Raw genomic sequence first — 57,671 nt, forward strand, 5'->3', positions numbered from 1 at the left:
TAGCTCAGTTGGTTCAGAGCATCTGCCTTACAAGCAGAGGGTCGGGGGTTCGAATCCCTCAGCTCCCACATCAGCCTCAGTGCAAACTGGGGCTTTATTGTTTTATGCCATGCTACTTTTACATATTATATTCTACTAAGCTCGATAAGTTTTATGTGGGCCATACTTGCGAGGATTTAGGTGAAAGGGTCCGAAAACACCTCACCAATCATCAGGGATTTACCTCAAAAGCTAAGGATTGGGAATTGGTATACTTTGAGGAATACAATGATAAAAAAGAGGCATTTTCAAGAGAAAGACAGGTGAAAAGCTGGAAAAGTAAAAAAAGAATCAAAGAATTAATAGAATCTAAATCATAGCTCAGTTGGTTCAGCGCATCCCGATACAATCGGGAGGGTCAGGGGTTCTCCCGAAAGCTTTCGGGACTCAGCTCCCACATCAGCCTCAGTGCAAACTGGGGCTTTATTGTTTTATGTCTTGCTACTTTTACATATTATATTCTACTAAGCTCGATAAGTTTTATGTGGGCCATACTTGCGAGGATTTAGTTGAAAGAATCTGAAAACACCTCAACAATCATCAGTGATTTACTTCAAAAGTTAAGGATTGGGAATTGGTATACTTTGAGGAATACAATGATAAAAAAGAGGCATTTTCAAGAGAAAGACAGGTAAAAAGCTGGAAAAGTAAAAAAAGAATCAAAGAATTAATAGAATGCTAAATCATAGCTCAGTTGGTTCAGCGCATCCCGATACAATCGGGAGGGTCGGGGTTCTCCCGAAAACTTTCGGGACTCAGCTCCCACATTAGCCTCAGTGCAAACTGGAGCTTTACTGTTTTATGCCTTGCTGCTTTTACATATTATATTCTACTCAGCTCGATAAGTTTTATGTGGGCCATACTTGCGAGGATTTAGGTGAAATGGTCCAAAAACACCTCACCAATCATCAGGGCGTTGTGTATTAAAGTAGATTAGCACTTCAACCCTAATTATTTAATTTTTTCAAAAATATTGACGATTAAGCTCAATGATCACAAAATAAAAATTTGGGATTTCAAATCTCGATAAGCGAAGTTTTGAAATCCCAAATGCAGAATACTCTAAATTTTTTAATCAAGGTTTATCATAAACCCAGCTCTCAACCAGCGTCCAGGCATCTGAACAGTTCCTGCTTCAATATAGTCAGTATTAGTCATATTGGAGACTTCCGCAAAAAAGCCCAATTTCCCTATTCTGTTGTAATCCAATCTCATGTCTAACAAGAAATAAGGGTCTTGACTGATTCTTTCTACATATCTCATCTTAGTATTCAGTTCAATCTTAGAGCCTAGTCCCACCAAAAAGCCCCCAATCATCTGATTTCTCAAGGCAGTAAATGCATATCTGGTTTCCACTCCCGGCTGATTTACTAAACTAGCATCTATATAATTATAGGATAGCATCAATTCTTTTATTTGTAGCATAGAACTTCTTCTTTGCCATCTGTAAGTAAAAGCTGCTTCAATCCCATTAAAACTGACCTCGTTGAAGTTTTGTGGCTGCCAAGGAGTGTTTGCATCAGGGCGTACCCATTCAATCAAGTTGTCTGTGTTTCTATTGAAATAGACCAACTCGGCAAATAATCCAGCCTTTGTCCACTTTGCACCAACTTCAAAGTTTTGAGCTTGCTCAGGTTGTAAGTCTGGATTTCCAATATTAGTTGGCCCTACATAATACAAATCTGTATAGGTGGGGATTCTAAAGCTTTTTCCATATCCGGAATACAATCGAATTTCCTCGGTTGCTTGGAAGCCTAACTCTAAGCCGGGAAAATGCTTCCAACCATAATCATTATAGTAGTTGCTATACACGCCGGCTCTTAGATCCGTTTTTGAACCCAATTGGATCAAATGTTCCAAAAATAAACCAGCCAAAACCCGTTCATGGTTTCCAAGATTATTACTTTCAATTTTTTCCTGCCTAACCTCAGCGCCAAATCCTGTTGTTCCTATTTTGCTTTCATAGCTACCATTCAATTCAAGAGCATAGATGTCTGAAGTATGAAAGTTTTGATAGAAAGAAGGTTCATTTCTTCTCAATCGGTATTCATCTTTGTTTCTCCTCCAATAGGCACGACTATTTAACTTAAATCTGTTTTGGGTATAAGTGTGGCTCAGTGCCCCTAAAGTAGTTTGCAGACTTTCCCACTGATCTGGGAATGCACTTGTATAAAAGCCGTTCGCTCCAAAACTTCTGTCAGTATAAGCAATCATGCCTCGGAGAGAATGATGGTCATTTAAATCCAAACCTCCTTCGTAGAAAATATTGCTAACCTGATAGTCTGAATTGTACCAGTGACCATTGGAGTCATCGTAGGAAATTGAAAGGTTTTGTTTGTACTTTCCACTTGGCAAAGAACCAGCAAAATTCAGCCCTTTCATTCCAAAATCACCGGCATATCCTTGAACCCTTAGGTTTTTTTGATCTGAAAGCTCTGTGATAATATTGATCGCACCTGCATAGGCGTTTTGCCCAAAAATCCTTGAAGCAGGACCTTTTAATACTTCTACTCTGTCAATATTGATTAAAGGTACAGGAATGTTCATCATATGATGACCTGTTTGTGGGTCGGTGAGTTTAATTCCATTCAATAGCATCAAAGTCTGGTTGAATGAACCACCTCTAATGCCAATGTCTGCCTGTACGCCTGTGACTCCTCTCTGTCTCACATCCACTCCAGGAACAAATGCTAAGACTTCTTGTAAGCTTCTAGCAGGAGTTGTCTCTATCTGGGGTTTGGTAATTACAGATATATTTCTGCTTTGTTTAGAGAAAGGAATTTGAATCCTGTTCTCTTGAATGATAACTTCATTTAAGTTTTGGGTAGTACTGTCTGTTTGAGCATTTGCATGATTCAGGTTGAAACTGATCAAGGTTGCCAAAATCAAAATTCTCATTGGTGATTATTTTAGGATGCGTAAAATTGACTTCAAAAAATCCTAATTCCAATTTTTAGGCATTTGTAAAAATTCGTTAATCCCTCACCCGCTTGAAAGAATTCCGCTTGAGGAATTGCTGATAGTGCTTATTTTTAAGTCCAACAAAAAATCGAATATGATCAGAAAATTATTTTCAGGTCTGTTATTATCAGGCTTGTTGCTTGGAAATTTTACCTATGCGCAGCAAGGTTTGGATAATAATCAGGCGGATTTTGGAGAATTTATGGACCGGAAAGGTACTTATACCAGAACGGCTTCCGGTAAACCCAGTGAAAACTATTGGCAGAATAAGGCCGACTATCAAATCGAGGCAACTCTCGATGAGAACGCTCATGTATTAACTGGGAAAATTACCATTAATTACACCAACAATAGCCCGGAAAACTTGGACTTTGTTTGGTTGCAATTGGAGCAAAATCGCTTTACACCAGATTCCAGAGGGACATTGACTACTCCTGTTCAGGGAAACCGCTACAACGGAGATACCGATGGAGGCTTTGATATTTCTGCTGTACAGGCAAAAGTAGGATCAAAAGGATCTATCTCCTCAAAGCATATCATTACCGATACCAGAATGCAGGTTTGGTTCAATGAACCGATTCCTGCAAAAGGAGGGAAAGCGAGTATTTCTATGAATTTTTCTTTCAAGGTTCCACAGAAAGGAATGGATAGAATGGGAAGATTGAAAGTTAATGATGGTTGGATTTATGCTTTTGCGCAATGGTATCCCAAAATGGCTGTCTTTGATGATGTAGAAGGATGGAATGTGGAGCCTTATCTAGGTGCAGGAGAGTTTTATCTAGAATATGGAGATTTTGATTATAAAATTACTGTACCATATGATCATGTAGTAGTGGGGTCGGGTAAATTGATGAATCCTAAGGAGGTTTTGTCCAAAGAGCTTCAAAACCGCTATGCTAAAGCTATGCAAAGTGATACTACGGTTTACCTGATTGCTCCTGATGAAATTAAAAATACCACCTTGACCAGGCCTAAGCAGGATGGAATGATCACTTGGCATTTCCAGATTAAAAATTCCAGAGATGTGGCCTTTGCTACCTCTAAAACATTTATCTGGGATGCGGCTAAAATTAATTTGCCTAGCGGCAAAACGATTCTAGCACAATCAGTTTATCCTAAAGAATCAGACGGGCAAGAGGCGTGGTCGAGATCTACTGAATATTCCAAAGCGTCTATTGAGCACTATTCTGAGATGTGGTTCGAATTTCCTTATGAGACAGCAACTAATGTGGCGGCTGACATTGGAGGTATGGAGTACCCTGGGTTGAACTTCTGTAGATATACATCTAAAGGTGAAGGTTTATGGGGCGTGACTGATCATGAATTTGGACATAATTGGTTCCCGATGATTGTAGGGAATAATGAGCGTAGATACGCTTGGATGGATGAAGGCTTCAATACCTTTATCAACCATTATAGCACTTTAGCCTTCAACGAAGGAGAGTACTCTTCAAACTTGAATCAAACTAGGAGATACAATAATTATTTTCAAAATGAGAACAGAGAAGGGATAGATACTTACCCAGACGTGGCAAATACAGGGAACTTGGGAATGGTTGCCTACATGAAGCCAGGAATTGGTTTGATTGTGCTGAGAGAATATATCTTGGGGCCTGAGCGATTTGATAATGCATTCCGCTCCTACATTAACACTTGGGCTTATAAGCATCCATTGCCTTCAGACTTTTTTAACCATATGGAAAATGTAGCGGGTGAAAATTTATCCTGGTATTGGAAGGGATGGTTCTATGGAAATGGAAATATTGATTTAGGGATCAATGCAGTCATTCCATATGGTGGTAATTATCTAGCTATCCTAAGTAATAAAGGAGAAATTCCAATGCCTGTACTATTAGAAATTGAGTTTGAAGATGGAAGCAAGGAAAGACAAATGCTTCCAGTAGAAATTTGGCAAAGAGGTGATTCTTGGAATCATTTGATTCGAACAGATAAAAAAGTAACCAAAGTGACAATTGATCCAGACAAGATTCTCCCTGATATCAATTTGGGAAATGATAGTTGGCCTCAATTGATTTACGAGGATTAAATAAAAAAGCCCCGAGTGATCGGGGCTCTCTTTTTAATAATCATCATTAATTTCCAACCAATATCCATCAGGATCTTGGATGTAAATTTGTCTGACTCCATCAGGACGAGTTGTGATTTTTCCTTTCTCTCCCGGCCAATCTTCAAATGGATAATTTTTACTTTTCAATCGAATGATGAAAGCATCCATATCATCCATGCTAAAGCAGAGATGATTTGTTTTAGAAATTTCTGTGGGTGTATTGGCAACTTCAATTAAGTGTAAAGCGGCGCCACCTCCTATATCATACCATGCATGCAGCCCATCTTTGAAGGGTTCTTCAATTTCCTCCAAGTTCAAGATTGTTTCGTAAAAACTCATGCTTTTTTCAAGATTGGAAACATGAACAGCTATATGATTAACTTTTATTTGAGCGAATGCGGAACTGGCCATAGTTAGTAATAGAACTGAAAGTAAGGTTTTCATAGGTGGGTAAATTAGGTTTATTATTAGGAAGGTAAGTTTTTCTTGCCTAATGAAAAAAAAGAGCAGCTCTGCAGCTGCCCTTTTGATTGATTAGGAAAGGATTGGGTTTATTCTTCATTGACTGATCTTAGATTGCTAGCCAAAGCAATTCGCTCGGCTTCATCAAAGAGTTTGATTGCTTGGAGGTATACTTCATTGATATCATTTACGACCATGTAGAAAGCATCATCATCATAAATTTGTCTTCCCAAATGAGCTTTAACCAAGGTTTTTAAATAGCTTTTTGACTTCGAGAAATCTGCGGCATCATACTTTACCTTGTTTTTCTCTCCAACTTTAATCAATTCCTGAAGCATAGCATCTGAAACTTCAAAGCTTTTGTAATATTCCTCCAAACTCATTCCTGTAAACTTGTCCTTGTTTTTGTTGGAGTAGTCTAGGATAAATTCTCTGGAAGAGTCTGAATTAAATAAGCGACTCACGTAAGCCGAACTGTAGGTGGTATCCAATGGCACGAAGTAATCAGGCATGATTCCTCCGCCTCCATACACTATTCTGCCTTTTTTGGTTTCGTATTTAAGACTGTCATTGAATTTGATACTATCAGCTGAAAAGAATTCTCCATGCTCATATCTCTCCATCCAGTCTCTTTCGTAGGCTTGATAATCCGGGCCATATGGCTTTTGAATTGATCTTCCTGAAGGCGTGAAGTATCTAGCAATAGTTAATCGGAGTTCTGCTCCGTCAGAAAGGTCAATTGGCATTTGAACCAAGCCTTTACCAAAAGATCTTCTGCCCACTATTAGTCCTCTGTCATTATCCTGAATCGCACCAGCAAGAATTTCAGAAGCAGATGCTGAGCCCTCATTGACCAAAACAATGACAGAACCTTGTTCGAAGATCCCCGGTCTGAAGGCGTAGGCCTTTTGACTGTATTGCTCAACTTTGCCTTCCTGAGAAACTATCAGAGCACGATCTCCCAAAATTTCATCTGCGATATTGATGGCTGCTCCCATATAGCCTCCCGGATTTCCCTGAAGGTCTATGATCAATTTTTTCATTCCCTGACCTTTCAAATCAGCTACTGCCTCTTTGAACTCATCATAGGTGGTTGCCGCAAATCGGGTAATTTTCACATATCCGATTTCCTTATTGACCATGTAAGAAGCATTGATGCTGTATTGAGGGATTTTATCTCTGGTAATTTCATAGGAAATCAGCTCGGGTTGATTTTTTCTTTTTATATCAACCATCACTTTCGAGCCTTTTGGACCTCTCAATAAATCAAATACATCCCGATTGGTCACTCCAGTGCCTGCAACCGTTTTACCGTCTACTTTAATGATTTGATCACCAGATTGAATTCCAAGAGCTTCTGAAGGGCCACCAGTCAATGGGGCAACCACGTAAATAGTGTCCCTGATGATCCCAAATTCCACTCCAATCCCATCAAATTCTCCATCTAATTGGGACTGCGCCAAGGTGGCGTCCCTGGCAGGAATATAGCTGGAGTGGGGGTCTAGCTGTTCCAGCATTTTATTGATGCCATACTCTACGAGCTCGTTGGTATTGACGCTATCCACATAATCTCTGTTGATATAGGTCATGATTTCCTGAAGCTTGTAAAGAGCGGCTCTTAAGTCATTTTGATTGCTTTTGGGTTCAGCAAAAGTAGCTCCGATCCAAATTCCCGCAGATATAGCCAAAGCTAGAATAATTGGAAGTCGGATCTGTGCTTTTGAATTCTTTGTCTCGCTCACGATATTACTTTTTCAGTTGGTTATTTTCTCCCTATAAACTACCGGATTCAACCAGTGTTTAAAAGTTGTTTTGGATAAACATAGTAAATGTTTATACGAGGGGAACAGATAAAGGTCGGATTAAATCCCCATTTTTCTGTTAAAATAATTTATTTTTGTCAAATGCAGGCGAGGCAAGATTTCAATAAAATCTTAGTAGGTGATTTAGTATCGGAAAACTATGTGTTTGCTTCCGTGCTGCATTATTTTGGAATCAGTTTTTACCAATACGAGACACATTCCCTGGAGCAGGTTTGCAAAAAGCATAAAGTTAAACCAGGTCAGCTGATCACTGAATTGGAGGCCTGGGCTGCTAAAAAGGAACCTACAAATGAGGAGCTTTATCTCAATCCCATCGAAGTACTGGTAGCCTATCTGAAGAATAAGCACTATTATTTTGTTAGACAGGAACTCCCTTTTCTTTCCAATTTGATTTCAGGAATACAGGTTGATAAAACCTATCAAGCTTTGCTGAATGATTTGAGGATTATGTTCCCGCTGTTTGTGGAGGACTTTATCCACCATATTCATGAGGAAGAAAGTAGACTCTTCAAACGTATAGAGTTATTGCAGGATGTAGAAGAGGGAAATTTTGCCCTGCATGATGCACTGAAAATATTGAAAAAGGACCCTATTCATCTTTTGGCAGACGCTCATGAAATTCATGATGATGAAATGGAAGGAATTAGAAAATTAACTTCTGACTATACACTGGAAGAAAATGCGCCTTTGACCATGAAGGTTCTTTATCATGAATTACAGAATTTTGAAAAAGAACTAGTCATTCATGCACAGATTGAAGACGAACTTTTATTTCCAAAAGCAATTGAACTGGAGAAGGAAGCTGTCAGAAAAATCACCAATAAAATTCGAATCAACTAATGCCCAGAATTATCGCCATTGATCTGGGAACTAAGCGCACTGGCTTAGCGGTCACAGATCCCATGCAGATGCTGGCCAATCCTCTTGAGACGATTGAGACCTATCGACTCATGGATTTTCTCAAGAATTATTTTCAAAAAGAAGAAGTAAGCACAATAGTATTGGGCTATCCCACCAAATTGAACGGTATGGAAACGGAAATGACTCCAAAAGTGTTGGCTTTGAAGGAAAAGCTAGAAAAGGCATTTCCCAATTTGAAAACTGAATTGGTGGATGAGAGATTCACTTCTAAAATGGCTATGCAATCCATGATCACAATGGGGAGCAAAAAAAAGGACAGAAGAGAAAAAGCAGGTAATCTGGACAAAGTCAGTGCAGCAATAATTTTACAATCGTATTTAGAAAGAAAATGATATATCCTATCGTCGCATATGGAAACCCTATCCTGAAAAAGGAAGCTGAAGAAATCGAAGAAGGAAAAGATATCCAGAAATTAATTGAGGATATGTATGCCACTATGGATCATGCTAATGGTGTAGGTTTGGCAGCTCCCCAAGTAAATCAAGGGGTTCGACTTTTTGTAATTGACAGTTCCTTGATGCTGGATGAAAATGATGAGGAAAAGGGGATTCGCAGAGCATTTATTAATCCAATCATTCTTGACGAGTATGGAGATGATTATGGCTTTGAAGAAGGTTGCTTGAGTATACCTGATGTCAGAGCTGAAATCATCAGGCCTGAAAAATTAACCATTGAGTACTTTGATGAAAACTGGAACCTGAAAGAGGAAGAGTTTTCGGGAATGACAGCAAGAGTGATTCAGCATGAATACGATCATTTAGAAGGCATCTTATTTGTGGATTATTTAAAAGGCCTGAAAAAGAGGTTGGTGCAATCCAAATTGATTGAAGTAAGTAAAGGGAAAGTATCTACAGATTATAGAATGATTTACCCGCTTAAATGAGTCATTCCAGCTCTTTGAAAATAGCGCTTATCCAAACGGATCTTTACTGGAAAGATAAAACTGCAAATCTTTCCATGTTGGAGGAGAAAATATGGGGTATCAAGGAAAAAGTAGATCTCATTATCCTTCCGGAAATGTTTCCTACTGGTTTCAGTATGGATGCTCCTGAGCTGGCAGAGCCTATGAATTTGATTATCTGCAAATGGATGAAGCAAATTTCAGCTCAGACCAAAGCAGTAGTAACGGGTAGTGCGATTATTCAGGAAAATGGAAATTACTATAACCGTTTGCTTTGGGTTACCCCGGATGGATCAGTGAAGCATTACGACAAAAGACACCTTTTTCGAATGGCTGATGAGCATGATCATTATGCAGCAGGGAAAAGCCAACCTATATTTGAGTTGAAGGGTTGGAAAATTTGCCCGCAAGTCTGTTATGATTTGAGGTTTCCAGTTTGGTCAAGAAATTACCGTCTGAATGATCAAATGGCTTATGACCTGATTTTTTACGTAGCCTCCTGGCCTGCGCCGCGAGCTTCAGCCTGGGATCAGCTCTTGCCTGCCAGAGCAATTGAAAACCTGGCCTATTCAGTTGGAGTAAACCGGGTAGGGACCGACGGAAATGAGGTTCCTTATGTAGGTCATTCCGCAGTTTTTGATTTCAAAGGAAAGGAACTGATTCATTTAGGAGAAAAAGAGGGGGTGGAGGTAATTGAATTAGAAAAAACCGAATTGGAAAATTACCGTTCTAAATTTCCGGCTTGGATGGACGCAGACGATTTCACCATTGACAGAAGAGTACAGGAATAAGGCCTTCTATTCCACTGACGGGATTTGATGCAAGGATATTTTCCGTATTTTAGCCCCATAATTTTCAGGTCTTTTTTCTCTTTTTTCAAAATTCACCTGTTGGAATTAGAAACTTCAAAGGTTCAGGGAAAAATGACTTTTACACCTATTTCGTATAGTTCTTATCATGAGCAATCAAACCCCAAAAATTCTTTACACATTAACTGACGAGGCACCTGCCTTGGCCACTTATTCTTTATTACCCATAGTGCAGGCATTTACGAAATCTGCTGGAGTGACTGTAGAGACTCGGGATATTTCCCTTTCAGGAAGAATCATCGCAAATTTCCCTGAATATCTTAAGCCTGAGCAGCAAATCAATGACGCATTGACTGAACTGGGTGAAATAGCCAAGACACCTGAGGCTAACATTATAAAACTTCCGAATATTTCTGCATCAGTTCCACAATTGAAAGCGGCAATTAAAGAATTGCAGGCAAAAGGATATGCGCTTCCGGATTATCCTGAGGAACCTAAAACTGAGGAAGAAAAAACGGTTAAACTTAAATACGACAAAATCAAAGGTTCTGCAGTAAACCCGGTATTAAGAGAGGGTAATTCTGACAGGAGAGCCCCTCAAGCTGTAAAAGCATACGCAAAAAAGCATCCTCATAGCATGGGAAAATGGTCTGCAGAGTCCAAATCCCACGTAGACAGTATGACTGAGGGGGATTTTTACGGAAGTGAAAAGTCGGTCACTTTACCCGAAGCAACTGTAGTTACAATTGAGCTTCATGGAGCAGAGGGGCAAAAAGAAATTTTAAAAACAGGCTTAAAAATTCAAGCGGGAGAAATAATCGATGCTTCAACAATGAGCATTGCTGCCTTGAAAGCCTTTTTGAAAAAGGCAAAGCAGGACGCCAAAGAAAAAAGAGTGCTTTTTTCACTTCATATGAAAGCGACCATGATGAAGGTTTCTGATCCCATCATCTTTGGGCATGCAGTAAAGGTTTTCTTTGAACCTGTATTTGCAAAACATGCAGCAGCTCTAGAAGCGGCTGGAGTTGATGTCAATAATGGGTTTGGTGACTTGCTTTCTGCAATTGAAAAACTTCCAGCCGCCGAAAAAGCCGCTATTCTGGCTGATATTGATGCCTGCTATGCGGATAGCCCTGATTTGGCTATGGTGAACTCCGACAAAGGAATAACCAATCTGCATGTACCAAGCGATGTGATTATAGATGCTTCCATGCCAGCAATGATCCGAAGTTCAGGTCAGATGTGGAATAAAGCTGGGAAACTTCAAGATACTAAAGCGGTAATTCCAGACAGAAGCTATGCCGGAGTATATCAGGCTACGATAGATTTCTGTAGAAAGCATGGAGCATTTGATCCTGCTACTATGGGATCTGTTCCTAATGTAGGGCTGATGGCTCAAAAAGCAGAAGAGTATGGATCTCATGATAAGACTTTTGAAATACCTTTCCAGGGAACTGTGAAAGTGGTGACTCAGGAAGGAAAAGAGCTTTTAAGCCATCCGGTAGGGAAAGGAGATATATGGAGAATGTGCCAAACAAAAGATGCCCCTATTCAGGATTGGGTAAAATTGGCTGTAACTAGAGCAAGACTTTCCAATACTCCTGCAGTATTTTGGTTAGATCCTCAAAGAGCTCATGATGCAGAATTGATCAAAAAGGTGAATACCTATTTATTGGATCATGATACGAATGGATTGGAAATTTATATCATGAATCCTGTGGAAGCCACCAATTTCTCCTTATCCCGAATCAAGGAAGGCTTGGATACCATTTCTGTGACTGGAAATGTATTGAGAGATTATTTAACAGACTTATTTCCAATTCTTGAGTTGGGTACCAGTGCAAAAATGTTATCCATCGTACCGTTGATGAACGGAGGAGGTTTGTTCGAAACTGGTGCAGGAGGTTCAGCACCAAAGCACGTCGAGCAATTTACCGAGGAAGGACATTTAAGATGGGATTCTTTGGGTGAGTTTTTGGCTTTGGCTGTTTCTCTAGAGCATTTGGGACAAACATTCAATAATGAAAAGGCGATGTTGCTAGCTGAGACTTTGGATCAGGCAACAGGAAAGTGGTTGGAGAATGATAAGTCTCCGGCAAGGGTTGTTGGAAAGTTGGATAACCGAGGAAGTCATTTCTATTTGGCGCTTTATTGGGCTGAGGCCTTGGCTTCTCAAACAAAAGACCAAGACCTTCAGGCAAAATTCGCTCCTCTAGCCAAATTGCTCCAGAATAAAGCTGACCAGATCGAGTCTGAACTCAATGGGGCTCAAGGAAAGCCAGTAGATATTGGAGGCTACTACAGACCGGATGAATCCAAAGCATCCACGGCCATGAGACCGAGTACCAGTTTCAATGAGCTGTTGAAGCAGTTAAGCTGAACGATATAATAATGAAAGAAAAGCCAGGCAAATTGTCTGGCTTTTTTTGTTTGCTACAAACTAGGAATGCTAATCTGGGGGACGTTTTTGTAGGAATAATATCACTTAAGGAGAAAATTTAGACACTCATATATTGATTGAAATTTTTTAAATCTTAATTTCAATATTAATTTTTTATTAGAAATATGAGGTTATGATTAAGACCATCCTTGTTGACGACGAAAAGCATGCCCTAGAATCTCTAAGTATTCTATTGGAAATGAATTTTCCGGGAAGATTTGAGATTTTGGCAATGTGTAATTCTGTCGATCAAGCATTGCCAGCTATACAGCAGCATGAACCTGACTTGATTTTTTTGGATATACAAATGCCACAAAAGAATGGCTTTGATTTATTGGAAAAATTTCCTCAGAGAGATTTTGAAGTCATTTTTACTACTGCCCACAAAGAGCATGGGATTGATGCGATCAAAAATGAGGCTTTTGATTACTTGCTCAAACCCATTGATATCGACGAATTACATAAAACAATTTCACGCTTTTTTAAGAAGAATAAGCCAATTGATGAAACTTTACTTCTTATCGAAAAACAATTAAAAAAGCATCAAGTAATTGTCTTAAAATCTCAGGAATTAGATGAATATATCCCTTTAGAAAAGATTCTTTACTTAAAAGCAGAGGGCAATTACACTGAATTCTATTTGGAGGGTGGAGAAAGGAGGCTTATTTCAAAGTCAATAGGGTATTTCGAAAAGCGATTAGAAACCAGCAATCTTTTTGTAAGACTTCATCATTCCATTTTAGCTAATTGTACAAAATTTCAGAAATACGAAAAGAAAGAGGGCTACATGATCCTAAAAAATGGAGATAAAGTCTCAGTGTCTGTCAGAAAGAGCGCTAATCTCAATGAGGGCTTTTATTAAAAAACTCGCGTTTCTTTCATTCCTGTTTTGGTGCGTTTCAATTTCAGGAAATTCCCAGCAAGTACCTTCCTATAATTATACTACAGTTGATGGACTTCCAAACAATGCAATTAGGTCCCTTTTTGTTGACTCTCGAGGGATAGTATGGATTGGAACCGAGAATGGACTTTCCAAATTCGAAAATGGGAGGTTTAAGAATTTTTTTGAAACAGATGGACTTGCATTCAACAGTTGCTGGGCTATCGCAGAGGACAAAAATGGAAATTTATGGTTCGGAAGCTACGGTGGAGGGGTCTCGGTTTTCGATGGAAAAAAATTCCGCGTTTTTACTCAGAAAGATGGATTAGCAGATAATAGGATTAGGCATTTTTATCCTTACGAGGATAAAATGTTGATCGGGACTGAAGACGGGGTGAGTGTGGCGGATTTGCAAACATTCCAAATCACATCTATTCCATCTACTATCCGAGGGAATGATTTGAATTATACTGCTGGATTTTTTGAATATGAGAATAAGATTTTCTACTCGACATATAGAAGTGGAAGCTTTGAGCTTAGGTTGAAAGGAGGAAGTTATGAAGCTGTAAAAGTTAATGATTGGCTTCCCATATATTCTTTTTTTACAAAAGAAAATCAACTATTCTTAAGTGACAAAGGCTCTATTCAGCAGTTGAGTATAGACCAATTTTTAAAAGGGGAAAAACCAACTCAAAGTTTTGGGCAATCTATAGTTTGGGGGCATTTGAATGGAGTAAATCAAGAAGACTATTTGATTGCGGCCAGTTTGTTTTCAAAGGATGGAGGTGTTTTTCTCCTTGATAAAGGGCAAATGAAAGATGTGGGAGAATGGTTGGGTGTAGATTCCAAATTCATCCTTGCTGGTGCTGTCAATCAAAAAAGGAAAATGCTTTATTTAGGGTCTCAGGACAAAGGCCTTTATCAAATCAGGCTGGATGATGTGATTACCTATAATAGCTTTGAAGAGAGGGAAGTAAAAGGAATAGCTGGGGATGGCGATATATTGGCAATTTTAAGTCAAGACGGACTCCAAATTCAAAAAAAGGAAGGAAGCTTTGCCGAGGTTTATTCAAAGGATTTCAAAAAAGTACAATCCGAATTCTATCAGAAGTTTCCCCATAAAATACCTAAACATTTGGATGGATTTTTTGAATTAGATCCAGCTATTCCAGCTGAGGAAATTGAGTATTACGAATTGCATAAAGAAGGGGAATCCTGGTGGGTAAATACCAATGTGGGAATTTTCGAAATGAGTTTGGAAGGTCGAATTCGGACTTATCTACCGGTACATGCATATAGTATAGGTTTCACTCCGGATGGGCTGCTTTTAGAAACCAACCCATATGCTGGTGTAAGAATCTATTCCAATCCTGGAAATTTTGAATACACCTATTTTGAACCCGAGCTTTCCAATACTCCATTGCAGATCGCTAAGGTAGTCAAGGGGGACCAAAGGACTTATCTGGCTTCCGTTTTTCATGGTTTGTACCATTGGGATGGTCAGAGCTTTTTCTCTTATAAAAATGAGGGCCTGTGGAAGGAGTCAAAGTTTAAGACTATGCACTCCTTAGGCAATGGGATTTTGCTTTTGGGGACGGAGTTTGGCGACTTATATCAGGTTCAAGTTCATCCCAAGTTTGAGATTCTTAAAAAATGGCCCAAAGAGGATTTGTTGGGTAGTTCCATTTTATTCATAGAGGAATATAAAGGGGTGATTTTTATAGGTACTGAGCTGGGACTTCATATTCTGGAGGAGGGTGAGCTCAGATTTTGGTCCGAGGAGAAAGGGGTTTTCAATAGGATTTTCAAAACTGCAAAAAGAATTGAGGATAAGCTTTATGTAGGACTAGACGAAGGATATTACATCATCAATTTACCTGAATTGATTGCAAAAGAATACCCGCCTATTGAGTTGGTAATAACGGATCTCAAAATAAATGGAAAGGCCATCGATCAGGAAAATTTTCGATGGTTCGCTTATCAGAATAGCAGGTTGAACCTTGGCGCAGAGGAAAATTCTTTAAGCATCAGATTTCAGCCAAAAGCTAACCTAAGTAATGGAAGATTACGCTACCATTATCGAATCAAGCCTGGAGCTGAATGGACAGAATTCAGCGAGGATGCATTGATCGAATTGCCTTATTTGCCTGCCGGGAGTTACCAATTGGAGGTGCAGGTGCAGGATTTGTTTTCGGGTAAAATCACTTCAAATCAATTATTGAGATTTGATATTGCCAGGCCCTACTATTTGCAATGGTGGTTTTTCCTTTTGATGGCTGTCTTACTTTCCGGGATATTTTTTGTGATATATAAAGTTAGGCTAAATCAAATTAGAAGTGAATCATCGCTAAAGCAACGCATTGTGGAAATCAAGCTGGAGGCTTTACAATCTCAAATGAATCCGCATTTTATTTTTAATGCCATCAATAGTATCCAGTACTACATTCTCAAAAAGGAAACCAAGCAGGCCTTGTCTTATTTAGGTAAGTTCAGTAAGCTGATTCGAAGTACTTTAGATCAAAGCAGTCAGGCTCTTATCACTTTGGAGGATGAAATCAACTATCTCAGACAATATATAGAGGTAGAGAATATCCGTATGGACAATCGGGTGAAGTGGTCCATAGAGGGAGATGCATTAGAGCGAAAGCAAGATCTGAAAATTCCGCCAATGATTATTCAGCCATTGGTGGAGAATGTGTTCAACCATGCTTTTTCAGTAGACCATCCCAATCCAGAGCTATTGGTTCAGTATGAGATCTTATCCAAGAACCAAATTCTTTGCACAGTAAAGGATAATGGAGAAGGTATCAAGGCAAAAAAAGGATCTTCCCATCAATCCAAGGGCATGGAAATGATTCGGGAGAAGCTCAGTTTATTACCTGGCTATACCGAACAAAGTGTAGAGTTTGTATCCAGTAAAAAAGGCACTGAAGTAAGGGTGATTATTTTTTGTGGGTGAAAAGGGGACGGTTGTTAGGTGTTTATTATCAAGTATATATTTTTAAATTTTATTTAAACCGATCAATTTAATTTTATTATTCAAAGTAGTGATTTTAAAATAACTATCCTAAACATAGTAACAGGCCTTCTTCTTAAAAAAAAAGATTCTCAAAAACAACCCGAATTCAAATAAAACTACTTCGATGAAAGAGGATAATTTAAAGTGATATATAAAAAAATTGTAGTCTAAAAATATTAAAATTAAAATGGAATTAATTTCACAAATCCCACCCCTATTCAATGTTTTTATAGGGTTTATATTAGGAGTAGTTGTATTCCTACTTTTTTCATCACACAGATCAAAAAAAGACGGTGCTTATGAAAAGGAAAGAGAAATATTTTATCAAAGTACGAAGGGCGGAGAATATATTCTTAAAAATATACATGAAGAAAAACTTGAAAAAGAATTTTTAAGAGGGATTGAGAAAGGGAAGGAGGATGAGCGCAAAAAATTAACTGTGACAATCACTCCATCTTTAGTGATTGAAGATGGAGTATTTTTTAACACTTTGTATCGAGGGTATTCCGAACAGATAATTTACAATGGGTTTTCAATCGGCGAACCAAGGTATTATCATTTCGAAACTATTGAAAAATTTAAGAAAGAGAATTTTGAATTGATACTCGAAAAAACTATAAACGCGGTTGAAAACATAGCAAATAATTATGCTTCTCATTTTCTAACAACAATAATAAAACCTGAGCTTATAGAACAAAAATAATTATTATGCCTACCCACCTCTGCGAATACTGCGGTACTAAATTCAATTCCATTGTTAACCTGACAAGTTCACCTTGTTTTAGGCATCCTTTGGGGCCAAATAAAGGAAAACATAAGCTTTATGAAGGTTCAGAAAAGGCTGTTTATGATTGTAAATATTGTGGTACAAATAATCGCAGTTTAGCTGTTTTAACTTCACTTCCCTGCTATCGTCATCCTAAAGGATCCAACAAAGGAAATCATGCACCAACTTTATAATCTACATAACCATGTCCAGACCCTATCATCGAGGAGAAATCAACAAAGCTTTTGAAAAAGTGAAGGCCGAGCTTCATGCTCAGGCTATCAAGGAAGGAAACGGTAGAGCATTTTATATTGACAGCTATACAGGCCAGGAACTCTGGGGAGGTGATGCATATGACTATGATCATATCTATCCTTCAGAATTGATCTATTCCCGGTATAAGGACAGGTTGGATGATATGCAAATAGCCCAAATCGTCAATCTTCCTGAAAACATTGCTATAACCACCCGTAGCATTAATCAATCAAAAGGGAAAAAGGATCCGGAACGATGGCTTGAAGAAGAAGAGCAATTCGGAAATGGAGTGGTTAAAGCTGATTTAGTAAAACATGCTATCCAAAAGGCAAAAGCGGCTATTGAACGTATGGCAAGACAATTAACTTGATATAGCCACACTTATTTATAAAAGTATCACACTTATCTATCAAAATGAATCAAAATTAAATTTTCAACTAAACTTGATTATTGTTTGATATTTAAAGGCGTTAAGCAACTTTTCAGGAACGGATCTTTTTCAGGGGTGATAAAAGATCCGTTTTTTATTTTGTCTGAAAAGAGACCTGATTCTTGCTTAAAAACTCCTTGATTACTTTCACATGAATACATTCACCTAGATGTATAAAAGCGTAATCATTGATTTTTTTGGTTTTGCCATGAGCTACTACTTCCTTATCCTCGATATCAAAACCTAGGTGCAAATGCTTCGTTCGGGATTGCATTCCTATAATCCTTCCATCTGGATCAAATAAAGGACCCCCGCTTTGACCTCTCAGACCCGGAGTGCTCATTTCTATCCCATAAACCTGCCCTTTATTATCTCCTAAAAACCGGGTAATCATGCCTTCTATTGGGAATCGGGGAGATCGTGCATTTCCTTCATTGGTCCAAACCAAAGTCTGGGATTGTGCATCAAATTTGAAATTTGAAAATTCCGGAAATGGAAAGCCCAGACGACAGAGCATGGCACCCTGCTGAACAGCGCTCTCATCTTCCATGAAATAAGGGAAGTTTTTTACTAATAGGTTGCCGACTCCCTCAAACTTGATCAAAGCCAAATCATAGTCTGGATGAAGAATAAACTTCAGGTTATTCATGGAATCCACACAGTCCACAAAAGTGATTCTCATTTCTGAAGCTTTATCAGGACCAAGTCCCAAGTTTTGAGCTAGCTTGTTTTGTTGCTTCCCACTCATTCCTTGGCTCTGCTGAAGAAAGGAGGTATAGTTTCTGTTTATCTGATCAGCTTGGGAAAGCCATTGAGCAACATGCTTACAGGTAAGTGCCCAGCCTTCTGAATTGACAAAAAACAGGGTGGCAGATCCACGATTAACCTGTGTCCCTCCAAAATTTCTGGAAATGGAGTGTATAGCCCGGGTGTAGCCTGCAACTTCATTGATGGCATTTACAAACATTTGATTTTTGCTTGGTCATTTTTAAAGTACTTAAAAGCTCACTTAAAAAACTAATCTTTAAAAGAATTTGAATTTTCATTTTTCGAAATCGTTTGAAAACAGGGAATTTAAAATCATCCATATCTTGCTGGATATTGCGTTTGGGCTAGCCGAAAAATTGTAATAACTTAGCCAACCCAGAAGTTTTTTAGCCAAAAGTGGCTGGTTCCGGGAAGATTTAGGAATCAAACCTATACAATAATCAAAATAATTATGAGCAAAATTAAAGTAGGAATTAACGGATTCGGAAGAATCGGTCGTCTTGCCTTTAGAGTGGCACAAGAAAGAGATGATATTCAAGTTGTGGGGATCAACGATTTGATCGACGTGGACTACATGGCTTACATGTTGAAGTACGATTCCACTCATGGCAGATTTAAAGGTACTGTGGAAGTAAAAGATGGTCAATTGATCGTAAATGGAAACGCTATCCGTGTGACCTCCGAAAAGAGTCCTGCTAACCTTAAATGGGGTGAAATCGGTGCAGATTATGTAATTGAGTCTACAGGTATATTCTTGACAAAAGAGACCGCTCAGGGCCACATCGACGCAGGAGCTAAAAAGGTGATTATGTCAGCCCCTTCAAAAGATGACACCCCAATGTTTGTAATGGGTGTTAATGAAGATAGCTACACAGATGATATGGTGTTTGTATCCAATGCATCTTGTACTACTAACTGTCTTGCTCCAATTGCCAAAGTATTGAATGATAACTGGGGAATTGAAGAAGGATTAATGACAACTGTGCACGCTACTACTGCTACTCAAAAAACGGTAGATGGTCCATCCGCTAAGGATTGGAGAGGTGGAAGAGGAGCTGGTCAAAACATCATCCCATCTTCTACAGGAGCTGCTAAAGCTGTTGGTAAAGTAATTCCTGAATTGAATGGTAAGTTGACAGGAATGGCATTTAGAGTTCCTACTCCGGATGTATCTGTAGTTGACTTGACTGTACGATTGAAGAAGCCTGCCAAGTATGCGGAAATTTGTGCTAAAATGAAAGAGGTTTCCGAAACTACCATGAAAGGTGTCTTAGGTTATACTGAGGATGCAGTAGTTTCTAATGACTTCATTGGAGATCCAAGAACTTCCATTTTTGATGCTGAGGCTGGAATTCAGCTTTCAGATACTTTTGTTAAAGTGGTTTCTTGGTACGATAATGAGTGGGGCTACTCAAATAAGGTAGTTGACCTACTGACGTTCATTGCAAAGAAATAAACCTCAAGGCCCCGAAAAATTCGGGGCTTTTTTTTGATGAAGCCGAAATAACTAAATCCCCGTATATATGGTTACCATCTAAAATTCAAAAAGATGTACCTTCGATTATTTCCACTTAAACTAGTAGCTTTCCCAGAGGAGAAATTGAATCTCCATATTTTTGAGCCTAGATATAGGCAGCTATTGAATGATGTGGAAAAGGAAGAAATCACTTTCGGCGTTTGTTCCTTCTTCGATAAATTGACCGGGTTTGGCACTGAGGTGAAGCTGGAGCGAATATATCAGCGCTATGAAAATGGAAGGTTGGATATTATGACCAAAGGCCTGAGGGCTTTTAAAATCCTGAATTTTGACAATCCCATGAAGGGTAAGCTCTATGCTGGAGGAGAGGTTGAGTTTTTGCCCAATAATCCGGTGGTGACAGATGCTCTGAATTTTGAGTTTCTCTTTTATCTTAAGGAGATTTTATACCTCTTGAACTACCCTCATGAAATCAATGAAAAAGAAGTTACATCCTTTACTTATGCCCATAAAGTCGGCTTAAAGTTGGAAGAAGAATTGGAATTACTTCAGTTGACAAGTGAAGAAGATAGGATGCGTTATATGATCAGTCATTTTAAAAGAATGATACCGGTTATCAAGGCAGTAGAACAAGCGAGGGAAAAAATCAAACAAAATGGTCACTTCAAGCATCTGGATCCATTGAATTTTTAGGTAGATATTTGAGTGTGATTTTGGGAGAATCAGTATTTAAAGAGGCTATCTCAGAATTAGCTCTAGTGTCAGCCTGAGCGCCTGCCTGACGTCAGGCAGGGAGCCGAAGGCCATTTCTATCGATGTGGCCTACATTTCGCCTTCGCTCAATGTGACAAATTGCACTTTTGAGACAGCCTCTTTTTCGAATCATATAGAGCCATCTATCCAAGTTGAATTACTCCTTTCGCCCAGGAAAAACTTCTCGACCTACCAAGCTTTGTGGAGTGGTTTATAAAACAAAAAAAGCAGACCATTTCTAGCCTGCTTTTGTGATCCCTCTGGGGCTTCCTGATTTCGCTCTGCTCATCGGGATAAACTTCTCGCCCTACCAAGCTTTGTGGAGTGGTTTATAAAACAAAAAAGCAGACCATTTCTAGCCTGCTTTTGTGATCCCGTTGGGGCTTCCCGATTTCGCTCTGCTCATCGGGATAAACTTCTCGCCATCCAAGCTTTGTGGAATGATTTATAAAACAAAAAAGCAGACTATTTCTAGCCTGCTTTTGTGATCCCGCTGGGGCTCGAACCCAGGACCCTAACATTAAAAGTGTTATGCTCTACCAGCTGAGCTACGGAATCAAAGAAAAAGCGGAACGTAATTCCGCTTGCGATAAAGTGATCCTGTCAGGACTCGAACCTGAAACCTACTGCTTAGAAGGCAGTTGCTCTATCCAGTTGAGCTACAGGACCTGGATAAATAAGTCGGGGTGGCAGGATTCGAACCTACGACCTCCACATCCCAAATGTGGCGCGATACCGGGCTACGCTACACCCCGAAGACTTTGATAACTCTATCCTTTCAAATTGAAGTTGCGAAATTAGAATTATTTCGCTTCTCCACAAACTCTCAAGTAAATCCTTGAAAAACTTTCTTTTTAACTTCTTGCAAGTTAATTTTTTGTGATCCCGCTGGGGCTTCCCGATATCACTCCGTTCATCGGGATAAACTTCTCGCCCTGTAGGAGAATCAATTTACTGTGATCCCGCTGGGGCTTTCCGATTTCGCTTCGCTCATCAGAATAAACTTCTCGCCCTACATGAGAATCAATTTTTTGTGATCCCGCTGGGGCTCGAACCCAGGACCCTAACATTAAAAGTGTTATGCTCTACCAGCTGAGCTACGGAATCATTAGTGAGATTTGACGTTTTTTAACGCTTTTTTCTCTGTTTTTATCTTTTCAAATCGACTACCTAACCTTGCTTTTTGTTAGATCATTGCCGTAATTGGACTGCAAATTTATGACTCTGATTTATAAATGCCAAACTCAAAATCAATCTTTCTCGCAAAACTTTTATTATTTTTCACAATACTCTTGCAAAGTATTCATTGTCAGGCTAATGTAAATGACCTTCAAAAAGCAGATTCTTTGTTTGAGCTTCGAAGTTACAAGGAAGCCATGGAAATTTATGTTCCAAACTATCAATCCGGGCTTTATTCTCCTTCAATGCTTCTGAAAATGGCCTTCATTGCAGAAGGTATGGGAGATAAAGAGCAGGCTACACTTTACTTGAGCAAGTATTACGATCAAAGCCCAAATTCACAGACTATTTCTAAAATCAAGAGTCTGACCGGTCAAACTACTTTATATGGTTATGAAGTAAGTGATGGGGGGCGTTTCCTCTTATTTCTGGTGGATTACAAGGAGATCATTGTGGGGCTTCTTTCCTTATTCTTGGTTTTCTCTATGATTACTACCTGGTGGACCGGACGAAAAGAAGAAAAATCTACTTCTTATTGGCCTACAGTTTTGTTGATTTGCTCCATATTCCTTGTAAATAATTTCTTGAAAGGCCCTTCAACTGGCTTAATTACCCATAGCCCTACATTCATCGTGTCTAAGCCTACTGCTGGTGGAGAATTAGTGGATCAAGTTGAACCCGGTCACCGGATTAAAATCAAGTCCAGTAAGGATATCTGGTATGAAATTGAGTGGAAAGACAAAATAGCTTACATCAAAAAAGAACATACGACCAGGTTATAAAAATAAAGGCCTCTAAATCAATTAGAGGCCTTATTTCTTAGAGCTTTTTCAACATGATATTTCGATAATGAACCACATCACCGTGATCCTGAAGAGCTATTCTGCCTTTTTTGTACTTGCCGAAGCCAGGCATGTCTTTAAACTTGCTGTCTGCAATCAAGGCTTCCCATTCAGGAGTCCACATAGTTGTTTCTACCACATTCACTCCATTTAGAACCAAAGTAAGATTTCCGTTATCAGCAATAATTTCAGCTTGATTCCATTCTCCAGCTGGTTTTACCGTTTCCTCCTTACTCACTATTAAGTCATAAAGGTCGCCTGCTCTATGGCTGATGATCTTAGCGTCAGGATGGCCTTCATTATCCAAAACCTGCATCTCAGGGCCTGTCTGCCAGCAGTAGTCGTATTCTGGAGATTCATGCACGAAGAAAATGACCCCGCTATTTCCATTTGGAGCAATCTTCCATTCGTATTTCAGGTGAAAATTCTCAAATTCTTCGTCAGTAACGATATCTCCCCCGTCTCCTGTTTGCCATCCGTCTTTATTAGCAGCGTCCAAATAAAGAGTTCCATCTGCTACTTTCCAGGCTTTTCCTACTTCACCACCACCATACTTATGCCAGCCACTGAAGGTTTGTCCGTCAAATAGACTGATCCACTCTTCAGCAGGTGCTTCAGCTACAACTTCTGTATTTTCGGTTTCTTCTGTTTTTTGACCAGAACAGCCGATCATTAGACCGGCTGCCAAAGTCATTATCCAATAACTTTTCTTCATTTTCTTATTTTTTCAAAAGCAAAACATATCTCACCATATCCTTGGCATCTTCCTCACTCAATCCTGGATGCGCTGGCATTGGTACCTCTCCCCAATTTCCAACACCACCATTGATGACTTTCTGAGCAAGCATAGCTACATTTTCTTCGGTGCTTTCATATTTTGCCGCTACATCTGCGTAAGATGGCCCTACAATTTTTCTTTCCACCATGTGGCAAGACTGACAGTCGGAAGCCTTAATTTTCTCCAAGCCTTTGATGTATATAGGATCATCTTGGTATTTTTCTTCTAAACTGATCTCTTTCGCTGGCTCTGGTGCAGCAGCTGTTTCGGTGGCTGCGCTCTCAGAGGATTTTTCTCCCCCTCCACAAGCAAAGGCTAATCCTGCCAATGCCAACATTCCAAGGCTTAATGGTTTTGTAATTTTCATGTTAAATTGATTAAATATGGTTTTCTAAATTCCTAAAATCTTTTTGTTGAAGGATTCATCTGCTCCAGTGCCGGCAAAATCATCAAAAGCCTTCTCTGTAACTCGAATAATATGAGCATCAATAAATGGAGCGCCTTCAGCTGCACCTTGCTCAGGATGCTTGATTGCACATTCCCATTCTAATACTGCCCATCCATCAAAATCGTATTGCGAAAGTTTGCTAAAAATTCCGCCAAAATCAACCTGTCCATCACCTAAAGATCTGAATCTTCCAGCTCTTTCTACCCATCCTTGGAAACCTCCATAGACACCTTGTTTTCCGGTAGGGTTAAATTCGGCATCTTTTACGTGAAACATTTTGATTCTATCATGATAGAAATCAATAAACTGCAAATAGTCCAAGCACTGTAATACAAAATGGCTTGGATCATAAAGGATATTTGCTCTCTTGTGGTTATTGACTTTTTCCAAAAACATTTCAAAAGTAATTCCATCATGCAAATCCTCTCCTGGGTGCAATTCATAACAGACATCCACCCCATATTTGTCAAATTCATCCAGGATAGGAGTCCATCTTTTTGCAAGTTCCGTGAATCCAGTGTCTACTAGTCCCGCTGGTCTTTGGGGCCAAGGGTAAACAGTGTGCCACATCAATGCGCCAGAGAAGGTGGCATGCGCAGTCAATCCAAGGTTGTGAGAGGCCTTAGCAGCATATTTTAACTGCTGGGTAGCCCATTCAGTTTTTCCTTTAAGATCTCCTTTGAGATTGGCAGGAGCAAAGCCATCGAATAATTCATTGTAAGCTGGATGAACAGCTACAAGCTGTCCTTGAAGATGGGTAGAAAGCTCGGTGATTACCAAGCCGGCTTCTTCTACGGTACCGGCAACTTCATCTGCATAAGTTTTACTTTCAGCTGCCTTTTGAAGGTCTATCATTCGAGCGTCCCATGATGGAATCTGAACACCTTTATATCCCAGATCTGCCATGTAATGACAGATGTTTTTCAGGTTATTAAAAGGAGCTTTGTCATCAGCAAACTGTGCAAGAAAAATTGCAGGTCCTTTGATCGTTTTCATTTTTATAAAGGTTTTTTAGGTTATGAGTTTACTTTTCTACTATAAATGGAGTCCATTTGGTTTCTGATTGGGTGCTTGCCAATACATGGTCAATGAATGCCATTCCTCGGATTCCATCTTCAATTCCTGGATAATCTTCCCATTCTGCTTTAGGAGTTTGTCCTGCTCTTTCAGCGTAGATACATCTTGCGAAATTCCTGTACAAATTTGCAAATGCTTCTACATAGCCTTCAGGGTGTCCTGCGGGAGTTCTGGTGTTTTCCTGAGCCAATGAACCCAAATACCCAGTTCCTGCTCGGAAAATCTGAGCTGGTTGATTAGGGTATCTAACAATCAGGCTGTTATTATCCTCTTGCTGCCACTCTATTCCTCCCTTGTCTCCAAATACACGGATTTTAAGATTATTTTCTAAACCAGTATCTGTTTGTGAGGCCATCAAGACTCCTGAGGCTCCATTATCAAAACGCATGAGTACCACGCCGTCATCATCAATAGGTCTTCCTTTTACTTTGATATACAGATCTGCACATAGCTTTTCCATTTTCAAGCCTGAAACATACTCTGCTAAGTGGAAAGCATGGGTTCCAATATCTCCCATGCAGCCTGCCAAACCATTTCTTTTAGGGTCTGTTCTCCATTCTGCCTGCTTGTTATCTTCAGTTTCCAGTAGTTTGTAGAGCCATCCCTGAGGATATTCCACATATACTTTCCAGACTTTGCCGATTTTACCCTCTTCGATCATTTGCTTTGCCTGCTTAATCATAGGATATCCCGAATAGGTATGCGTTAAGAGGAATCTTTTGCTGCTGGATTTTACCACATGATATAACTCTTTTGCTTCTTGGTAATTCAGCGTGAGAGGTTTGTCCAATACAACATGAAAGCCTGCTTTAATGGCTTTCACGCATGGGTCAAAGTGTACATTATTAGGGGTAACGATGACGATCACATCGATTCTTTTCTCTTCAGGAAGCTGTAATTCCTTTTCGATCATTTCATCATAGCTTCCATAAACTCTGCTAGGATCTAGCATCAGTTCTTCACCTCTTTGCTGGGATTTCTCCGGATTGGAAGAAAAAGCTCCGGCGGCTAATTCAAAAAGACCATCCATCAGAGCGCCATTTAGGTGGATTGCTCCAATGAAAGAGCCGGGTCCGCCTCCGATTAAACCGATCTTGAGTTTCTTGTTAGTTGACATAGGTCAGGTGTAGGTTTTCAGGTTATTTTTCTTGAAATAATTGATTCTAGTGCAAAAAATCCTCACATCTTAGACCGAATTAGAGGATTAATTGATCAGTAGTTGCATCAAGTTATGAGTGGCTTTGCCAAAACTTTTAATCGCCTTATTTCACAAAGTCAAAGGACTTGCTTAAAATACGGTAAAAAGCCCAAATTCTAAACAATCCTCCCAATTTCCATCTAAATCCCCCAGTATATGGCAGCTTTGATTAAAGTTCGATTGTCCTTGATGATGTTTCTCGAGTTTTTTGTCTGGGGGTCTTGGTATGTTACAATGGGGACATTTTTAGGAGCGAATCTAGGTGCTAGAGACCAGGAGATTTCTTTGGCATTTTCCACTCAATCCTTTGGGGCCATCATTGCCCCTTTTGTAGTGGGGTTAATAGCTGACAGGTATTTCCATGCGCAGAGAATTTTGGGCGTTATTCATTTGATAGGTGCTGTCCTGATGTATTTCCTATACCAAAGCCAAGATTTTAGCGAGTTTTTTCCAATTCTATTAGCCTACATGATTTTATTCATGCCTACTCTGGCTTTGGTCAATTCCATTTCATTCAACCAAATGCTGAATCCGGCTAAAGAATTTTCCGTGATCCGCGTTTGGGGGACTATTGGATGGATAGCTGCAGGCATTTTAATTTCTGCTTTCGCCTGGGATAGTCAGGCCGGATTGGTTGATGGTTTACTGAAAAATACCTGGTTGATGGCGGCAATAGTTTCGCTGATTTTGGGGATTTTCAGTTTTACACTCCCTCATACTCCTCCTAAAGCAAAAACAGAGGGGGATTTCAAACTTTCAGAAGTTTTGGGATTGGATGCATTATCCTTACTGAAGGATAGAAATTTTGCCATATTTTTTCTTTCCTCCATCTTAATTTGTATCCCATTGGCATTTTATTATCAAAATGCCAGCCCTTTTCTAACAGAAATAGGAGTAGAAAACTCAACAGGAAAAATGACAATAGGTCAGATTTCCGAGGTCTTATTCATGCTAGCCCTTCCCATTTTCTTCTCTAGATTCGGAATTAAAAAGACATTAATTGTAGCTATGTTAGCCTGGGCATTGAGGTATGTTTTCTTTGCTTTTGGAAATGCGGATGAGGGCGTTTGGATGCTTTTGGTGGGAATAGCTCTTCATGGTGTTTGTTATGACTTCTTTTTTGTCAGTGGACAGATTTACACCGATGCTCATGCAGGGGAAAAATTCAAATCTTCTGCTCAGGGATTGATTACTTTAGCTACTTATGGAGTTGGGATGCTTATTGGCTTTTGGGCGGCAGGCATCATATCCGATTTTTACCTTTTATCAGAAGGAAATCATGATTGGAAGTCTATTTGGTTAATTCCTTCTGGTATTTCAGTTCTGGTTTTACTATTTTTCATGTTCCTTTTTAAGGATGAAAAAATTAAACCTCAAAATAACCTCTAATGTCCAAACCTATTAATCCCGGAAGAAGGGAAAGCTTTAAGAAAGTTTTGTTGGGAGGTGCTGCATTGGGCACTCTCAGTTCCTTCGAATTTAATGAAAAGAAAAATCTCCCTCTGAAAGGAAATATCAACCATGGAGTTTGTCTTTGGTCTATGAGGCCGTTGACTCTGGAGGAGCTTTGTGTTGGAGCAAAAAGCTTAGGCATTAAAGGAATAGATATCATTGGACCATCTACTTGGGATACCCTTAAAAAATACGACTTGGAATGCTCCATGTGTAATGGGGCAGAGATAAGCATTGCTGATGGCTGGAACGATCCGAAGTTTCATGATCAATTGGTGAAAAATTATCTAGAGATCATTCCTATAGTAGCTAAGTATGGGTTCAAAAACCTAATAGCCTTTTCTGGAAATAGAAGAGGTATGGATGATGAGACAGGGTTGGAAAATTGTGTCACTGGCCTAAAAAAGGTTTTGGCAGAAGCCGAAAAGCATGGGGTAATCATTCAGATGGAATTATTGAATAGCAAAGTGGACCATAAAGATTATATGTGTGATAAATCCCCCTGGGGAGTTGAGCTTTGCAAAAGGTTGGATAGCGAGAACTTTAAATTGCTGTATGATATCTATCATATGCAAATAGATGAAGGAGATGTTATAAGGACCATTCGCAACAACCACCAATACTTTGGTCATTATCATACAGCCGGAAATCCAGGAAGGAATGAGTTGGATGAAAATCAGGAGATTTATTATCCGGCAATTATGAAGGCTATCGTGGAAACAGGCTACAAAGGCTTTGTTTCACATGAATTTATCCCAAAATCAGAAGATAAACTTGCTGCGCTTGGCCAGGCGGTGCAGGTCTGTGATGTATAAAATTAATAAACCAAAAAACCATATTTATGGCAAATCAATCGTATGATGCAATCGTAGTTGGGTCAGGGATTAGTGGCGGATGGGCTGCTAAAGAGCTGACGGAGAAGGGGCTGAAAGTATTGCTCCTGGAGAGGGGACCTAACGTAGAGCACGTAAAGGACTATAAGACTGCCACACTTCCCCCTTGGGAAGTTCCACATAGAGGACGTAGAACCCAAGAAATGTTGGAGAATCATCCCAATCTTAGAAGGGATTATGTTTTAAATGAATTAAATCTAGACTGGTGGGCTCACGAAAGTGACTCTCCCTATGTAGAAGAAAAGCCTTTTACTTGGTTCAGAGGATATCAAGTAGGTGGGCGTTCTTTATTGTGGGGTAGACAGTCTTATAGATTGGCAGATGTAGATTTTGAGGCAAATGCCAAAGAAGGAATCGCCGTGGATTGGCCAATCAGATATAAGGATTTAGCTCCATGGTATTCTTATGTAGAAAAATTCGCAGGTATTTCCGGCAATAAGGATGGGTTGGATATTCTACCTGATGGTGAGTTTATGCCTCCTATGCCAATGAACTGTGTCGAAAAGGATGCAGCAGAAAGAATCAAGGCTCACTACAAGGGAGCTAGACATTGGATCATGGGCCGTCCGGCGAATATCACTCAGCCATTACCGGGAAGAGTAGGCTGTCAATATAGAAATAAGTGCTCTTTAGGATGTCCTTTTGGAGGATATTTCAGTACTCAGGCCTCTACTTTGCCAGCAGCAGTAGCTACCGGTAATTTGACTCTAAGACCATGGTCTATTGTCAGAAGATTGATTTATGATAAAGATACACAGAAGGCCACTGGAGTAGAAGTGCTAGATGCTGAAACAAATCAAACAGTGGAGTATGATGCAAAAATCATCTTCCTATGTGCTTCAGCTTTTAACTCAACGGCAATTTTGATGAGAACTGCCACCGATATTTGGCCTGGCGGATTAGGTTCCAGTTCAGGAGAACTAGGCCACAATGTAATGGATCATCATTTCCGTTTGGGTGCCAGAGGTACGATCGATGGATATGAGGACAAATATTATTTTGGTCGAAGACCTACTGGGCTTTATATCCCAAGATTTAGAAACCTAAATGGAGAAAAAAGAGATTACCTGAGAGGTTTCGGATACCAAGGAGGTGCAAGTAGAAGTGGATGGAATAGAGATGTAGCTGAATTAAACTTCGGGGCACCAATGAAAGAAGCTTTAACAGAACCAGGACCGTGGAGTATTGGGTTCACCGCTTTCGGAGAAATCCTTCCTTATCATGATAATCATATTCGATTGAGTGATTCTGTAAAAGATAAATGGGGCATGGAGGCATTGGTGATGAATGCCGAGATCAAAGAGAATGAGAAAAACATGCGAAAAGATATGATGGCGGATGCGGCTGAAATGTTGGAAGTAGCAGGTTTTAAAGATGTTCAAACCTATGATTCAGGCTATACTTTTGGACAAGGTATCCACGAAATGGGAACAGCAAGGATGGGTAGAGATCCAAAATCTTCTGTTTTGAATGGGAACAACCAAGTGTGGGATGCGAAAAATGTATTCGTAACTGATGGTGCTGCGATGACTTCTGCTGCTGCACAAAACCCTTCACTTACTTATATGGCTATGACAGCTAGAGCTGCTGCTTTTGCAGTGGAAGAGTTGAAAAAGCGTAATCTCTAATTCTAAAAGACAAAGACATGACTATGAATAGAAGAGACGCATTGAAGAGCGTCGTATTGATGATGGGAGGGACTATGGTTGGTGCAACAGCCATCTTAACTGGATGTTCTCCTGATAAGCAAATTGAAGGCTTGAATTTCGGTCCTGATGACATTGCATTTCTAGATGAATTGGGAGATACAATTATTCCTGAGACAGATACCCCTGGTGCCAAAGCAGTTGGCATTGGTTCCTTTATCGTCATGATGGTTAAGGATACCTATAATGCTGACCAACAAAAAGCCTTTGTGGACGGATTGAATATGATTCGCAAGGAATTTAAATCTGAAAAAGGGACGGATTTTGTAGGCGCTCCGGCAGAGGACAGACTGGCTTACCTTAATGGGCTCTATGAGCAATACAAAACCTCAGAAAATAAAGAGCCTCAAGTGATCAATATGCTTCGGGATTTAACGGTTTTGGGTTACTTCTCATCTGAAATAGGAGCTACTCAGGCATTGAATTATGTAGAAGTGCCTGGAAGATACGATGGCTGCATAGATTACAATAAAGGCGATAAGGCCTACGCAATAGGGTAAAAATAAAAAAGCCTGCTTCAAAGCAGGCTTTTTTTATATCATTCCTTTCGTTTCTTCTGATTTCCGAAAAACCAGAAGAAATAATACCACAATTAAGATGATTAGTAATGCTACTTCAAACTGAGCCCAGATTTGAGAACGATTAATCATTACCTTGGCTTTACTGATTAATTTTTCTCCTTCGACCATTTGAATTTTACTCAGGTTATCCAAATCACGCCTAGCTTGCGAAATTTTTTGATCATAGAGCTTGACTTGATTTCTGTTTACACCGGCACTATCTGTATACAGTAAGTCGTAGCTTTTGATACTTAGATCATTGACAATGATTTTTTTGAAATCTCCCAAAAGCTCAGATTCCTGCTCCGTTAGTTTAGTAGCCTCAAAATCTTCTACTATTTGAAGAATGGCCTTCTCGTTGGATTCTATTTCATCGATCACTTTGGAATAATCATAGTCCAAATTACAATGGTCAATTAACTTTTGTATCTGAAAGAGACCTTCAGAAATCTGAAAGATATATCCCTCCACTAATAAACGGTCATTGTAGACTTCGGTAAATGTGGAACTTATATCTCTAAATGACCTTCTCTCAATTAGATTTTTTGCATATATCAATAATAATAAGACACTTATGATGAGAAGGGCTCTCATTTTCCGTCTTTTCAGGGAGTAATCTTGCATAGAGATAGTATCACTAACGATTTATATTTGTCAGTTTAGGAAAAGTTCGAGATTTTCCCAAGTAATTGAGCAGTCTTATTCTTGCGTTGGTTTGTATTCATAGACGCGAATGTAGTCGATTTCCATTCTTTGTGGCCAAATGTTTGCATCTACGCCCTCTTTTCCTCCCCAATTTCCTCCAACAGCAATGTTCAAAATAATATGGAAAGGCTGAGAAAATGGCCACTCTTCAGGCCCACCTCCGGTGTTTTCAAAGGTGAAGTAAAGCTGATCATCAATAAAGAAGTCTATCTTTTCTTCACCCCAATCAATTGCATAGGTATGGAATTCAGAATTGAAGGTGTCAACTTGCCTTTGAGCTCCCTTCTGAGTGCCTTTGACATGATTGAAGGATTCGGTATGAACTGTCCCATGAACAACTCCCGGATCATATCCTACATGTTCCATGATATCTATTTCTCCGTTTTTTGGCCAGCCTCCGTAGCGGTTTTCATCTGCGAGCATCCAAATTGCCGGCCATGTGCCTTTCCCTTCTGGTAATTTGGCCCTTACTTCAATATATCCATATTGCCAGCTAGCCTTTTTCTTACTCACTAATCGGGCAGAGGTATAACCTTTGGGATAATCTGAATCTTTATGTGCCTCAATGATCAATTTTCCATTTTCAACTCTGGCGTTTTTTAATTCCTCCTTGGTGTAAAATTGCAATTCTCTGTTCCCCCACCCATGGTCTCCTACATCATAAGACCAGCTGCTGTCAGCAGGAAATCCTTCATAATTAAATTCTTCATTCCAAAGTAATTTTTGGCTAAAACCTTGAGTGGACATTAGGAAAAATAGGTTTAATGTGATAAGTCGATTTATTACGTGATTCTTCATTTACTATTTAGGTATGAAACTATTTTACATATTTTCCGTCATATAATATGTAATCTTTTTATAACGAAAACCATTTATTTTATGTCATTGCAACTTAAAGGAAACTGGAATCAAATTAAAGGTCAATTAAAGCAGAAATATGCTCAACTTACTGACGACGACTTAAAATTCACAGAAGGTCAGGAAGATGAAATTTTAGGGCTATTGCAAGAGAAGACCGGTGAAAAAATCGAGAATTTAAGACAAATGATTTTTGAGGAAGACTCTCAAAATAGTTGATCAAAGATAACCAATTTGGTGGAGGTCAGTTGTATATTCAGCTGACCTTTTTTTATCTGGTAGTTTCAAGCTTGATTATTCAATTGTAACTTGCCCTCATAAACCCAAATAGTCATGGCATATTATCACAGATTAGGATCCATTCCGCCAAAAAGACACACTCAATTCAGACAGCCGGATGGAAGTTTGTATAAGGAAGAGCTAGTCAGTTCTAAAGGTTTTTCAGGAATCTATTCAAATTTATATCACATTTACAATCCAAATGAGGTGAAATCCATAGGTCAACCCAAGCCCTTTAAATGGCAGGTTGCTGACCAACATGGTTTAAACCAAACACATCTAAAAACTTCTGGAGTTGAATTTACAGGTGAAGATTACCTGGATGCCAGGAGGATGCTGATGATGAATAATGATGTGATGATGGGAATATGCTCTCCCAAAAAGCGTAAGATGGATTATTATTTCAAAAACGCTGACGGAGATGAGCTATTATATATCCATGATGGTGAAGGAATAATGTATTCTCAATTCGGGAAACTTGAATTGAGAAAAGGTGATTACATCGTGATTCCTCGAACAACCATTTACAGGCTTGAATTTAAAGAGGAAGGTCCATTGCGTCTTTTGGTGATCGAATCACACGGTCCAATTGAGACAGTTAAACGCTACAGAAATGAAGTAGGACAATTGTTGGAACATTCGCCTTACTGCGAAAGAGATATACGCCCACCCCATGAGCTTCATATCGAAAAGGATAAGGGAGATTACCTTGTTCAAATCAAAAAGCAGGGAATGCTTCATCAATATTCCTATAATCACAGTCCTTTGGATATCGTAGGTTGGGATGGGTATCTCTATCCTTATGCATTGTCTATTTATGATTTCGAACCTATAACAGGAAGAATACATCAGCCACCACCCGTACATCAGACGTTTCAAGCTTGGGGTTTTGTGATTTGTTCCTTCGTGCCGAGATTGTTTGATTACCATCCATTAGCAATTCCGGCACCATATAATCATTCAAATATCGATTCTGATGAGGTCTTATATTATGCCGAAGGAGAGTTTATGAGTAGAAAAGGCATTGACAGAGGTTCATTTACAATTCACATGGGAGGTTTGCCGCATGGACCTCATCCGGGAACAGTTGAAAAATCAATTGGCGCTAAATCCACAGAAGAATATGCAGTAATGTTAGATACATTTAAACCGCTGCAAATAACCACGGATGCATTGGAGTTTGTAGATAAAAACTATCCGATGAGTTGGTCGGAATAAAAATTTAAAGGCTGGTTAATAGATCAGCCTTTTTTTATAAGCCCAAAAATTTCAATTCCTCTTTCAAAGAAATTTCCTTGTGCTTAATGTCTTGCCTTTCGATCAGACTTTTTTCCACGGAAAGGCGATTCAAACTAACAGAGTGCGCATGGTAATCACTCTCCCATTCTAAAGTATCTGGATCGAATCCTTCTTGTCTTAATCGCTGTGAAATCAATTCTTGAATCTGTTCTGCTAGTTGATTGACAGAAAGGTTTTCTGGCAGCTTGATTAACATGTGAAAATGATCTACGAGAACACAAAAAGTGCCATGCTGATCTGGGATAGACGCGATGAAATCCCCAAGCCCTTGTTTTATTATATCCACTTTCAGTGAATCTATTGAGGGTTTGTGGCCTTTGGTACTAAAAACCAAATGCGTCCATATTTCGGAGTGTGAGTGGCGCATATTTATAAATGAAAGAATTGAATTTAAGGATTAAAGAATTTTTTAAAAAGTTTTTCAGATTTTGTTTTCATTAATTACCAATAAAAAATCCCAGAATTGTACTATTCTGGGATTTTGTTTAGGCTTTGGTTTTTCTAGTCAAACAATTCATGGATCGGCTGTCCGGTTGCTCCATTTGGAAGTCGGATATTCAATAGCATCGAAAGGGTAGGAGCTATGTCGGTGACTGTAGCATATCGAGTGCTTTCTCCGGATTTTACTCCCCATCCAAAAAATACGATAGGAACGTGAGTGTCATAGGTGAATCCAGTTCCGTGTGAAGTACCTCTTGCTCCACCAGTCAACCAAGATGGTTCCAAAATAATTAATAGGTCCCCAGAAGCTTTATGATTATAACCCATCTGCAATAAATGGGGCCTATGCTGGGTAAAAGCTGTACTTCTCATTGCTGAGGCAGTATAAACCTCTTTTATCCCATTGTACCTTAAGAGGAAGTTTGCTAGCTGTTCCTGAATATCGTCCAGCTCCAGCTCTTTTTCTTGGATCAACTCATGGTTCAGAAAAATCTGATCGTTCGATCCGTTTAAGATCCAATTACCTTCTCCATACTTCACGGTCATATATCCTCTTGCCTGACCTAAAATATACCCGAAATTCAAATTTCCCGCTGGTACTCTTTCACTTTCCATGTAGGTAGCAATGTCTGCCACGCCATGATCTGCAGAAAGAAATACCAAGTAATTTCCTTTACCATAAGTTTTGTCGAGGTAGTTTAAAAACTGTTCAATTTCCAGATCAAGTCGCAGATAATTATCTTCCAACTCTTTTGAAGTAGGTCCAAATCTGTGCCCTATATAATCGGGAGATGAGAAACTAACCGCCAAAAAATCGGTCTCTTTTCCCATTCCTAATTTTTCACCTTCTATAGCAGCATATGCAAACTCCAAAGTCAAAGTATTCCCAAATGGAGTGGCGGCAATCAAACCATAGTTCCCGTTGTTTTCTCTCAATTCAGGAAGATTATAGGGGAAAGTTGGAGTCTCTTTCCCGATAAAGGGTGCCTCAAATTCATTATTATCATCAATGCTATTGATATATGAATCTGCAGAATATAGGGGTTGCCAAGTTTGGTTTAGTAAGGAATCAGGGCGTTTTAAAGCGTTAAAATTACTTACCCATGTCGGAAGTTCTGACTTGTAATAAGTAGAAGTCATAAACTCTCCATTATCGCTGTCAAACCAATAGGCATCTCCAAGATGACCTGCAGGTAAACTTGCCCCACGATCTTTGATGGCGATTCCAACAACCTTTGAGCGCTTATTTGTGGCAAACCTCAATTCATCGGTTATAGTTGTTGTAAGCAGATTTCTCGGACTGATTTGACCACTCATGACTGTTCCTCCCACATTACTCACAGTAGAGTCCTCTGCACAATAGATCATTTTATTCTGCCTTCTTACATACCAATTATTCCCTATGATTCCATGGGTAGCTGGTGTAGTTCCGGTATAAACTGAAGCATGTCCAGGCCCAGTGTAGGTAGGGATGTAATTATAATGCCCATTTTTCATCATATAACCCTCGGAGGCTAACCTTTTAAATCCTCCATCTGAATAGCGGTCGGCAAACTTGTAGAAGTATTCTTGCCGCATTTGATCGACAATGATTCCAACCACGATTTTGGGTTTTTCTGCCTGCTGCTGAGCAAATAATGCCAGAGAAAAAAGCATGGAAAATAGTAGGGCAAAACTTATTTTTTTCATTTTAATAATCTTTAAGCTACCAAAGATAAGCATATGAGGCTTTTAAAGGATTAAGACTTTGTTAAATGGCTAAAAGAATAGACATTGTAACCAAAGAATAAATTCCCTTTATATGAAAAAACTCACGTTCCTTTTTCTCTTTTTGAGTGTTTCTTGGTGCTCTTTTTCCCAATCGTATTTTCAGGATGGTCTTTCAGCTGAATGGCATAGATCCAGAAGAGATGCTCTTAAAGAATTAATGCCGGTTAATTCTGCAGCTGTGATTTTTAATAACCCTGTGAAAAACCGTTCCAATGATGTTGATTTCATCTATCATCCTAATACAGATTTTTACTATCTGACTGGATTGAGAGAACCTAACTCTGCTTTGGTTATTTTCTCAGAACCTAGAGAAATCAATGGAAAAAAAGTGGATGAGGTAATCTTTGTTCAGCCTAGAGATCCAAGGGCAGAAATGTGGAATGGGAAACGATTAGGAGTTGAAGGAGTCAGAGAAAAGCTTGGCTTTCAGGAAGTATTTCTTTTTGAGGAATTTGTTAAGTCTCCATACATAAATTTCGCTTCAATAGATAAAGTCCTTTCTTTCAATTTAAACGAAGATATTGAAGGAGGAAGTAGTAATGCGCCATTGAAGAGGATGATTAATTCCTTTAAAAAAGCAGCTTCCTATCCCGAGGAAGCTTCAGAGGCTAAATTGCAGCTTTATGAATTAATCAGAGCCACAGATATTGAAAATTCGGCCAATGTAGCGCAAGTAATAGGAAGATATAGACAGCGTTTTCCTGAAGTAGCCGATGACCAAGTAATTAAAGACTTTTTGGCAGCGGATACTCCGGAAAAGAGGATGGCTGTGAAACAAAAAGTGCCTAACTCTAAGACAGATATTTTTGCTCTAGCTCAGATGATGGATGTGTTGAGAGAAGTTAAAACTGAAGAGGAATTGGTTCTATTGAAAAAGGCTGTCAAAATATCTGCAATAGGTCAAATTGAGGTAATGAAGGCAACTAAGGTGGGCATGTCTGAGCGGGAAATTCAAGGAATCCATGAATTTATATACAAAAGGTATGGAGCTGAAAATGTAGGATATCCATCCATAGTGGGAGGAGGAAATAATGGCTGTATTCTACATTATATAGATAATGATATGAAGCATGTCAATGAGCGTTTATTGCTGATGGATTTGGGTGCTGAATGGAGGGGTTATACTGCAGATGTAACCAGAACCATACCGGTTAGTGGAAAATTTAACGAAGAAGAAAAGGCTATTTATGAATTGGTTCTAAAGGCTCAGGATGCCGGAATTGCGTTATGTAAGCCAGGCGTAGAATTCGGTCAAATCGGTCAAGTAACTCGCCAAATTATCGATGAGGGGTTAGCAGCCTTAGGAATTATCAAGCCTGGACAGAGACATAATTATTTCCCCCACGGCACTAGTCACCACTTGGGCTTAGATGTACACGACCGAGGAGGTTATGGTGCATTAAAAGAAGGTGTGGTACTTACTGTAGAGCCTGGGATATATATTCCTGAAGGAAGTGACTGTGATCCAAAATGGTGGGGAATTGCAGTAAGAATTGAAGATGATATTTTGGTGACCTCCGGTGATCCTATCAATTTGTCCTCTGATGCTCCAAGAACTATTGCTGCTATTGAGGAAATGATGCGGATTCCGAGCGTCTTGGAAAACTGGGTGCTCCCGGAAATTGAATAATAACTCCCGCAAAGAATAGAAGAATGCAAAGTTATTGAGAGTATAATTATTTAAGTGATTATAAGTAGATATGGAATCAGTTTTAATTGATTCCATATTTTTTTACTAGTTATCTTAGTGAAAAAGAAAGAAATTAATTTTTTGAAACCTAATTTTTTAAGATGACAGAAAATCAAATCTCAAAAATAATTTTAGACTCGGCCTTCGAAGTTTATTTTAAGTTAGGTCCTGGATTACTCGAATCCATTTATGAAAGAATCCTTGCAAAGGAGCTAAGAGAAAAAGGTTTAGAAATTCAAACTCAGGTTCCAGTTCCGGTTTTTTGGAAAGGGGAAGAAATTGGATTAGGCTATCGAGGAGACCTTTTAGTGAATGGAAAGGTGTTGGTTGAACTTAAGTCGGTTGAAAAAATTCTCCCTATTCATCCAAAGCAGTTGAAAACCTACTTAAAGGTATTGGACCTTAGGTTAGGCCTTCTTATAAACTTCAATGAAGTAAAGCTTGTAAATGGAATTGTAAGAGTTGTAAATGGACTTAAAGAATCTTCATAATCCTTCAATTCACCTTTGCCCCTTTTAATCTTTGCGGGAGATTGAATTTAATTACGGCTTTTCAAGTCGCCTCTCTTGATCGACCGAATAAACTGTGCCCAAGCGAATGGATCTAGCAACCTCAACGGTCTAGGCCCATATATATCCTGGTTTTGTTGCATCACACCCTGTTGGAAGTATCGGAAATTTTCATTTCCTGATGCAGGCATGGACTCAGCCCATCTCAATAACATTTCAGGACTCATATTAGCTCTGGAGATGGACATTGGATCCACCACATTCATTGCCAAAACAGCTTTTTTGAATTCATCCTCAGTTGGATAAGGCATTACTTCTACTTCTGCCAATGCAATCTCATCTACCTCCATGGTAAGAATAAGGCTAATCCTATCATTTTCCACATTATCAGGAACTTTGAAAGTCTGTCTTTTTAGGCCGATGAAGCTGAAAACTATGCTATCTCCTTCTAAAACTGGCATCGAGAAGTAACCAAAACGACCACTGCTTGTGCCACGACCTTTTTTGGGTACATATACGTTTACCCCCGGAACAGCATCGGTACTGTCAGCGTTTAGGATGACACCGGATAACTGAATCACCTTTCTTTCACGCTCTTGGGCATGAACAGACGAGAAGGAAAAAAGAAATCCTACAAAAAGTAGCGATAGAAATGGGAGTAAAATTGAATTCTTCACAAATAAATAACTTATTGGACGGCCAAAGGTTGGCTTTTGGATGCGATAATACCCTAATTTCGGGTGATTTTTTATTTTCACCGAGAAATAAGCGTTAAATCTTACTAATGCGACTCAAAAATATCAGTTTAAATTATGGTTTGCGAATCTTCAAGGCTCTCAGTGAAGAACCTCGGGTAAGAATTATTCATCTATTAATGTTGAATAAAGAGCTGACCATCTCAGATTTGGAGCATATTCTTGACTTTACTCAAACCAAAACCAGCCGTCATTTGATTTATTTAAAGAACGCAGGTCTTCTGGGAAGTCGAAGGGTAGACCAATGGATGTTTTATTACATTTTAGAAGAGTACCTTGAAATCATTCAGCAGATTTTTAAGTTTATTCAAAAAGATCCCAACTTAATTCGCGATCAGGAAACATTTGAAATTCTCAAATCTAACCGGGAGCTTGCTATCAATAAAATTCAGAATAACCAATACAGAAAATAGACCCCTTGAAAACTTACCAACATTTATTCTTCGACCTAGACCATACACTTTGGGATTATGATAAAAATGTCACCGAGTCTTTAGCTGAGCTATATGAGCACTACAGTTTGGTGGAATTAGGTATCCCTAGCTTCCAGCATTTTTTTGACTCTTTCCATGCAGTCAATTTTCAGTTGTGGGACTGGTATAATGTGGGGAAAATTGATAAGGTCAATCTCAGAAAGGAGCGCTTTCCTAGAATATTTTCTCATGCAGGAGGCAGGGCGGAGGCCATTCCTCAAGAGTTTGAAGAAGATTTCATGCATCGTACTTCCTCAAAATCCCATGTTTTTCCATATTCTAAAGAAATTTTAACCTATCTGAAGGAAAAATATAGAGTACATGTGATTACGAATGGGTTCAATGAGTCCCAGGCAAAGAAAATGAAATCTTCAGGTCTGGACGTGTTTTTTGAATTAGTAGTGACTTCTGAGACTACCGGACATAAAAAGCCTGATCCAAGAATTTTCCATTATGCATTGGATCAGTTGAAAACCCAAGCAGAGCATTGCCTGATGATTGGAGATAATCCTAACTCTGATATTTTAGGAGCTCAAAATGCCAATATTGATCAAGTTTATTTCAACCCTGAAGGGAAGGCTATAGAATTAAAGCCTACTTATGAAATTAAACATTTGCAGGAGTTAGAATCCCTTTTGTGAGCAAAATCCCTTTCTCTTAGCGGGGGATGACTTATCTTTGAAAATCAGAAATCATATAAACACCAAATAGTATGTTAAAAGGATTTTTCAGCGTACCGACTCCTGTCAATGAGCCGGTAAAATCATATGCTCCGGGAAGCCCAGAGCGAAAAGAGTTACAGGCAGCTTTGAAAGAAGCAAGGTCCAAGCAAGTGGACGTGCCTATGTATATCGGAAGTGAGGAGGTACGTACCGGAAAAACCAGACCCATGTCTCCTCCTCATGATCACCAGCATATTTTAGGACATTTCCATGAAGGAGACGCATCCCACGTCGAGCAGGCTATTAATGCAGCATTGGGAGCCAAAGAAGCTTGGGAAAACTTAGCATGGGAACAAAGAGCTGCTATTTTCTTGAAAGCTGCAGATTTATTGGCTGGACCATATCGTGCAAAAATCAATGCTGCGACGATGTTGGGTCAATCCAAAAATGCCATGCAAGCAGAAATCGACTCGGCTTGTGAATTCATTGACTTTTTGAGGTTCAATGTGAAATACATGACCGAAATTTACGCTCAACAACCGCCTGTGTCCGGAAATGGAGTATGGAATAGAGTAGAGCAGCGGCCGCTTGAAGGTTTCGTTTTTGCCTTGACTCCTTTCAATTTCACGGCAATTGCTGGGAACCTTCCAACATCCGCGGCGATGATGGGCAATACCATCGTATGGAAGCCAGCCTACACGCAGATCTATTCTGCTCAGGTATTAATGGAAGTTTTCAAGGAAGCAGGTGTACCAGATGGAGTGATCAATTTGATTTATGTGGATGGACCTACCGCTGGAGATATCATTTTCAAGCATCCTGATTTCGCCGGAATCCACTTTACTGGTTCTACAGGGGTTTTCCAGCACATTTGGAAAACTATCGGCGAAAACATCCAGCTTTATAAATCCTATCCAAGAATTGTTGGTGAAACAGGTGGAAAAGACTTTGTATTAGCCCATAAATCTGCTGATGCGAAGGCAGTTGCAGTAGGATTGGTGAGAGGTGCTTTTGAGTATCAAGGGCAGAAATGTTCAGCTGCTTCAAGAGCATATATTCCATCTAATCTTTGGGAGGATGTGAAAAAGTATATGCTGGAAGATTTGGCCAGCCTGAAAATGGGTGGAACAGAAGACTTCACTAACTTTATCAATGCCGTTATTGACGAAAAGTCATTTGATAAAATCGCTAAGTATATAGATAATGCAAAGGCTGCGGAAGGGGTGGAAATCATTGCAGGCGGAAAATATGATAAGTCTAAAGGTTACTTCATCGAACCGACTGTAATCTTAACGCAGGATCCGATGTATACCACCATGTGTGAAGAGATTTTCGGACCGGTTTTATCCATTTATGTTTACAATGCAGAGCATTTCGAAACTGTTTTGGAATTGGTAGATCAAACCTCGCCTTATGCCTTGACGGGAGCCGTTTTCTCTCAGGATAGATATGCGATTGAGTTGGCAAGTACCAAGCTGAGAAATGCAGCCGGAAACTTCTACATCAATGACAAGCCAACCGGTGCTGTAGTTGGTCAGCAACCATTTGGTGGAGCTAGAGCATCCGGAACCAATGATAAGGCTGGTTCCATGATTAACTTACTACGCTGGGTATCTCCTCGCACGATTAAGGAAACATTCGTGTCTCCAACCGATTATCGATATCCGTTTTTGGGTAGCGACCTTTGAGGTTTCTAAAACCCCGAAGGTCTTATTGAAACAAATCATTCAAGTTTCGAAAACCTTCGAAATCCCAAAGACTTCAAAGGTTTAAAGAGCCTCGGTTCCTAATTTTCGGGATCGGGGCTTTTTTATTTCAATATTATGAAATAATTTAGTTTAATTATGTAATATAAATAGAGATATGAATAAAATAATTTTTATACTTTTTCTTTGGACTTTTTTTTCCTGTGGACCTGAAAAATCTACCAATGTATTTCAAGGAGATTTGGAAGAATTTGTTGTTGACAGTTTGAGTTTTGAGCGAAAAAAGGGAGTTGGATTTATGGGATTTCATAAAACGACTATTCGAAATGGGAAAGAGTTACTTTATACCAAACAGAATGAGACTTTTCAATTTTTTGATGTTCGATCAGGTAGAAGAATTGATTTCCTAACTATTCCTACTGAAGGACCCAAAGGGATTAAAGGAAGAGCTGAAGTTGGAGGATTTTTGGAGGATGATATGTTGTTGATTACAAACTCAACGGGAAATACAAATATTTACTTCAGGGACACCTTGATGACTACCTTCAGACGTGAGATGGATTCCTTTGCAAATGGAAGGTATATTTATCTCGGTGATGCTAGAAATTCTTTTCATTCACTTCCATCTGGAAACTTTGAATTAACCTTCAACCCATTTGAATTTATGGCCATTCGAGAGGGAAGAGATGGCTTAGATTTGAGTTTTACTTCCTGGATTGGCGAATTTGATAGAAATGGGAAGGTTATTTGCGAGTCAGATTTTCTTGCTCCATACGATAAGAGTTTTGGAGAGTCTACTCAGGGTGGAAAGTTGGTTAGAATGGTGGAAGAAGGGGAATCTTGGGCGATGTTTCCTTATTCTGACTCATTGTATCAAATCAAAAATTGTGAAGTAATTCAAAGACTAAAGCTGAATTCTCTTTCTTCCATTTATTATTTCCCTGAAAAATATGAGGGAAACAAGAATTCAGGAAGGTGGGTTAAGCCGGAGGATGGAGCTTCTAATCTATATCTGATCAAAGATGTTAGCACAGGTTTATTTATAAGATTTATCCATTTGAGAGAGAAAAGAAATGAAACCGACAAAGTTGATTTACATCAAAAGATGGTTTCGAAGGAGGTTACCTATTTAATGCTTATTTATGATGAGGATTGGAAGCTTTTAGCAGAATTGGAACAGGTGTATTATCCCGGGACTAAATTTGAAAATTTGTTCAGCACTTCCGAAGGTCTTTTTATCAACAAACCCGAGCAAAAATCCGAAGACGAGTATGAGTTTTACAAAATCGATTTGAGTCAATTTCGGAATTGAGTTAATAGTTTCTCACAGATTCCCACAGAAGGAGTCACAGATTTCTACGAATAGAATTGTTGTAGAATTTCTGTGAAAATCTGTGTTTTTAATCTGTACTTATCTGTGGGAAAAACAAAAAAACGGCTGTATTTCTCCAGCCGTACCCCTGACCTTTGAAGTTTTTAAAAATCTATCAGGTTTTTAAAGTTTTTTCATAAACTATTTTTGTATTTTTACTGATATGAAAGCGATTGAAATTAAGACCATTACCAAATCTGATGGAAGTATTTCTTTGGAGAAAACTGGTCTAAATGGTGGAATCCCAGTGAGAGTTTTAATTCTTTCTGAAGAGGAGGATATGGAAGAAAAAAATTATTTGAAATTCCTATCCAACAATCCTGCACTTGATTTTTTAAACGAACCCGAAGAAAATGTCTATTCTGCCAAAGACGGCAAGCCATTCAAAAACTAGAGGAAAAGTTGTCTTAATACCATTCCCATTTGAGGATTTTTCTACTCGAAAAGTTCGGCCTGCACTTTGCCTATCAGAACCCATGGGGATTTTTGAACACGTTATTGTGGCATTTATTTCAAGTAAAATAAGCAATCAGCTTGAGGAAACAGAACTTGAGATAAAACCTACAGAGGTAGAATGGGTGCAAACTGGATTAATTGTTCCTTCGGTTCTAAAACTCCAAAAAATGGTCTCTTTACCCAAGAATCTTATTTTGAGAGAATTGGGAATTTTTCCAAATAATAAGATGGAGGACATTGAAGAAAAAATTAAAATGATTTTTAGGATTCGATAAAGAAGTGTTTTTATCAGGTAGTCATCAATGTTTCCCGTTGTGATTCAATTAACTTATTAGCTGTAGAGATTGTTGATTTTTTCTTAGTAACCTTGTAGATATAGGCTGGTCTGCTGGATAAATATAAAAAAACGGCTGAATCTCTCCAGCGACTTTATTGACCTTTGAGGTTTCTAAAACCTCGAAGGTCTCGTTAACAAATTTATTTTTTAATTAAGTATGGATTTAGTTAACTTGTTGTTTTAAAGATCAATGTCAAAGCTTCAACTTTTATGACTGATCCATTTTTCCCAGAAGAATTTTACCATGTTTATTCCAGAACTATTGGAGAGGAACTTCTTTTCCGGACTGAGGAAAACTGTATTTACTTTCTTAAAAAATATCAAACTTATTGCTCACTTTACTTTTCAACATTAGCCTACTGCTTATTGCCCAATCATTTTCATTTCTTGATTAGGGTAAAAGAAAATACAAAGCCAGAAGCTGCTCTTGGTTCATTTTCGAACTTTTTAAATAGCTATGCGAAATCCTATAACAAGCTTTATGATCGGCATGGTGGATTATTTCAAAGAAAATTTAAAAGGAAACGAGTCGGTCAAGAAAGCTATTTATCCCAGGTGATAATATATATTCATAAGAATCCTCAAAAGCATGGAATTGTGAAAGACTTTAAAAGTTGGAAGTTTTCATCTTTCAATGCCATGATCTCACAAAAACCTACAAACATTGAAAGGGATTTTGTCCTAGATTGGTTTGGTGGATTAGAACAATTTAAAAAAGTCCATGAATTGGAACAGGTGTTAGATTTGATAGAAGATCTTTCTTTAGAATAAAAAATTTTCCTTTAGATATTTGAAGACTCCAATAACCTCGAAAGCCTCTATTATTAAATAAAAACCTTCGAGGTCTTGAAGACCTCAAAGGTTAATTAAGTATACATCGCTCCATTTACATGAAGCACCTGTCCTGAAATATAAGTACTCATATCTGAGCCCAAGAAAACACAGGCATCTGCAATTTCTTCAGGCTTTCCGCCACGCTTCATAGGAATAGCATCTCTCCATCCTTGTACTGTTTTTTCATCTAATACATCTGTCATTTCTGTTTCTATAAATCCAGGAGCAATTGCATTGCATCTGATATTTCTAGAACCCAGCTCCAATGCAACTGACTTGGTAAAACCAATGATCCCCGCTTTGGAAGCTGCATAATTAGCCTGTCCTGCATTTCCTTTTGAACCAACCACAGAAGTCATATTGATAATAGATCCGGATTTGGCTTTCATCATGGTACGGGTGGCAGCCTTGACAGTATTGAAGCAGGATTTTAAGTTGACATTCATGATTTCATCCCAAGATTCTTCAGTCATTCTCATCAACAAGTTATCACGAGTGATTCCTGCATTATTGATTAAAATGTCTAAAGTTCCGAATTCAGCGACAACTGCATTGACCAAATCTTCTGCTGCTTTGAAGTCAGAAGCATCGGATCTATACCCTTTTGCCTTGATGCCAAAGCCTGCCAATTCTGATTCTAAAGCCTGTCCTTTTTCAACAGAGGATAAAAATGTAAAAGCCACATTAGCGCCTTCTTGTGCAAATCTAATGGCAATTGCTCTTCCAATTCCTTTGGAAGCTCCGGTGATCAAAGCTGTTTTTCCTGAAAGTAAACCCATGAATAGTAAAATTTTGTTTTGTCAAAATTAGAAAAAAAGCTGTAAGAATCGTTTCTCCGGAAAGCGACAATTAAATTTTCGCTGATTTTCAAGGAATAAAACTGACATTTCTAAGGATTTAAAAATTTTATAAATGAGAATAGGGTAAGAGCAGGATTTCATTTGGAAATCTTCTTTTGGATTCTAAAAGAAGTCTTTTTAAACCTGTTTGATCCAAATAATCCAAATTTTTTTCTGAACCCAAAAGGCCTATTTTTGCATAGTTTCAAATCGTTATTAAACAAGTATATAAGATATGTCTTCGACCAAATTTGATTTAATTGTTTTGGGAAGCGGGCCAGGTGGTTACGTTGCCGCTATTAGAGCTTCTCAGTTAGGACTGAAAACTGCCATTGTAGAGGCTGAAGAGTTGGGAGGGATTTGTTTGAACTGGGGCTGTATTCCTACCAAAGCTTTATTGAAAAGTGCACAGGTTTTTGAATACATCAATCACTCTGCTGATTACGGTATCACGGTAAAAGATGCCAAAGCTGATTTTGAAGGAATGGTCAAAAGAAGCCGAGGTGTGGCAGACGGAATGAGCAAGGGCGTACAGTTCCTGATGAAAAAAAACAAAATCGAAATCATCGCAGGTTGGGGGAAAATCCAGCCAGGTAAAAAGGTCGAAGTAGCAGATAAGGACGGAAAAAAGACGGTTTACTCTGCAGATAATATTATCATCGCAACGGGTGCAAGATCCAGAGAATTGCCTTCCATGAAAATTGATGACAAAAAAATCATCGGTTATAGAAAGGCCATGACTTTGGAAAAGCAGCCTAAGAAAATGGTGGTAGTTGGTTCAGGTGCTATCGGAGTTGAGTTTGCATATTTTTATAATTCCATCGGCACAGAAGTGACTATCGTTGAGTACATGGATAGAATTGTGCCTGTTGAAGATGTTGAAGTTTCCAAAGCATTGGAAAAAACCTACAAAAAAGCAGGAATGAAGATCATGACTTCTTCTGAAGTGACTGCTGTAGATACTAAAGGATCTGGCTGTAAAGTGACCGTAAAAACATCCAAAGGGGAAGAGACCTTAGAATGTGATGTAGTGCTTTCAGCAGCTGGTGTTGTTTCCAATTTGGAAAATTGTGGATTGGAAGATGTTGGGATTTTGGTGGAAAAAGGAAAAATCAAAGTAGATGAGTACTACAAAACCAATATGCCAGGCTACTATGCGATAGGAGATGTTGTTCCAGGGCCAGCTTTGGCTCACGTTGCTTCCGCTGAAGGAATTATCTGTGTTGAGAAAATTGCCGGACATCACCCAGAGCCATTGGATTACAATAATATCCCAGGCTGTACCTACTGTTCTCCTGAGATTGCTTCAGTTGGCTATACCGAAGCAAAAGCAAAAGAAGCTGGTTATGAAGTAAGAATTGGCAAGTTTCCATTCTCAGCTTCTGGTAAAGCTTCTGCCGCAGGAGCTAAGGATGGATTTGTGAAATTGGTTTTTGATAAAAAATATGGAGAGCTTCTAGGTGCCCATATGATCGGGGCCAATGTGACTGAAATGATTGCTGAAATCGTTGCTATTCGCAAATTAGAGACAACTGGTCACGAATTGATCAAAACCGTTCACCCTCACCCTACTATGTCTGAGGCAGTAATGGAAGCGGCAGCAGCTGCATATGATGAGGTGATCCACTTGTAATGCAAAAAATATCTAGTATTTTGGCACCAGACTTAAACAAAAGTCTGGTGTTTTCTTTTTAACCATTTCAACCAACCGCGTTTCACTCTTGCAGGAAGACCAACTCATACAAGGGCTTAGGGCCCGAGATAAAAAAACGGTAGACTACTTATACGAAAAGTACTCCCGTGCGCTGCTGGGTGTCATTTTTCGAATTATATCTGATCAGGATATTGCAGAGGAAGTTTTTCACGATGCATTTATCAAAATCACTCGAAAAATCGACTCCTACGAAGAATCAAAAGGCCGCTTATATACCTGGATGGCCAATATTTGCAGAAATTCTGCCATTGATAAACTTCGATCTAAAGAAATTTCTCAATCCAGTAAGACCAATGGAATAGATGATTTCGTATATGGTCTTGAAAGTCAGTCAGGAACTGAGGAACATGTCGAAGGCATAGGAGTAAAAGAACTGATGAATGAGCTCAATGAGGATCAAAAATTTGTAATTGAGTATATTTATTTCAAAGGATACACCCATTCTGAAATCTCCGAAGAATTTGAGATCCCCCTCGGCACTGTTAAATCCAGAGTCCGGGCTGCGTTATTAGTACTAAAAAAGAACATAGACAGAATCTAGTGAACATTCAAGCATACATAGAATCAGGTAAATTGGAGCTCTTCTTATTAGGAGAGTTGTCTGATCGCGAGCGTGAAGAGGTTCTGGCCTTAGCTAAACAGCATCCCGAGATTCAGAAAGAGTTAGATGAGATCGAGGAAGCAATGTTAGCTTTTGACCAAGCAAGCGCTCCTATACCTTCTGCAGGGTTGAAAGAGAAAATAATGGCCGACCTTGAAAAGGACTTTGCTCCTGTAAAAGAGTTGAAGCCTACAGTTGCTCCGGAAGAGACCGGAAAGGTTGTGAAAATTTCTCCTTGGAAACCATTTGCAGTAGCGGCAAGCATTGTGGCAGTAATTGCCTCAGGTCTCGCAATATATTTTGCGAGTAAATTTTACGAAACAGAAGAACAGTTCCTTGCCTTAGTTCAGGAACAGGAAGTATTGGCTGATAATCTCAACCAGGTTAAGCTCCAATACGAGGAAACCGACTCAAGACTCGATCGCCTAGTAGCGGGTGATTTTAAAAGAGTTGAGATGAAAGGTGAGGCATTTGAAATGCAAAAGGATGCTAAAGTTGATGTCTTTTGGGATCAAGGACAGCAAGAAGTATTCATTGCAGTGAATAAGCTGAATTCTCTGGGTGGAGAATATGATTATCAGCTTTGGGCTATTGGACCGGATGGTCCTGTGGGAATCGGTCTGGTCAATCCAGGTGAGCGATTTACCTTGCAGCAAATGCAAGCTGTAGCTGAAGCAGGAGCCTTCGCAATTACCATAGAACCTAAAGGTGGTTCGCAGTCCCCAACCTTAGAGAAGTTGGTGGTATTGGGTGAGGTCGCCTAATCTAATTAGAATTAAATTGAAGCCCGTTTTGAAAAGAACGGGCTTTTTTATTGTTTTTTCTGAACTTAGGGACTAGCAAATCATTTATTTACCCATGGAACTCCAACTTTCTACTCCGGCATTGCTTTTCTCGGCAATTACATTGCTGATGCTTGCTTTTACTAATCGATTTTTGGCCATAGCCAGTCTTATAAGAGGACTTCATAAAAACTACATGAAGTCTCCGGACCAAGAGATTATAGTTGAGCAAATTCATAATCTTAGGAGAAGACTGACATTGATCAAAAACATGCAGCTTTTCGGAGTATTCAGCTTTTTATTATGCATCATTTGTATGTATTTGCTTTTCCAAGGCTATACCGTAGCCGCAAATTGGGTGTTTGTAGGTAGCATGGGAGCTTTGCTGGTTTCTCTGGGGCTATCCCTGATTGAGATTCAAATTTCTACCAAAGCTCTCAATTTGGAACTTTCAGATATGGAAGAGGTCTTCGAGAAGCGTATAAGCAGCTTGGATGTATTTTTCAGAAAAGAAAACAAAAAGAATGAATAAACTATTCATGGCAGTAAGCTGGATACTGCTTTTTACCACATGTCAAAATAAACCGGTTGAATCGGCTGTTGAAACTTCCGATCAGAGTGAAGTTCATCAAATTAAGCTGATCAATTTAGAAGAAACACGACAGTTTTATTCCTGGACTTCCGATCGAATTCCCTTGGTTTCTGCACATAGAGGTGGACCTTACCCAGGTTTTCCTGAAAATGCCATCGAAACTTTTGAAAATGTATTAAAGCACACTCCGGCAATAATCGAATTGGATGTGGCTATGACCAGAGATTCAGTCCTTGTTTTGATGCATGATGATGACTTGGATCGGACAACCAATGGAACTGGGAAAGTCAATGAGGTTACTTTTGAATACATCGAGGGATTATTCTTGGAGGATATGGATGGTAATTTGACTGAATTCCGAGTTCCTACCCTAGAGGAGGCTTTGGTCTGGGCGAAAGGAAAAGCGCCTTTGACTGTGGACATAAAACGTTCTGTTCCTTTTGAAAAAGTAATTGAAACGGTCAGAAAAACAGAGTCTGAAGCCTACGCGGCTTTGATTTCTTATACTTTTCCAGCTGCCAAAAAACTTCATATGCTAGCCCCGGATTTAATGCTTTCAGTGACTATCCGAAATGAAAATGAAATCAAGCGCTTAGAAGAAACAGATATACCCTGGGACCGAGTTATTGCTTTCACAGGGGTAACTGAAAGATCAAAGGAATTTAATCAGGCCCTTCACCTAAAAGGAGTTTTTACTATTCTCGGTGTGATAGGAAACCTGGATAGAAGAGCCGAGGCTCGAGGCGATGAAATCTATGCTTCATTTATTCAGAATGGGGCAGATATCTTAGCTACCGATAGACCGATAGAAGCAGCTCAAATTATCAAAAACCTAAGCCCAAGTAAAAGCTCAAAATCCCCCTATTTTACCCATGTTAATTGATTTAAGAAGCGACACAGTAACACGTCCTACTCCAGGGATGAAAGAAGCAATGTTTTCTGCCCCTGTAGGAGATGATGTCTTTGGAGAAGATCCCACAGTAAATGCTTTAGAGGAAAAAATAGCCAAACTATTCGGCATGGAAGCAGCGCTGTTTTGTCCGTCTGGAACCATGACAAATCAGATAGCGATTCGATTGCATACCCAGATTCAGACAGAGGTCATTTGCCACAAGTACTCACACATTTATTTATATGAAGGTGGAGGGATTATGGCTAATTCTTTGGCTTCCGTGAAATTATTGGAAGGAGACTTGGGAAAAATCACAGCAGCGCAAATCGCTGAATCCATCAATCCAGATGATGTGCATGCTCCTGAGACAACTTTGGTTTCCCTGGAAAATACGATGAATAAAGGAGGGGGAAGTATTTACACCTTGGATGAAATCAAGCCTATTCAAACCCTCTGTCAAGAAAAGGGGATTAAGCTTCATTTGGACGGAGCGAGACTTTTTAATGCATTGGTAGCCAGCGGCGAGAAAACTCAAGATTGGGGAGCTACTTTTGATACCATTTCTATTTGCCTTAGCAAAGGATTGGGTTGTCCGGTGGGTTCAGCTTTGGTTGGAAGCAAATCGGACATCAAACGAGCCAGAAAAGTAAGAAAAGCCTTTGGTGGAGGCATGCGCCAAGCCGGTTTTTTGGCTGCTGCAGGAATCTATGCATTGGACCATCAAGTAGATAGGCTAAAAGAGGATCATGCCCGTGCAAAGTCTTTGGGAGAAATGCTGGGTGATTTGCCTGTAGTATCAGAAATTTTTCCCGTAGCGACCAATATTGTCATTGCTAGGTTGGAAGGAACCACTCCCGAGGAATTTATGAAAAAGCTTTCCGATCAAAATATCAAATCGGTCAAATTTGGAAAAGATCTGGTTCGTTTTGTTACACATTTGGATTTCACAGACGATCAACTGGAGGAGTTTGGGAAAAGGATAAAAAAAGCAAAGTGAAGGCAGACTAGGATATTTTCCTTCTTTAATAATTCATAAGGCCTGAAAAGGCCTTTTTTTATGTTATTTTCCCATTTCAAATTGAAAAAACACTCAATTTGAAACTTTATAATACTGTGAAAAATGATGTGTGAATCTTTATAGTTTCATACTTCTAATTTCTTGCTTCTGAAAAAATGAATTCTACTCCCTTAGCCGAACGCATGCGACCCACCAGATTGGATGATCTGATCGGTCAAGAGCATTTGTCCTCTCCAAAATCTTTTTTGTACAAGGCAATTAAGTCTGGGAATGTGCCTTCTTTGATTTTATGGGGACCTCCTGGGGTAGGAAAAACAACTATTGCTAATATCATCGCCAATGAGATCAAAGCTCCTTTTTATACCCTGTCGGCTATCAGTTCAGGTGTAAAAGACATTCGAGAAGTGATTGAAAAGGCAAAGTTTCAAATGGGGGTGGTTCTTTTTATCGATGAAATTCATCGCTTCAACAAGTCGCAACAGGATGCACTTTTAGGGGCAGTGGAAAAAGGCATTATTCGATTGATTGGGGCAACTACTGAAAACCCATCTTTTGAGGTAAATGCCGCATTACTATCCAGATGCCAAGTTTTTACCTTGAATTCCTTAGGAAAAGCAGAACTGGAGGCTATGATTCAGCAAGCTTTAGAACAAGATATCGAGCTCAAAAAAATAAAAGTAGAACTGAAAGAATCAGACGCTTTACTCCGAATTTCTGGGGGAGATGGACGAAAACTACTGAACCTTCTTGAAATAGTAATTGATGGCATCAACGAGAATCCCTGCGTGATCACGGATGACAAAGTGATGCAGATTGCTCAGCAAAAGGTTGCGCTTTATGATAAATCCGGTGAGCAGCATTATGATATTATTTCCGCTTTTATCAAATCCATCCGAGGCTCTGATCCCAATGCAGCCGTGTATTGGTTGGCTAGAATGATCGAAGGAGGGGAAGATGTCAAATTCATAGCACGCAGACTGGTGATTTTAGCTTCTGAGGATATCGGTAATGCTAATCCGAACGCCTTACTTTTGGCAACCAATTGCTTTGAAGCAGTCAAAATCATAGGTTATCCTGAGGCTAGGATTATTCTTTCTCAATGCGTGACCTATTTGGCAAGCTCGCCTAAGAGTAATGCCGCTTATATGGCGATCAATCAAGCTCAAAGCCTAGTCCGGGAAAAGGGGGACTTGTCTGTACCACTTCACCTTAGAAATGCACCCACAAAATTGATGAAGGATTTGAATTATGGAAAAGCCTATAAATATTCCCATGATTTCCCGGGCAATTTTGTGAATCAGGAGTTTCTACCAGAAGAGATAAAAGGAATGAAGCTGTATGATCCTGGTCAAAACGCTAGAGAAAATGAGTTGAGAAAATATCTTCAGTCCAAGTGGGGAGAAAAATATGGCTATTGATAGGAAAATGGCTGTTTTTGATTTAAGATAATTTTTTCAACGAAAATTTTTTTATTCCAGCTATTTATGATTTTTTAAGGGCGAATTTGTGTTTAACGGTATATTTATCAACAATATTGAAAAATATTGTCCATTAGTGGACATGTTAAACAAATCTCAAGAGTTTACAGATTTAACTTTAGTAAGAAAACAAACCCTTAATTTTTACCATGAAAAAACTAACTGCTTTAGGCTTGGTAGTTGGACTGCTAGGCAGCCCGGTTTTAGCCCAAAACAAGATTGAGTTTAAGGAATTTACTTTGGATAATGGCTTGCACGTCATTATGCACAAAGATAATTCCACTCCAATCGTCAACACCTCAGTATTGTACCATGTTGGTTCGAAAAACGAACAGCCAGACCGAACAGGTTTTGCGCATTTCTTCGAGCATTTGATGTTTGAAGGAACAGAGAATATCGAAAGAGGAGAATATATGAATATCATCCAGGGAAGAGGGGGAACTTTAAATGCCTTCACCAGTAATGATATCACCTTCTACTATGAGACTGTTCCTTCAAACGAACTGGAATTGACTCTATATATGGAAAGTGAGCGGATGTTGCATTCCAAAGTAGATCAGGTAGGAGTAGAGACCCAGCGCGAGGTAGTTAAAGAAGAATATCGTCAGCGCTATGAGAATCAGCCTTATGGTACCATTCTTCCTGAGACGCTAAAAAGAGCTTATTCTGTACACCCATACAGATGGGCACCAATTGGATCTTTGGATGATTTGAATGCTGCGAAAATTGAAGAATTCCAGCAATTCTATAAGGATTTTTACGTGCCAAATAATGCCACTTTGACAATTGCAGGTGATATCGATTATGATCAGACCGAAAAGTGGGTTAGAAAGTATTTCGCAGAAATCCCAAGCAGCAATAAAGAAATCTATAGACCAAAAGTCGCTGAACCTAAAAAGACTGCGGAGATAAGAGATGTTATCTATGACAATATTCAGATTCCTGCAGTAATTCAGGCCTACAACCTTCCTTCTCAGACGCATCCGGATTCTTATGCTTTGAGCATGCTTTCAACTTACCTAACTGGTGGTAACTCTTCTTTGATGACCAAAGAACTGGTTGACAATCAACAAAAAGCTTTGGCGATAGCTGCTATTCCTTTGGAATTGGAAGATGGAGGTTTGTTCATCATGTATGGAATCACCAATATGGGAGTTGAGCCGCAAGCATTGGAGTCGGAAATCGATAAGTTGATTCAGCAGGTACAGCAGGAAGGTATTTCAGATAGAGATTTTGAAAAATTGCAGAATATTATCGAGAACAATATCGTCAGCAGTAATTCCTCAGTATCAGGTATTGGACAAAATTTGGCAGAAGCTCATGTGATTTATGGAGATACAGATTATATCAATAAGACCATGGATTATTACAGTAAAGTGACGCAAGAGGATATCAAAAGAGTAGCTAATGAATATCTTAATCTCAATGGGAGAGTGGTATTGTATTATTTGCCAAAACCAAAAGACGCTACTGAATAATTGTTTCAACTTTAAATCAACAATGAAATGAAAAAACTAATTGCAACATATATCTTCATTCTTTTGGCAAGCACCATTGGCTTTGCACAAGTTGATCGAAGTCAATTTCCAGAATCAGGACCTGCTCCTGAGATAAAAATTGCCGATGCAGAAACTTTCAAATTAGATAATGGTCTGAAAGTTTTTGTGGTAAAAAATGATAAACTACCTCGAGTAACTTTTAATCTTGTATTGGACCGAGATCCACTAATGGAAGGAGACAAAGCTGGTTTGACTGGTTTTGTCGGCCAAATGATGATGGCTGGGACAAAAAATAGAACAAAAGATCAGCTAGATGAAGAAATTGACTTCATTGGAGCCAGCCTTTCAGCAGGCTCAACTTCGATCTTTGCATCTTCCTTGAAAAAACATCAGGACAAAACCTTGGAGTTGATGACTGATGTTTTGTTTAATCCTGTGTTTCCGGAAGATGAATTGGAAAAGCAGAGAAAGCAAACATTGACTGGCCTAGCCACAAGTAAGGATAATCCAAATGCCATTTCTAGCAGACTAAGTTCTGCAATGGTTTATGGCAAAGATCATCCGTATGGAGAGGTAACGACTGAAGCAACTGTCAAAAATATTTCAGTCGAGGATGTTAAAGAATATTACAATACTTTTTTCAAACCAAATATCGCTTACTTGGTGATTGTTGGTGATATGGATAAGTCCGAGGCTCAAACAGTTGTGAGGAAGTATTTCTCCAATTGGAAAGTTGGAAAAGTCCCATCATTTGAATACAAAATGCCAACAAGATCATCTGAGAATGTGGTGGGTTTGGTAGATAGAAGCTCTTCAGTTCAAACCGTAATCAATATTGCGCAACCAGTTCAATTGAAATTGGGAGATGAGGACTATATTCCAAGTAGGCTGTTGAATCAAATTTTAGGAGGCGGATCTTCTTCAAGACTATTTGTAAACCTTAGAGAGGACAAAGGCTATACCTATGGAGCTTATTCTTCCATCGGTTCTGATAAATTGGTTTCTCAAATCTCTGCCAATGCTTCTGTCAGAACTGAAGTGACGGATTCGGCAGTAGTTGAATTCCTACATGAGTTCAATAAGATTGTGGATGAGGGAGTGACTGAAGAGGAATTGGAGAAAGCAAAAGCAAACCTTTCCGGTTCTTTCGGTAGATCATTGGAAAGCCCTTCCACCATTGCAAACTTCGCACTCAACATCGAACGCTATAATCTACCTTCAGACTATTATAAAACTTATTTGCAGAAGCTCAATGCGCTTACTGTTGCTGATATTAATGCTACTGCTAAAAAATTGATAGAGCCAGATAAACTCTATATCACTGCTGTTGGTAATGGTTCAGAGATAAAAGACAAACTAGCTCGTTTTGGTGAAGTGAAAATGTATGATAACATGGGCTTCCCGGCTAAGGAATTAACCGCAGATGCAGATATGACAGCAGAGATGGTGATGGAAAATTATCTTTCTGCAATTGGCGGGAAAGAAAATGCCAGAGCGATCAAAACAGCTTCTATTTCAATGGAAGCAGATGTGATGGGGAATAAATTGACTCTTCAGGCTGTTTATGATGCTGAGGGTGGAAAGTATGGACAAAAAACGCTCATTATGGGAAATGTGATGCAGAGCACAACTATCCTAGAAGACAGTGGATCTATCAGCGCCCAAGGCCAAACAATGGAATTGACAGGAGAGCAGTTTGAAATGGCGAAAATCAATTCTTATCTATTCCCCGAGGCGTGGTATCAGGAATTAGGTTACTCTATTGAATTGGATGGGTTAAAAGATGTTGAGGGAACTCCTGCTTACAAAGTAATTATCAAATCTCCTTCTGGAGCTCAGTTGGTCAACTATTACTCAGCTGACAGCGGATTGAAAATCAAAAATGAAAATCCTGCATCAGGCGATACTTTCTATTCAGAATATCAAGAAAAAGGAGGGGTTCTTTTCCCTATGGTTTGGACTATCAAATCACAGATGATTCCAGTTCCTCTAGAAGCAAAGATTACCTCTTTGGAGATAAACCCTGAATTGACAGCAGAAGACTTTCAATAAGAGTACTTCTCTTAGAAAAATTAGAAAAGCGGAGATAGTTCTCCGCTTTTTTATTTTCTCCATTTTTGCATCAGTAATGTTTCTTCCATTTTTTTCACCTGAACTACAGGAAAGAAATTCCCACCCTCATCAAAAGACAATTGATGCTGTCCTCCATTTAGCCTTTTTACTTCCAGAGTTATTTGTGAAGATTTGATTTTGCTTTCAACGATCTCATCGCCTACCATCAAATTAAAGTAGGCTGGACTTTCAGGATGGATCTTCTGAATCTTACCTTCCTTTAAAATGATTCCTAGCTGCTTGGTTAGGATTTCTTCATTTGGACTCTTTGTAATTTTCATGCCAAAGGGCAGAATTAATTGCTCCAACAACTTGAGAATATCCTCATTCCCTGCAATAAATTTTCTAAAAAAAGTTTGGCTGTCCCAATGACCTTCTCGCTTTTGGATCAGCTTCCAGAACGTCTGTAAATCATAACCGATATTAGGTTTACCGAATCGCTGCCAGGCCTCCCCCATGACTTCTGTTAAGGATGAACCCTGTTGAAGCAATTCCAAATCAATAGCGAAAGCAACCAAACAGCCATTTGCATAAATGTTTTGTTTCCGGTCGGGAATGCCTTCTTGATAGCCGTCTAGCCATAATTCCAGAGATGAGTCCAGTATGTTTTTATTCCTCCAGCCAAAATTTGAACTTACTCGCCTAATTATTTTATCAAGTTCTTTTAAATATTCATCCAGATTAAAAAAACCGGATTTTAGCAAATAAAGGTCACCCATATATGTGGTGATTCCTTCCAAGATCCATCCAGCTTCGCTGTAATTCTCTTTTGAAAAATCATAAGGCAATAATTCCTGTGGCCTTATTCGGCAAACATTCCATGCGTGATACATTTCATGACAACTCACCCCCATCAAATCCCCAAATTGTTCCGGGTTGGACAATTCCTGAGCTGGACCAAATGTGATGACTGTTCCTTTTTTATGCTCAACTCCATGAAAATGCTTGTAAGGCAATAGCTGAAAGATGAAGTGGTATTCTTTTTCTGGGAACTCTCCAAAGTCAGCAATTAATTTATCTGTAAAGTTCTTGAAAGCTTGAAGTAATTCTGTTTTTGAAAATGCTATTTCTCCATTTATCCAGATATGAAATT

General features: G+C 39.2%; 53 protein-coding genes, 4 tRNA genes and 1 pseudogene (1 of these 58 running past the window's edge). 39 read left to right on the forward strand and 19 right to left on the reverse strand.

What is annotated here, in order from left to right:
• Together B2906_RS17140 and B2906_RS18945 are read left to right on the forward strand one after the other, a co-directional pair.
• On the forward strand, nt 1–359 hold a 359-nt coding region (locus B2906_RS17140; RefSeq protein WP_349678993.1), incomplete at its 5' end, for a GIY-YIG nuclease family protein.
• Between the two features lie 248 nt (nt 360–607).
• A pseudogene (locus B2906_RS18945) lies at nt 608–721 on the forward strand (hypothetical protein); the annotation flags it as partial.
• Between the two features lie 389 nt (nt 722–1,110).
• Here the strand turns inward: B2906_RS18945 and B2906_RS17150 are convergent.
• Nucleotides 1,111–2,937, reverse strand: coding sequence for a TonB-dependent receptor plug domain-containing protein (locus B2906_RS17150; RefSeq protein WP_219957823.1), 1,827 nt, complete (start codon nt 2,935–2,937; stop codon nt 1,111–1,113).
• 157 nt (nt 2,938–3,094) lie between these two features.
• On the opposite strand from B2906_RS17150, the gene B2906_RS17155 reads away from it, so the two are divergent.
• Nucleotides 3,095–5,047, forward strand: coding sequence for a M1 family metallopeptidase (locus B2906_RS17155; RefSeq protein ID WP_219957824.1), 1,953 nt, complete (start codon nt 3,095–3,097; stop codon nt 5,045–5,047).
• Nucleotides 5,048–5,080: 33 nt separating this feature from the next.
• On the opposite strand, the gene B2906_RS17160 is transcribed toward B2906_RS17155, so the two are convergent.
• Complete coding sequence (locus B2906_RS17160) at nt 5,081–5,512, reverse strand: VOC family protein (RefSeq protein WP_219957825.1); 432 nt, start codon at nt 5,510–5,512, stop codon at nt 5,081–5,083.
• Between the two features lie 107 nt (nt 5,513–5,619).
• Nucleotides 5,620–7,272, reverse strand: a complete 1,653-nt coding sequence (locus B2906_RS17165; protein ID WP_091655435.1) for a S41 family peptidase — start codon at nt 7,270–7,272, stop codon at nt 5,620–5,622.
• A gap of 162 nt (nt 7,273–7,434) precedes the next feature.
• On the opposite strand from B2906_RS17165, the gene B2906_RS17170 reads away from it, so the two are divergent.
• The 9 genes from B2906_RS17170 to B2906_RS17210 all read left to right on the forward strand — a co-directional run bounded on the left by B2906_RS17170 (nt 7,435) and on the right by B2906_RS17210 (nt 17,714).
• Nucleotides 7,435–8,193, forward strand: coding sequence for a hemerythrin domain-containing protein (locus tag B2906_RS17170; RefSeq protein ID WP_219957826.1), 759 nt, complete (start codon nt 7,435–7,437; stop codon nt 8,191–8,193).
• Entirely contained in the window at nt 8,193–8,606 is a 414-nt protein-coding gene (gene ruvX / locus B2906_RS17175) for a Holliday junction resolvase RuvX (protein WP_219957827.1), read from the forward strand. Before B2906_RS17170 ends, ruvX begins: the two co-directional genes overlap by 1 nt.
• Complete coding sequence (gene def, locus B2906_RS17180) at nt 8,603–9,157, forward strand: peptide deformylase (protein WP_219957828.1); 555 nt, start codon at nt 8,603–8,605, stop codon at nt 9,155–9,157. Before ruvX ends, def begins: the two co-directional genes overlap by 4 nt.
• Nucleotides 9,154–9,966, forward strand: coding sequence for an amidohydrolase (locus tag B2906_RS17185; protein ID WP_219957829.1), 813 nt, complete (start codon nt 9,154–9,156; stop codon nt 9,964–9,966). The genes def and B2906_RS17185 overlap by 4 nt, the downstream gene beginning before the upstream one ends.
• Before the next feature lie 166 nt (nt 9,967–10,132).
• Nucleotides 10,133–12,364 carry an NADP-dependent isocitrate dehydrogenase gene (locus B2906_RS17190; protein WP_219957830.1) on the forward strand — a complete coding sequence of 744 codons (2,232 nt, stop codon included), beginning with the start codon at nt 10,133–10,135 and terminating at the stop codon, nt 12,362–12,364.
• Between the two features lie 193 nt (nt 12,365–12,557).
• Nucleotides 12,558–13,286 (forward strand): LytR/AlgR family response regulator transcription factor, encoded by a 729-nt coding sequence (locus tag B2906_RS17195; protein ID WP_091655429.1) that lies wholly within the window; start codon nt 12,558–12,560, stop codon nt 13,284–13,286.
• Nucleotides 13,270–16,263 (forward strand): sensor histidine kinase, encoded by a 2,994-nt coding sequence (locus B2906_RS17200; RefSeq protein ID WP_219957832.1) that lies wholly within the window; start codon nt 13,270–13,272, stop codon nt 16,261–16,263. The genes B2906_RS17195 and B2906_RS17200 overlap by 17 nt, the downstream gene beginning before the upstream one ends.
• Before the next feature lie 247 nt (nt 16,264–16,510).
• Nucleotides 16,511–17,026: a hypothetical protein gene (locus B2906_RS17205; protein ID WP_219957833.1), complete on the forward strand. Its 516-nt coding sequence runs from the start codon at nt 16,511–16,513 to the stop codon at nt 17,024–17,026.
• 268 nt (nt 17,027–17,294) lie between these two features.
• Nucleotides 17,295–17,714: a hypothetical protein gene (locus B2906_RS17210; RefSeq protein ID WP_219957834.1), complete on the forward strand. Its 420-nt coding sequence runs from the start codon at nt 17,295–17,297 to the stop codon at nt 17,712–17,714.
• A 154-nt stretch (nt 17,715–17,868) separates the two neighbouring features.
• On the opposite strand, the gene B2906_RS17215 is transcribed toward B2906_RS17210, so the two are convergent.
• Nucleotides 17,869–18,741 carry a S1 family peptidase gene (locus B2906_RS17215; protein WP_219957835.1) on the reverse strand — a complete coding sequence of 291 codons (873 nt, stop codon included), beginning with the start codon at nt 18,739–18,741 and terminating at the stop codon, nt 17,869–17,871.
• A gap of 252 nt (nt 18,742–18,993) precedes the next feature.
• Here B2906_RS17215 and gap point away from each other — a divergent pair, with 252 nt between their 5' ends.
• Complete coding sequence (gene gap / locus B2906_RS17220) at nt 18,994–19,998, forward strand: type I glyceraldehyde-3-phosphate dehydrogenase (RefSeq protein WP_144602792.1); 1,005 nt, start codon at nt 18,994–18,996, stop codon at nt 19,996–19,998.
• Nucleotides 19,999–20,091: 93 nt separating this feature from the next.
• Nucleotides 20,092–20,712: an LON peptidase substrate-binding domain-containing protein gene (locus tag B2906_RS17225; protein WP_219957836.1), complete on the forward strand. Its 621-nt coding sequence runs from the start codon at nt 20,092–20,094 to the stop codon at nt 20,710–20,712.
• A 545-nt stretch (nt 20,713–21,257) separates the two neighbouring features.
• On the opposite strand, the gene B2906_RS17230 is transcribed toward B2906_RS17225, so the two are convergent.
• The 4 genes from B2906_RS17230 to B2906_RS17245 all read right to left on the reverse strand — a co-directional run bounded on the left by B2906_RS17230 (nt 21,258) and on the right by B2906_RS17245 (nt 21,879).
• Nucleotides 21,258–21,330, reverse strand: a tRNA-Lys gene (locus tag B2906_RS17230).
• A 37-nt stretch (nt 21,331–21,367) separates the two neighbouring features.
• A tRNA-Arg gene (locus tag B2906_RS17235) sits at nt 21,368–21,441 on the reverse strand.
• Between the two features lie 12 nt (nt 21,442–21,453).
• Nucleotides 21,454–21,527: transfer RNA gene (locus B2906_RS17240), tRNA-Pro, on the reverse strand.
• 279 nt (nt 21,528–21,806) lie between these two features.
• A tRNA-Lys gene (locus B2906_RS17245) sits at nt 21,807–21,879 on the reverse strand.
• Between the two features lie 185 nt (nt 21,880–22,064).
• Here B2906_RS17245 and B2906_RS17250 point away from each other — a divergent pair.
• The gene (locus tag B2906_RS17250) at nt 22,065–22,733 is read left to right on the forward strand and encodes a hypothetical protein (RefSeq protein WP_255590457.1); all 669 of its coding nucleotides are present in this window, start codon (nt 22,065–22,067) and stop codon (nt 22,731–22,733) included.
• Between the two features lie 37 nt (nt 22,734–22,770).
• Here the strand turns inward: B2906_RS17250 and B2906_RS17255 are convergent, their stop codons facing one another.
• The 4 genes from B2906_RS17255 to B2906_RS17270 are packed head-to-tail and all read right to left on the reverse strand — an operon-like array spanning nt 22,771 to nt 26,213.
• Nucleotides 22,771–23,508 carry a 3-keto-disaccharide hydrolase gene (locus B2906_RS17255; RefSeq protein ID WP_091655418.1) on the reverse strand — a complete coding sequence of 246 codons (738 nt, stop codon included), beginning with the start codon at nt 23,506–23,508 and terminating at the stop codon, nt 22,771–22,773.
• A 4-nt stretch (nt 23,509–23,512) separates the two neighbouring features.
• Nucleotides 23,513–23,938 (reverse strand): c-type cytochrome, encoded by a 426-nt coding sequence (locus tag B2906_RS17260; RefSeq protein WP_091655417.1) that lies wholly within the window; start codon nt 23,936–23,938, stop codon nt 23,513–23,515.
• Between the two features lie 24 nt (nt 23,939–23,962).
• Nucleotides 23,963–25,015, reverse strand: a complete 1,053-nt coding sequence (locus B2906_RS17265; RefSeq protein ID WP_091655416.1) for a sugar phosphate isomerase/epimerase family protein — start codon at nt 25,013–25,015, stop codon at nt 23,963–23,965.
• A gap of 28 nt (nt 25,016–25,043) precedes the next feature.
• The gene (locus tag B2906_RS17270) at nt 25,044–26,213 is read right to left on the reverse strand and encodes a Gfo/Idh/MocA family protein (protein ID WP_144603917.1); all 1,170 of its coding nucleotides are present in this window, start codon (nt 26,211–26,213) and stop codon (nt 25,044–25,046) included.
• 237 nt (nt 26,214–26,450) lie between these two features.
• Between B2906_RS17270 and B2906_RS17275 the strand changes: the two genes are divergently transcribed.
• Genes B2906_RS17275 through B2906_RS17290 form a run of 4 tightly spaced genes read left to right on the forward strand, consistent with a single transcriptional unit; the run spans nt 26,451 to nt 30,845 of the window.
• On the forward strand, nt 26,451–27,683 hold the full coding sequence (locus B2906_RS17275) for a nucleoside permease (RefSeq protein WP_091655414.1): 1,233 nt from the start codon (nt 26,451–26,453) through the stop codon (nt 27,681–27,683).
• On the forward strand, nt 27,683–28,561 hold the full coding sequence (locus B2906_RS17280) for a hydroxypyruvate isomerase family protein (protein WP_144603915.1): 879 nt from the start codon (nt 27,683–27,685) through the stop codon (nt 28,559–28,561). The genes B2906_RS17275 and B2906_RS17280 overlap by 1 nt, the downstream gene beginning before the upstream one ends.
• A 26-nt stretch (nt 28,562–28,587) precedes the next feature.
• Nucleotides 28,588–30,267: a GMC oxidoreductase gene (locus B2906_RS17285; RefSeq protein WP_091655412.1), complete on the forward strand. Its 1,680-nt coding sequence runs from the start codon at nt 28,588–28,590 to the stop codon at nt 30,265–30,267.
• A 17-nt stretch (nt 30,268–30,284) separates the two neighbouring features.
• On the forward strand, nt 30,285–30,845 hold the full coding sequence (locus tag B2906_RS17290) for a gluconate 2-dehydrogenase subunit 3 family protein (RefSeq protein WP_144603914.1): 561 nt from the start codon (nt 30,285–30,287) through the stop codon (nt 30,843–30,845).
• Nucleotides 30,846–30,878: 33 nt separating this feature from the next.
• Here B2906_RS17290 and B2906_RS17295 read toward each other — a convergent pair whose 3' ends face one another.
• Nucleotides 30,879–31,499: an MCP four helix bundle domain-containing protein gene (locus tag B2906_RS17295; RefSeq protein WP_250161283.1), complete on the reverse strand. Its 621-nt coding sequence runs from the start codon at nt 31,497–31,499 to the stop codon at nt 30,879–30,881.
• 105 nt (nt 31,500–31,604) lie between these two features.
• Entirely contained in the window at nt 31,605–32,357 is a 753-nt protein-coding gene (locus B2906_RS17300) for a glycoside hydrolase family 16 protein (RefSeq protein WP_250161282.1), read from the reverse strand.
• Between the two features lie 132 nt (nt 32,358–32,489).
• Here B2906_RS17300 and B2906_RS17305 point away from each other — a divergent pair, with 132 nt between their 5' ends.
• Both B2906_RS17305 and B2906_RS17310 read left to right on the forward strand, forming a co-directional pair.
• Nucleotides 32,490–32,687, forward strand: a complete 198-nt coding sequence (locus tag B2906_RS17305; RefSeq protein WP_144603912.1) for a CsbD family protein — start codon at nt 32,490–32,492, stop codon at nt 32,685–32,687.
• Between the two features lie 114 nt (nt 32,688–32,801).
• Nucleotides 32,802–33,965, forward strand: a complete 1,164-nt coding sequence (locus B2906_RS17310) for a homogentisate 1,2-dioxygenase (RefSeq protein ID WP_144603911.1) — start codon at nt 32,802–32,804, stop codon at nt 33,963–33,965.
• Between the two features lie 34 nt (nt 33,966–33,999).
• Here the strand turns inward: B2906_RS17310 and B2906_RS17315 are convergent, their stop codons facing one another.
• Complete coding sequence (locus tag B2906_RS17315) at nt 34,000–34,413, reverse strand: transposase (protein ID WP_144603910.1); 414 nt, start codon at nt 34,411–34,413, stop codon at nt 34,000–34,002.
• A gap of 134 nt (nt 34,414–34,547) precedes the next feature.
• A complete protein-coding gene (pafA, locus tag B2906_RS17320) occupies nt 34,548–36,176 on the reverse strand; it encodes an alkaline phosphatase PafA (RefSeq protein WP_144603909.1) in 1,629 nt (542 codons plus the stop codon).
• Nucleotides 36,177–36,288: 112 nt separating this feature from the next.
• On the opposite strand from pafA, the gene B2906_RS17325 reads away from it, so the two are divergent.
• Nucleotides 36,289–37,887, forward strand: a complete 1,599-nt coding sequence (locus B2906_RS17325) for an aminopeptidase P N-terminal domain-containing protein (RefSeq protein ID WP_144603908.1) — start codon at nt 36,289–36,291, stop codon at nt 37,885–37,887.
• 161 nt (nt 37,888–38,048) lie between these two features.
• On the forward strand, nt 38,049–38,438 hold the full coding sequence (locus B2906_RS17330; RefSeq protein WP_144603907.1) for a GxxExxY protein: 390 nt from the start codon (nt 38,049–38,051) through the stop codon (nt 38,436–38,438).
• 47 nt (nt 38,439–38,485) lie between these two features.
• Here B2906_RS17330 and B2906_RS17335 read toward each other — a convergent pair whose 3' ends face one another.
• A complete protein-coding gene (locus B2906_RS17335) occupies nt 38,486–39,133 on the reverse strand; it encodes a carboxypeptidase-like regulatory domain-containing protein (protein WP_186299996.1) in 648 nt (215 codons plus the stop codon).
• Nucleotides 39,134–39,240: 107 nt separating this feature from the next.
• Between B2906_RS17335 and B2906_RS17340 the strand changes: the two genes are divergently transcribed.
• The 7 genes from B2906_RS17340 (at nt 39,241) to B2906_RS17370 (ending at nt 44,988) form a co-directional block, all read left to right on the forward strand.
• Nucleotides 39,241–39,624 (forward strand): ArsR/SmtB family transcription factor, encoded by a 384-nt coding sequence (locus B2906_RS17340; protein WP_091655403.1) that lies wholly within the window; start codon nt 39,241–39,243, stop codon nt 39,622–39,624.
• A 5-nt stretch (nt 39,625–39,629) separates the two neighbouring features.
• A complete protein-coding gene (locus B2906_RS17345) occupies nt 39,630–40,325 on the forward strand; it encodes a YjjG family noncanonical pyrimidine nucleotidase (protein ID WP_144603906.1) in 696 nt (231 codons plus the stop codon).
• A 71-nt stretch (nt 40,326–40,396) separates the two neighbouring features.
• Nucleotides 40,397–42,034, forward strand: coding sequence for an L-glutamate gamma-semialdehyde dehydrogenase (gene pruA, locus B2906_RS17350; RefSeq protein WP_144603905.1), 1,638 nt, complete (start codon nt 40,397–40,399; stop codon nt 42,032–42,034).
• Nucleotides 42,035–42,209: 175 nt separating this feature from the next.
• The gene (locus B2906_RS17355; RefSeq protein WP_144603904.1) at nt 42,210–43,364 is read left to right on the forward strand and encodes a hypothetical protein; all 1,155 of its coding nucleotides are present in this window, start codon (nt 42,210–42,212) and stop codon (nt 43,362–43,364) included.
• 223 nt (nt 43,365–43,587) lie between these two features.
• Entirely contained in the window at nt 43,588–43,818 is a 231-nt protein-coding gene (locus B2906_RS17360) for a hypothetical protein (protein ID WP_219957838.1), read from the forward strand.
• Complete coding sequence (locus tag B2906_RS17365; RefSeq protein WP_219957839.1) at nt 43,778–44,155, forward strand: type II toxin-antitoxin system PemK/MazF family toxin; 378 nt, start codon at nt 43,778–43,780, stop codon at nt 44,153–44,155. Before B2906_RS17360 ends, B2906_RS17365 begins: the two co-directional genes overlap by 41 nt.
• A gap of 272 nt (nt 44,156–44,427) precedes the next feature.
• Complete coding sequence (locus tag B2906_RS17370; protein WP_219957840.1) at nt 44,428–44,988, forward strand: transposase; 561 nt, start codon at nt 44,428–44,430, stop codon at nt 44,986–44,988.
• A 95-nt stretch (nt 44,989–45,083) separates the two neighbouring features.
• Here B2906_RS17370 and fabG read toward each other — a convergent pair whose 3' ends face one another.
• Nucleotides 45,084–45,830: a 3-oxoacyl-[acyl-carrier-protein] reductase gene (fabG, locus tag B2906_RS17375; protein WP_219957841.1), complete on the reverse strand. Its 747-nt coding sequence runs from the start codon at nt 45,828–45,830 to the stop codon at nt 45,084–45,086.
• A gap of 295 nt (nt 45,831–46,125) precedes the next feature.
• Here fabG and lpdA point away from each other — a divergent pair, with 295 nt between their 5' ends.
• The 9 genes from lpdA to B2906_RS17420 all read left to right on the forward strand — a co-directional run bounded on the left by lpdA (nt 46,126) and on the right by B2906_RS17420 (nt 56,518).
• Nucleotides 46,126–47,523, forward strand: coding sequence for a dihydrolipoyl dehydrogenase (gene lpdA / locus B2906_RS17380; RefSeq protein WP_219957842.1), 1,398 nt, complete (start codon nt 46,126–46,128; stop codon nt 47,521–47,523).
• An 88-nt stretch (nt 47,524–47,611) separates the two neighbouring features.
• The gene (locus B2906_RS17385) at nt 47,612–48,145 is read left to right on the forward strand and encodes an RNA polymerase sigma factor (RefSeq protein WP_219957843.1); all 534 of its coding nucleotides are present in this window, start codon (nt 47,612–47,614) and stop codon (nt 48,143–48,145) included.
• The gene (locus B2906_RS17390; RefSeq protein ID WP_219957844.1) at nt 48,145–48,969 is read left to right on the forward strand and encodes an anti-sigma factor; all 825 of its coding nucleotides are present in this window, start codon (nt 48,145–48,147) and stop codon (nt 48,967–48,969) included. Before B2906_RS17385 ends, B2906_RS17390 begins: the two co-directional genes overlap by 1 nt.
• A 94-nt stretch (nt 48,970–49,063) precedes the next feature.
• Nucleotides 49,064–49,519 (forward strand): DUF2721 domain-containing protein, encoded by a 456-nt coding sequence (locus B2906_RS17395; protein WP_091655394.1) that lies wholly within the window; start codon nt 49,064–49,066, stop codon nt 49,517–49,519.
• The gene (locus B2906_RS17400; RefSeq protein WP_219957845.1) at nt 49,512–50,462 is read left to right on the forward strand and encodes a glycerophosphodiester phosphodiesterase family protein; all 951 of its coding nucleotides are present in this window, start codon (nt 49,512–49,514) and stop codon (nt 50,460–50,462) included. Before B2906_RS17395 ends, B2906_RS17400 begins: the two co-directional genes overlap by 8 nt.
• Complete coding sequence (locus B2906_RS17405) at nt 50,452–51,468, forward strand: threonine aldolase family protein (protein WP_219957846.1); 1,017 nt, start codon at nt 50,452–50,454, stop codon at nt 51,466–51,468. Before B2906_RS17400 ends, B2906_RS17405 begins: the two co-directional genes overlap by 11 nt.
• A 176-nt stretch (nt 51,469–51,644) precedes the next feature.
• A complete protein-coding gene (locus tag B2906_RS17410) occupies nt 51,645–52,907 on the forward strand; it encodes a replication-associated recombination protein A (RefSeq protein ID WP_219957847.1) in 1,263 nt (420 codons plus the stop codon).
• 209 nt (nt 52,908–53,116) lie between these two features.
• Nucleotides 53,117–54,445, forward strand: a complete 1,329-nt coding sequence (locus B2906_RS17415; RefSeq protein ID WP_219957848.1) for a M16 family metallopeptidase — start codon at nt 53,117–53,119, stop codon at nt 54,443–54,445.
• Between the two features lie 27 nt (nt 54,446–54,472).
• Nucleotides 54,473–56,518, forward strand: a complete 2,046-nt coding sequence (locus B2906_RS17420; RefSeq protein WP_219957849.1) for a M16 family metallopeptidase — start codon at nt 54,473–54,475, stop codon at nt 56,516–56,518.
• A 50-nt stretch (nt 56,519–56,568) separates the two neighbouring features.
• Here B2906_RS17420 and B2906_RS17425 read toward each other — a convergent pair whose 3' ends face one another.
• Nucleotides 56,569–57,671 carry the 3' portion of a M61 family peptidase gene (locus B2906_RS17425; protein WP_219957850.1) on the reverse strand. The gene runs 538 nt beyond the window's last position, so the window shows 1,103 of its 1,641 coding nt (coding positions 539–1,641); its start codon lies beyond the right edge, outside the window; its stop codon occupies nt 56,569–56,571.

The organism is Algoriphagus sp. UBA3586, assembly GCF_002376385.1.
Classification (GTDB): domain Bacteria; phylum Bacteroidota; class Bacteroidia; order Cytophagales; family Cyclobacteriaceae; genus Algoriphagus; species Algoriphagus ornithinivorans.

Coding starts and splice junctions, on each gene's coding strand:
- B2906_RS17210 (WP_219957834.1), top strand. CDS start 17,295: ATGTCCAGACCCTATCATCGAGGAGAAATCAACAAAGCTTTTGAAAAA.
- B2906_RS17170 (WP_219957826.1), top strand. CDS start 7,435: ATGCAGGCGAGGCAAGATTTCAATAAAATCTTAGTAGGTGATTTAGTA.
- B2906_RS17370 (WP_219957840.1), top strand. CDS start 44,428: ATGACTGATCCATTTTTCCCAGAAGAATTTTACCATGTTTATTCCAGA.
- B2906_RS17365 (WP_219957839.1), top strand. CDS start 43,778: ATGTCTATTCTGCCAAAGACGGCAAGCCATTCAAAAACTAGAGGAAAA.
- B2906_RS17410 (WP_219957847.1), top strand. CDS start 51,645: ATGAATTCTACTCCCTTAGCCGAACGCATGCGACCCACCAGATTGGAT.
- B2906_RS17310 (WP_144603911.1), top strand. CDS start 32,802: ATGGCATATTATCACAGATTAGGATCCATTCCGCCAAAAAGACACACT.
- B2906_RS17160 (WP_219957825.1), bottom strand. CDS start 5,512: ATGAAAACCTTACTTTCAGTTCTATTACTAACTATGGCCAGTTCCGCA.
- B2906_RS17395 (WP_091655394.1), top strand. CDS start 49,064: ATGGAACTCCAACTTTCTACTCCGGCATTGCTTTTCTCGGCAATTACA.
- B2906_RS17190 (WP_219957830.1), top strand. CDS start 10,133: ATGAGCAATCAAACCCCAAAAATTCTTTACACATTAACTGACGAGGCA.
- B2906_RS17340 (WP_091655403.1), top strand. CDS start 39,241: ATGCGACTCAAAAATATCAGTTTAAATTATGGTTTGCGAATCTTCAAG.
- B2906_RS17405 (WP_219957846.1), top strand. CDS start 50,452: ATGTTAATTGATTTAAGAAGCGACACAGTAACACGTCCTACTCCAGGG.
- gap (WP_144602792.1), top strand. CDS start 18,994: ATGAGCAAAATTAAAGTAGGAATTAACGGATTCGGAAGAATCGGTCGT.
- B2906_RS17225 (WP_219957836.1), top strand. CDS start 20,092: ATGTACCTTCGATTATTTCCACTTAAACTAGTAGCTTTCCCAGAGGAG.
- B2906_RS17185 (WP_219957829.1), top strand. CDS start 9,154: ATGAGTCATTCCAGCTCTTTGAAAATAGCGCTTATCCAAACGGATCTT.
- B2906_RS17280 (WP_144603915.1), top strand. CDS start 27,683: ATGTCCAAACCTATTAATCCCGGAAGAAGGGAAAGCTTTAAGAAAGTT.
- B2906_RS17205 (WP_219957833.1), top strand. CDS start 16,511: ATGGAATTAATTTCACAAATCCCACCCCTATTCAATGTTTTTATAGGG.
- def (WP_219957828.1), top strand. CDS start 8,603: ATGATATATCCTATCGTCGCATATGGAAACCCTATCCTGAAAAAGGAA.
- B2906_RS17155 (WP_219957824.1), top strand. CDS start 3,095: ATGATCAGAAAATTATTTTCAGGTCTGTTATTATCAGGCTTGTTGCTT.
- B2906_RS17415 (WP_219957848.1), top strand. CDS start 53,117: ATGAAAAAACTAACTGCTTTAGGCTTGGTAGTTGGACTGCTAGGCAGC.
- B2906_RS17360 (WP_219957838.1), top strand. CDS start 43,588: ATGAAAGCGATTGAAATTAAGACCATTACCAAATCTGATGGAAGTATT.
- B2906_RS17420 (WP_219957849.1), top strand. CDS start 54,473: ATGAAAAAACTAATTGCAACATATATCTTCATTCTTTTGGCAAGCACC.
- B2906_RS17255 (WP_091655418.1), bottom strand. CDS start 23,508: ATGAAGAAAAGTTATTGGATAATGACTTTGGCAGCCGGTCTAATGATC.
- B2906_RS17355 (WP_144603904.1), top strand. CDS start 42,210: ATGAATAAAATAATTTTTATACTTTTTCTTTGGACTTTTTTTTCCTGT.
- B2906_RS17200 (WP_219957832.1), top strand. CDS start 13,270: ATGAGGGCTTTTATTAAAAAACTCGCGTTTCTTTCATTCCTGTTTTGG.
- B2906_RS17265 (WP_091655416.1), bottom strand. CDS start 25,015: ATGAAAACGATCAAAGGACCTGCAATTTTTCTTGCACAGTTTGCTGAT.
- B2906_RS17315 (WP_144603910.1), bottom strand. CDS start 34,413: ATGCGCCACTCACACTCCGAAATATGGACGCATTTGGTTTTTAGTACC.
- B2906_RS17305 (WP_144603912.1), top strand. CDS start 32,490: ATGTCATTGCAACTTAAAGGAAACTGGAATCAAATTAAAGGTCAATTA.
- B2906_RS17295 (WP_250161283.1), bottom strand. CDS start 31,499: ATGAGAGCCCTTCTCATCATAAGTGTCTTATTATTATTGATATATGCA.
- B2906_RS17215 (WP_219957835.1), bottom strand. CDS start 18,741: ATGTTTGTAAATGCCATCAATGAAGTTGCAGGCTACACCCGGGCTATA.
- B2906_RS17300 (WP_250161282.1), bottom strand. CDS start 32,357: ATGTCCACTCAAGGTTTTAGCCAAAAATTACTTTGGAATGAAGAATTT.
- B2906_RS17400 (WP_219957845.1), top strand. CDS start 49,512: ATGAATAAACTATTCATGGCAGTAAGCTGGATACTGCTTTTTACCACA.
- B2906_RS17325 (WP_144603908.1), top strand. CDS start 36,289: ATGAAAAAACTCACGTTCCTTTTTCTCTTTTTGAGTGTTTCTTGGTGC.
- B2906_RS17285 (WP_091655412.1), top strand. CDS start 28,588: ATGGCAAATCAATCGTATGATGCAATCGTAGTTGGGTCAGGGATTAGT.
- B2906_RS17330 (WP_144603907.1), top strand. CDS start 38,049: ATGACAGAAAATCAAATCTCAAAAATAATTTTAGACTCGGCCTTCGAA.
- B2906_RS17260 (WP_091655417.1), bottom strand. CDS start 23,938: ATGAAAATTACAAAACCATTAAGCCTTGGAATGTTGGCATTGGCAGGA.
- B2906_RS17270 (WP_144603917.1), bottom strand. CDS start 26,213: ATGTCAACTAACAAGAAACTCAAGATCGGTTTAATCGGAGGCGGACCC.
- B2906_RS17150 (WP_219957823.1), bottom strand. CDS start 2,937: ATGAGAATTTTGATTTTGGCAACCTTGATCAGTTTCAACCTGAATCAT.
- pruA (WP_144603905.1), top strand. CDS start 40,397: ATGTTAAAAGGATTTTTCAGCGTACCGACTCCTGTCAATGAGCCGGTA.
- lpdA (WP_219957842.1), top strand. CDS start 46,126: ATGTCTTCGACCAAATTTGATTTAATTGTTTTGGGAAGCGGGCCAGGT.
- fabG (WP_219957841.1), bottom strand. CDS start 45,830: ATGGGTTTACTTTCAGGAAAAACAGCTTTGATCACCGGAGCTTCCAAA.
- ruvX (WP_219957827.1), top strand. CDS start 8,193: ATGCCCAGAATTATCGCCATTGATCTGGGAACTAAGCGCACTGGCTTA.
- pafA (WP_144603909.1), bottom strand. CDS start 36,176: ATGAAAAAAATAAGTTTTGCCCTACTATTTTCCATGCTTTTTTCTCTG.
- B2906_RS17275 (WP_091655414.1), top strand. CDS start 26,451: ATGGCAGCTTTGATTAAAGTTCGATTGTCCTTGATGATGTTTCTCGAG.
- B2906_RS17195 (WP_091655429.1), top strand. CDS start 12,558: ATGATTAAGACCATCCTTGTTGACGACGAAAAGCATGCCCTAGAATCT.
- B2906_RS17290 (WP_144603914.1), top strand. CDS start 30,285: ATGACTATGAATAGAAGAGACGCATTGAAGAGCGTCGTATTGATGATG.